This is a genomic window from Alcaligenes pakistanensis (assembly GCF_014652815.1).
GTDB classification, from domain to species: Bacteria; Pseudomonadota; Gammaproteobacteria; order Burkholderiales; family Burkholderiaceae_B; genus Alcaligenes; species Alcaligenes pakistanensis.
This window is the reverse complement of sequence record NZ_BMZN01000001.1, coordinates 728,888-784,898: the sequence shown is the minus strand read 5'-3', so window position 1 is coordinate 784,898 and position 56,011 is coordinate 728,888. Positions and strand designations below refer to the sequence as shown.

The window sequence follows — 56,011 nt, the reverse complement described above, 5'->3', positions numbered from 1 at the left end:
GTTGGTGCAGGGTGACTGGGTCAATGACCGTCAGCACATTCGCTTCCCCTTGTTGCGCTGGTTAACGGAAAGTGGCGAGCGGCGCGTTAAGGTTGACCCGGCTGGCAAGGCTGCGCATACCATTATTACGATGCAGCGCCGCTTTGGTCGCTTCAGTCTGGTACAGGCAGAATTGAAAACAGGCCGTACTCACCAGATTCGGGTTCATTTAGCCCATTCGGGTTTCCCGATTGTGGGTGATGATAAATACGGCGATGACGCTATACGCGACCAATTTGCCCGTCAGGGTTTCAAGCGCATGTTCCTGCATTCGGGACGCCTGGAGTTCGATCACCCCGTTACCGGACAGCCCCTGGTTCTGGAAGCCGCATTGCCTGCTGCCTGCCAGAGCCTTCTTAATCGTTTGGAGAAGTAGTTATGGCGCGTTACGCCGCTGTGTTGTTTGATTGGGACGGCACAGTTATGGATTCTACGTATTCCATTGCCAGTTCTATTCAGTTGGCCAGTGCGGATCTGCAGTTGCCTGTGCCCTCGATTCAACAAGCCAGCTGGGTGATTGGTTTATCTCTGGAAAGTGCTTTGTATCGCGCTGTGCCGGATTTAACCGCCGAGCAGATGCCGCTATTTCTGGAGCGGTACCGCCATCACTTCATGTTGCGCGATCCGCATATCAAGCTGTTTGACGGTATTTTGCCTTTCATGGGTGAACTTCGTGGCCACCAGATTGCCTTAGGAGTAGCAACCGGTAAAAGCCGTCAGGGTTTGGATAGGGTGCTGGAGCAGGTCAATCTCAGTACTTTTTTTGACGCCACCCGTTGCGCGGATGAAACCCGCAGCAAGCCGGACCCAGAAATGCTGCATCAGTTACTGGCTGAATTGATGCTGGATCCCGAGCAGGTCTTGATGGTGGGCGACACCACTCACGATATTCATATGGCAAGCAATGCAGGCATGGATAGTGTGGCGGTCACGTACGGTGCGCATGATCCGCAAACGCTGGCTAAGGCTGAGCCAACCGTGATGGTGGATAATGTGGCGCAGATGCGCGATTGGGTTTTGACCCGTATTTAATAGCGGCAGGTGGCTTGCATCGCCTTCTTGCTCGCTGGTTTCAGGACAGGAGATGGAGATGTTTAAATCACGCTCGCAAGCCCCGCGCCCCTCTGAAATTACCGATGAATCGGTCTGGCGTGCGCGCCGTCGTTTGCTGCTGCATGCTCCAGGTGCCTTGGCCCTGGCCGCCGGCTTGCCCGGCCGGGCCCAGGCTGTGGCTGTGGGGCAGCCCTTGCAGGCCACGCCTTCCCAGCGTTGGAAATTGGACGATGCGCCTACTAGCGAGGCCGACATCATCTCCTACAATAATTTCTACGAATTTGGCACGGGTAAAGAAGATCCTGCCCGGAATTCCGGCGCCTTCAGGACTGAACCCTGGACTTTGCAGATTGATGGGTTGGTGCAAAAACCTTTGACCCTGGATATGGACCAGATTTTAAAGCTGGCCCCTCTGGAAGAGCGTGTTTATCGTCTGCGCTGTGTCGAGGCCTGGTCTATGGTGGTGCCCTGGGTGGGCTATTCCCTGTCAGCCTTGCTGAAACAAGCCGAGCCTTTAGGGCTGGCCCGCTTTGTGCGCTTTGAAACTGCTGCCGACCCGGAAACCATGCCCGGTTTGCGATCTCGCATTCTGGATTGGCCCTATGTGGAAGCGCTACGGCTGGATGAGGCCATGCATCCGCTGACACTGTTGGCGACGGGCTTGTATGGCAAAGCTTTGCCGACTCAAAACGGTGCGCCTGTGCGTTTGATCGTGCCGTGGAAATATGGCTTTAAATCTGCTAAATCCCTGGTTCGCATTACCTTGACGGACAGCATGCCCCAATCCAGCTGGATGCGGGTGGCGCCTCATGAATATGGTTTTTACGGCAATGTGAACCCGGAGGTGCCTCACCCGCGTTGGAGTCAGGCAACTGAGCGGGTGATTGGCTCGGGCTTTTTTGCGACCAAGAAGCCGACCTTGCCCTTTAATGGTTATGCCGATGATGTCGCCAGCTTATATGCGGGTATGGATTTAAGGCGCTACTACTAATGAATACCTGGAAGGCTGCGCAGTTAGATCGTTTTAAGCCTTTGGTGTTTTTGTTGGGCTTGTATCCGCTCGGGCGCTGGGTTTGGCTGGGGGTCAATAACGGCTTAAGTGCCAACCCCGTCGAGTTTTTGACCCGCTCCAGCGGTATTTGGGCCTTGGTGCTTTTGTTGGTGACCTTGGCGTTAAGTCCTTTACGGCGTCTGCTGGCCCAACCCGCTTTGGTACGTTGGCGGCGCATGTTGGGCTTGTTCACTTTTTTCTATGCGGCTTTGCATACCCTGGCTTGGGCTTGGTGGGATCGCTCGGGCAGTTGGTCTTCCATGTGGCAGGACATTGTCCAGCGGCCTTTAATAGCCATTGGTGTTGTTGCGCTGCTGATCTTATTGCTGCTGACGCTCACTTCTACGCATGGATGGCAAAGGCGATTGGGACGGGGGTGGAGCCGCTTACACCGTACGGTATATCTGGCAGCCGGTTTGTCTGTTCTGCATTTCTATCTGATACGTACAGGTAAAAATGATGTGCTGGAGGTCTATGTCTACGGGGCAGTCTTGCTGGTTTTATCGTTGCTGCGTCGCTGGCCGGCTCAGAATACGGATCGTCATTAAAAGGGTAATACGCGCGACGCCTATTACCCTTTTACGTATCAATCCAGACTTTGCAAAATAGCAGCCGTTTCAGCATCGAGCACGCCGTTATAGCGTGCCGGGCGATAGTGCATTTGGAAGGCGGCCAGGACATTTTGTGTGGCTTTATCGAAGGTGCCGCTATCCGGAGTCTCATAGCCCGCCTTGCGCAATAAGGCCTGTACCTGAGAGGCGGAGGGCAGGGGGCGCGTTGCGTACTGCGCTTGCAATGCGCGGGCTTGTGGTTCCTTGTACCAGCGGCCTATGCCAGCCTGGGCCAGGTCTTTCCAGGGAAAGTGTGGGCCTGGGTCTAGCTTGCGCTGAGGGGCCACATCGCTATGGCCAATAATATTGCGCGGCGATACGCCATGGCGCTGGGCGAGATCTTTCAGCAATACCTTAAGTGCTTCGATCTGTGCAGCGCTATACGGGGCCCAGCGGCCATCAGCCAAGCGACCCATATTGACGATTTCAATCCCGATCGAACCGGTGTTCAGGTCCGTGAAGCCGTACCAGGAGCCTATGCCTGCATGCCAGGCGCGGCGCTCTTCAGGGACCAGGCGGTAGACCGTTGGGCGGCGTTCATCGCTGACCAGGTAATGGGCGCTGACATCGCGTTGTGTTAGCACTTTCAGGGAGGTGGCGTGGTCGCCGGCGGTGTAGTGCATGACCAGATAGCGCACCCGGCTGTTTTGGCCCTGCGCGCTGTAACTGTCATCGAATTTGAAGGGGCCGCTGCTGCCGCAGGCGGCCAGTAGCGCTGTCAGGCTGAGGACGCCGATCTGAACGCCGCGTTTCAGGGCAGGGGTGACAAAAGAGAGAGGTTTCATCTTAACGGCCGGCCAGGAACAGGAAAATGCAGGGGGTCTTGTCCAGGGCGGGAGGCTGCCGTTCGCGCCATTGTTCAATTGTCGCCGTTTGGATTAGTTCTCGTGAGCCGGTCAGGTCGCGAGCCAGACAGAGCCGGGTGGTGGGCTTTAAAGCCTGCAGCAGCGTGCTGTACATGGCCTGATTGCGATAGGGGGTCTCGATCAGAATCTGCGTTTGTTTTAGTGTCTGAGATTGGCTTTCCCATTGTTTGAGCTGCTTGGCGCGGGCGCTGCCATCCACGGGCGCGTAGCCGTGAAACACGAACTGCTGGCCATCCAGGCCGCTGGCCATCAGGCTGAGCAAAATGGAAGAAGGGCCTACGTGTGGGCGTACCGGGATCTTCATCTCGTGGGCCATGGCGACAACCAGTGCGCCGGGGTCGGCTACTGCGGGGCAGCCTGCTTCGGAGACCAGGCCGATGGCCTGACCTTGCAGGGCGGGTTTCAGCCACTCTCGCATTTCACCGGGTTTGTTGCCGCGCTTATCCAGTGTATGAATCGTGATTTCCTGTAGGGGCACGACGGGTTCAATCAGCTTTAAAAAGGCTCGGGCTGTTTTGGCATTTTCGGCAATGAAGGTAGTCAGCTCGCGTGTCAGGGCCCGAACATCGGCGGGTAGCCAGCCGCTGACCGGGCTCTCACTTAAACCAACGGGAATCAGGTGCAAAGGGGCGGCTTGAGGCATGGGGTAATCAGTCCTAAACGGAAGGGGTCAGAAGGTTGGGGCGCAAAGGGTTCAGGCCAAAGTGGCGCAGCATAGTGCATAACTCGATCAGGGGCAGGCCAATAATGGCTGTTGGATCATCTGATCGCATGGACTCCATCAAAGCAATTCCCAGGCTTTCAGCTTTGGCACTGCCGGCGGTGTCGTAGGGCTTTTCCTGGAGCAGGTAGTGTTCAATTTCATCATCGCTCAGTGCGCGAAAACGACAATTGGTAACAATATCGCTGCACAGAAATTCCTGCCCATTTGTCACACACAAAGCGCTATGGAAATCGATGTTCTGGCCGCTTAAGAGTCGCAGTTGTTTCCGCGCGCTGGCGTGGTTGCCTGGCTTACCAATAGCGTCCTGGCCGGATGTGGCCACTTGATCGGAGCCAATGACTAGCGCGCCTGGGTTGAGCAGACTGATACGGGCTGCTTTTTCACGCGCCAGGCGCAGGCTGAGCTCGGCCGGAGCCTCTCCAGAACGTGGGGTTTCATCAATGTCAGGAGACTGACAGGTGAAAGGCAAGCCCAAACGCGCTAACATAGCGCGGCGATAGACTGAGCTTGATGCAAGGATGAGACGCATAGTATGTTTTAGCTGTGCTTTGGTTTGACTGTCTTGTGCTTAGCACGGTATTATCTAATGTTTTCTTCGTTATTGAAATGGTTGTGGGCTTACTTGGCGCTTTTGCGCTGCCGGGAGTTCGGGCTGCAATAACGAGGGGCAGGAAAAAAACAAGCGGTAAAGCACAAAGCAGCACCCAAGCGATACCACAGCAGTAAAACAAACAAGCTACACACTTAAGCAAAACAAATAAGTATCAAGATCACCGTAAAATCGTGGCTTGATGCATTGAACATACCCATGACGACACAGTATATCGACACCTTGAACCTTGCTCGTGCCCCTCAGAATATGGTGGGTCAGGTGCTGGTGGAAGATCTATCTCGTCTGGTATCCGATTTGCCCGATCAAGGCGATTTACGCATTGAGTGGAGCGTGTCGGGTCGGGAGGATTCTGCCCGACGTCGCTTTGTTCATGTGCAGGCCAAAGGTTGTGTCATTTTGGAATGCCAGCGCTGCGTTAAGCCCTTCGAGTGGCCCATCGATATTTCTAACGAAGTACAGATTGTGGCAAGCGAGGCTGAACTGGAGCTGGATGATGACGATACGGAAGGTCCTGATCGCATCTTGTGTGAAGGCCAGTTGGATGTCCTGGGACTGGTCGAGGATGAACTGATTCTTAGCGTGCCGTATGTGCCGCGCCATGAGGTTTGCCCCGACGCGCAGTCGTTGTCCATGGAAGCCAAGTCTGACGACCTGGATGAATCCGCTTTTGAGCGGCCGTCCCCGTTTGCTGTATTGGGTTCGCTCAAAAAGTCTTGATTGTTTGTTACTAATTCGTTAATTTTTTCGGGCCGCACCCATTTATTCGGGGTTGTCCATCTACAGGAGTCATCATGGCTGTTCAGCAGAATAAAAAGAGCCCGTCCCGGCGTAACATGCGTCGTTCGCACGACGCGCTTACTGGTCCTTCGACGGCTATCGAGCCTACGACTGGCGAATTGCACCTGCGTCACCACATCAGCCCCAACGGCATCTATCGTGGCCGTAAAGTGCTGAAAACAAAGAACGACGAGTAATAGTTTCTTTGTCGTTGCAAGCAACATAGGTTGCATGCTTGATGTCTAACAAAAAAATACGTATTGCCATCGATTGCATGGGCGGCGATATCGGTTTATCCGTCACTGTCCCTGCAGCGCTGCTTTTTGCCAAGCGCTATCCGGATGTGCACTGCTTATTGGTTGGCGAGCCTCAGGCCATCGAGCAAACATTGCGTGCGCAAGGTAATGTCGATACCTCTTGGTACGACATTCTTCCCGCATCCGAAGTTGTCACCATGGCCGATTCGGTCGAGGTGGCCCTGCGCCGCAAAAAAGACTCATCCATGCGAGTGGCTGCCCAGTCCGTCAAGGACGGGATAGCGGACGCCTGCATTTCTGCGGGTAATACTGGCGCATGGATGGCAATTTCGCGCTACGTACTCAAAACTCTGGATGGGATTGATCGCCCAGCCATTGCCACGTCTATTCCGAACCAAAAGGGCGGGGCCACGATCATGCTGGACCTGGGTGCTAATGTGGATTGCTCCGCAGAACACCTGTTGCAGTTCGCCATTATGGGCTCTGCGCTGGCCAGTATCGTGGATCGCCATGAGCGCCCCACTGTGGGTTTGCTCAATATTGGGGAAGAGGTCATCAAAGGCAACGAGGTCGTCAAAAAGGCGGCTGAGTTGTTGCGCTCCAGCGGACTGAATTTTTACGGCAACGTAGAAGGCGACGATATCTGCAAAGGTACCGTTAATGTCGTTGTGTGTGACGGTTTTGTGGGCAATGTGGTCCTTAAATCCATTGAAGGTCTGGCCAAGATGGTCGGCAGCATGCTGCGTGACGAATTTACCCGTGATCCTTTAAGCAAAGTATCTGCTTTGCTGGCTCGTCCTGTCTTGAATCGTTTCCGCGACAGGGTGGATAATCGTCGTCATAACGGTGCAGCTCTGTTGGGTTTACGCGGTATTGTTATCAAGAGTCATGGTTCTGCCGATGCCTACGCTTTCGGGTATGCTTTGCAGCGGGCCCGCGATGCGGTGCTCAATGGGCTGCTTAACGGTACCAGCCAGGCAGTCGAGCGCATCATGCAAAGTGTGAACTTGCAAGATGAGCAAAACGGCGAACCAGATACACGCCATACTTCAGAGCCCTCGTCCTCATAAGAACGGGCTTGATCGGGAACATAAAATGACGATATTTGCCAAGATTATCGGTACAGGCGGCTACCTGCCTCCTCGGATTGTGTCTAACGATGATCTAGCGCTTGAGCTGGCTCAAAAGGGTATCGAAACCTCCGATCAGTGGATTGTTGAGCGTACCGGTATTCATCAGCGTCATCTTGCCGATCCCGGTGTTCGCACCAGCCATTTGGCAACGCATGCTGCGCGTCAGGCGCTAGAAGATGCGGGCATTGCTGCCCAGGATCTGGACCTGATTGTGGTGGCGACCTCCACTCCCGATTATGTTTTCCCCAGCACGGCTTGTCTGGTACAGGCAGAGCTGGGTAACAAAGGCGCTGCCGCGTACGACGTACAAGCGGTTTGCAGCGGCTTTGTCTATGCACTGACTACCGCCGACGCCATGATCAAGGCCGGTCGCGCGCGTAATGCGCTGGTTATCGGTGCGGAAGTGTTTTCTAGCATCCTGGATTGGAACGACCGCTCCACCTGCGTCCTGTTTGGCGACGGTGCGGGCGCAGTGGTTTTGCAAGCCAGTGATGAACCCGGTATTTTGGCCGCCCAGCTCAATGCGGATGGCAGCCAAATGGGTATTTTGTGTGCGGCAGGCAATGTCTCGCACGGCCAGGTTGTGGGCGATCCCTTCCTGCGCATGGACGGTCAGGCTGTATTCAAGCTGGCTGTTACCTCTCTGGCCGCTTCGGCCCATCAAGTTTGTGAACAGGCTGGTATTGCTTTGTCCGATATCACGTGGCTGGTTCCACATCAGGCCAACGTTCGCATCATCAATTTTCTAGGTCGTAAGCTGGGTATCCCCTCCGAGAAGGTGGTTATCACGGTTGATCAACACGCCAACACCTCGGCAGCCAGTGTGCCTCTAGCCCTGAATGCGGCTCGTCGGGATGGTCGCATCCGTGCTGGTGATCTGGCACTGTTGCAAGGCGTGGGTGGCGGCTTTACCTGGGGTTCGGTACTGGTCCGCTGCTAGGTAGCGCGATTCGGATTACCGCCTCATCTCTTTGGGTTTTTCTACCATGAAAATTGCGTTTGTCTTTCCAGGACAAGGCTCGCAGTCCGTGGGCATGCTTGATGCCTGGTCTGAGTCTGTTGTTGTGCAGCAAGCCATTGATCAGGCTAGCCAGGCGCTGGGTCAGGATCTGGCTCAGCTGATGGCTCAAGGGCCTGCCGATGCACTGAACCTGACTACCAATACTCAACCTGTCATGCTGGCGAGCGCAGTGGCCATGTACCAGGCCTGGATTCAGGCTGGTGGTCCCGTTCCTGCTGTCATGGCAGGTCATAGCCTGGGTGAATACTCCGCCCTGACGGCTGCCGGTGCCTTGAGCCTGGAGCAGGCTGTCCCCTTGGTGCGTGTGCGTGCGGATGCCATGCAGGCCGCTGTGCCGCTGGGTGTAGGTACGATGGCGGCCATTTTGGGTCTGGATGATGATCAGGTGCGCGATGTGTGTGCTCGTGCGGCCGAAGGTCAACAGGTGCAGGCTGTTAATTACAATGCGCCTGCGCAGGTGGTAATTGCAGGTCACGTAGAAGCCGTGGATCGTGCGTGTGCTTTGGCTAAAGAAGCCGGCGCCAAGCGTGCCTTGGTGTTGCCTGTGTCGGCTCCGTTCCACTCCAGCTTGCTAGAGCCCGCTGCCGCTGTATTGGCCCAGGCTTTAGCTTCGGTGCACGTGCAGACCCCCGTGATTTCCGTGATCAATAACGTGGACGTAGCTGCGCCTACCGACCCCGAACAAATCAAAGACGCATTGGTTCGTCAGGCCTGGCATCCCGTGCGCTGGGTAGAAACCATTCAAGCCATGAAGGCTCAAGGCGTTACGCACGTGGTCGAGTGCGGTCCAGGCAAAGTGCTGACAGGCCTGATCAAGCGTATTGATCGTGATCTGGTCGCCTTGTCGATCAGCGACCCTGCGTCCTTGCAGACCACCTTAGAAGCCCTGGAGGGAGCGTAAATGCAAGAATTGGATCTTAGCGGCAAGACCGCCCTGGTAACCGGCGCATCGCGCGGTATCGGTCAGGCAATTGCCAAAGAATTGATGGCACGCGGTGCCAAAGTAGTGGGTACGGCCACCTCTGAAGCGGGTGCGCAGGCGATTTCTGCCGTGCTCGCTCAGAACGGTAGCTACGGCCATGTTTTGAACGTGGACGACCCGGCTGCGTGCGAAGCCCTGATTTCGATGCTGAGCAAAGAAGATGGCGGTCCGCACATTCTGGTTAATAATGCTGGGATTACCCGCGATAACCTGGCCATGCGACTAAAAGACGAAGATTGGGATGCCGTCATTCAGACCAATCTGAGCGCCGTATTCCGTTTGTCGCGCGCGGTCATCCGCCCTATGATGAAAGCCCGCTGGGGCCGCATCATCAGCATCACCTCTGTGGTGGGCGAGAGCGGTAATCCGGGCCAAGCCAACTACGCTGCTGCCAAAGCGGGCGTTGCAGGCATGAGCCGTGCCTTGGCGCGCGAACTCGGTAGCCGTAACATCACCGTTAATTGTGTGGCTCCGGGCTTTATTGATACCGACATGACGCGCTCGTTGACTCCTGAACAGTCAGCCGCGATTTTGTCGCAAATCCCCTTGGGACGACTGGGTTCTGCAGAGGATATCGCTAACGCGGTAGCCTTTCTGGCCGGGTCGCAAGCGCAATATATTACGGGCAGCACCATCCATGTGAATGGTGGTATGCACATGTAAGGCTTGGCATCGCGCCCGGCTGAGGTAAAATTGCGAGATTATTTGTGGCCTATTGCTTGAACCGGCGTTGCAGGAATGACGTTGGGCCTCATACAAGAACGCCGTTTTTTGTCATGGCTTATCCCTCCTTACAGTAGGGATTGGCTATATAATTTGCGGGAATTTTTCCCAACTTGGAGAATCTGCATGGAAAGCATCGAACAGCGCGTCAAGAAGATCGTCGCTGAACAACTTGGCGTTAACGAAGCCGAGATCAAAAACGAATCTTCTTTTCTCGACGACCTCGGTGCCGACTCGCTCGACATGGTCGAGCTCGTGATGGCGCTCGAAGACGAATTCGAAACTGAAATTCCAGACGAAGAAGCTGAGAAAATCACGACGGTCCAGCAAGCTGTGGACTACATCACTTCTCACAGCAAGCAGTAAGTTCAATTAAGAGTGTGGGCGGCATTGTGCACGCCCTCGCTCCAGAGCGGTTTCCAGAGAGTAGCTTGTGCCCGGCGGCTTTAGCTTGCAAGACGCAGTTATTCCCTTTAAACCGCTTTTTTTGTGTTTAGGAGTCATCCGTGAAACGACGTGTCGTGATTACCGGGCTGGGTATTATTTCCCCGGTCGGCAACGATATTCCTACCGCGTGGGATAACATCGTCAATGGGCGTTCGGGCATCGGGCGTATTACCCGTTTCGATCCTTCGGCCCTAACCGCCCAAATAGCGGGTGAGGTCAAGGGTTTTGAGTTAGCACCCTACATTTCAGTCAAAGAAGCCAAGCAAATGGATACCTTTATCCATTATGGCGTCGTAGCTGGCATGCAGGCTTGGCAAGATTGTGGCCTGGATATCAATAGCATTGATGCAGAGCGCGTCGGCGTTATTGTGGGCTCGGGGATTGGTGGGTTGCCCCGTATTGAAGAAACCCAAAAAGAGTATTTAGATCGGGGTCCACGTCGGATTTCCCCGTTCTTTGTGCCTGGATCCCTGGTTAACCTGGTATCGGGCCAACTATCTATCGGCCTGGGTCTGAAAGGCCCTAGCTATGCCGTAGTGTCCGCGTGTACAACCGGCCTGCATTCCATCGGTGATGCAGCACGCCTGATTGAATACGGCGATGCGGATGTCATGCTGGCTGGTGGCGCAGAATCCACAGTGTCCCCCTTAGGGATCGGTGGTTTTGCTGCCATGCGTGCTTTGTCCACCCGTAACGACGACCCAACAACGGCATCGCGCCCTTGGGATGTGGATCGTGACGGTTTTGTGCTGGGTGAAGGCGCTGGTGTGCTGGTGCTGGAAGAATACGAACATGCCAAAAAGCGCGGTGCGCGTATTTATGGCGAGTTCTCCGGCTATGGCATGAGCTCTGATGCTCATCACATCACCTCGCCAGATCGTGACGGTCCTCGTCGCGGTGTGGTGAACGCGTTGCGTAACGGTGGTGTGAACGCAGACGAAGTTCAATACGTTAACGCCCATGGCACTTCCACGCCATTGGGTGACGTGAACGAGTCTGAAGCTCTGAAACTGGCTTTTGGCGATCACGCTTACAAGCTGGTGGTTAACTCCACCAAATCCATGACCGGCCACCTCTTGGGTGCCGCAGGTGGTATTGAGGCGGTGTTCACCACGTTGGCGGTGTACAAGCAGATCTCGCCGCCCACCATCAATATCTTCAATCAGGATCCTGCTTGCGATCTGGATTACTGCGCCAATCAGGCTCGTGACATGAAGATTGATGTTGCCTTGTCCAACTCCTTCGGGTTTGGTGGCACTAACGGTTCTATGGTGGTTCGTCGTCTTCGTTAAGATAGACTTCCCCACTCGCAACGCCCAGTCCTGGTCGATCGGAGCTCCGGCTCCGGTGCGCCGACTGGGCGCTTTTGTCTGTGCTTTAGGGGCGCTGGGCTTAGCCTGGACAATCTACAGCTGGCAATTGCCCGGAGCTCTGGCTCTGTTAGCAGGTGCTTTGTGGGCTTATTTTTTGTATGCTCGCAGTCGTCGGGCATGGAACGGGCACGCTACACTAGCGCATCAGGCAGGGATATACTCCTTGCAGCGGGCTGAATCAGCTGATGTGCCCGTGCAGATAGAGCAGGTCTGGCGTTCTCCCTGGTTTATGACCTTGCGTTTGCGGGGCGATCCAGCCAGTACCGGGCGCAATACCGTCACGCTATGGCGTGGGGCCCAGCCGCAGCAGGCTTGGTGGGCATTGTGCCTTTGTGTCAACCGGCTGTCCCATCAGGTCCGTGCTCAGAATAAGGATTCTTAATGAGTGAACGCGATACCGATGCCGAACTAGTTGCACGTGTTCAGCGTGGGGATAAGCGAGCCTTTGACCTGCTGGTACTGAAGTATCAGCGCAAGATCATGCGTCTGCTCAGCCGCATGGTGCGTGAACCGTCTGAGGTCGAGGACGTGGCACAAGAAACCTTTATCAAAGCGTACCGGGCTTTGCCTCAGTTCCGAGGCGAGAGTGCTTTCTACACCTGGCTGTACCGCATTGCGATCAATACGGCCCGTAATTGGCAGGCCTCGGCTGCACGACGTCCCAATACTGTGCAGAACGTCGAAACTGAAGACGGTGAAACTTTTGACCGAATCGACAACCTAAGCGATATAAGCACGCCAGAATCCATGATGGTCAGCCGCCAGATTGCCGAGACAGTGAATAGTGCAATCCAGGCTCTGCCGGAAGAGTTGCGGACAGCTATCGTGCTTCGTGAAATAGAGGGTATGAGCTATGAAGACATCGCTCAAACCATGGACTGCCCTATAGGAACTGTGCGCTCACGTATCTTTCGGGCTCGTGATGCCATTGCTGCGCAATTGCGTCCCATACTAGATGGTGAAGATAGTGAACGACGGTGGTAAGGATCGATGATGCAAGCCTTGAAATCCCATTCCGATGAAGAACAGCTCAATGCCTGGGAGATCGCCGTATCCTCCTGGGTGGATGGTGAGGCTGAAATACGTCCCGAGGAACTGGACTCCCCCTACGGGCGTCAAGTTTGGGATGCCTATCATTTGATCGGCGACGTGATGCGTACCGACGCATTGGCGATTCGTACATCGGATCGTTTTTACGCGCGCCTGTCCAAAGCGATTGACGAAGAGCCTACGGTGCTCGCGCCCAACGCGATGAAGCGCCCCTTGGTGCAACGCTATGGCGTCAGTGGTTTGGCCGTAGTGGCCGCGGTAGCGGCAGCGCTATGGGTAGGCTTGCCTTATATGGGTGTCAGCTCGGTGCCGGGCACCTTGATGGCGAGCGCCCAGGACGAGCAGCTCTGGAATGACTACGCGGATTTGCACCGTGATTTTGTGGGTACCGGTCCGGTACGCCATGTTTCATTTGAGAGTGGAGCCTTGGGTCAATGAGGTCTGTACGTATGCCGTCGCAGGTGACCTTGGCACGTCTGTCTAAGGGTTTGTTTGCCTTTTCGCTGGCGATACTGTGTACAACACCGGTCCTGGCTCAGGACGCGAGCGGGATTGAACCCCTGGATCTGCCCTGGCTGCAAAAAGTTCATAAAGCGGCGCGCGATCTGGACTACTCCGGGGTCATTATTTATACCCAGGATCAATCCAGCCAATCCATGAAGCTGGTTCATATTATTGACGGCACTGGAGAGCGCGAGCGTCTGGAAATTCTTGACGGTGAGCCGCGTGAGTTCCTGCGTCAAAATGAAGTGACGCAATGCCTGATTCCCGAAAAGAAAATGGTGGTGATCGAGCGTCGTGAAAACGAGCGCTTTCCCAGCTTTCTGGTCGGTGACGTCAGCCAGTTACCCAACTTCTATGATATGCGGCGTCTGCCTTCCCGGGAGCGGGTAGCCGGGCGGCCTTGCGACCTGATCGAATTAGTCCCCAAGGATGACCAACGCTATGGTTATCGGGTGTGCGCCGATACGGATCACCATTTGCTGTTGAAAATGCAGACTTTGGACCCACAACAAGTCGTGGTAGACCAGATTGCCTTTGCCTCGGTTGCCTTTGGCGAACAGGTGGATCTACAAGAGCTGCGGACTAGTTGGAATCCAAGTAAATGGGAAGTGGTTGAGCCCGAGGTCCAGAAAATTGATTTAAGTGAGCTGGGTTGGCATCTGGCTTTGCCTGCCGGTTTCAGCTTGCGTTCCGAAATGCTCAGACCCATGCGGGCGGGGCGTCAGGTAACGCACTTGATGATGTCTGATGGTTTGGCCGCAATTTCTGTTTTCCTGGAGCGTGTTGGCACGCCCGAAGCAGAAGAAAACAGCCTAGGTGCGTTCCATCGTGGTTCCATGAATATGTACCGCAGCCGTATTAACGATTATGTTCTGACCAGCACCGGCGCTGTACCTGTACAGACTTTGCGCGCTTTGCTTGAAGGAACGCAGTTCACCCCTCTATCCCGGACACATTGACGATCGTCCCCCAGGAGTATTTGAATGAAAAAATCGAGTCATAAAATGCGTATTCCTGTTCTCTCGGCTTTGACGGCTGCCGTGCTGTTTGCGGCCAGTGTGCCAATGGCCCAGGCCCAGCCTGCCAGCACCGATGAGCAAGTCCAGAGCGCCTCGCTGGGACTGCCGGACTTTACCGGTGTTGTGGCCAAGACCGAGGATGGTGTCGTGAATATTCGTACGACAGAAGCGGTTCAGGTGCGCTCACCCGCAATGGGGCCCGGTGGGGACCCCTATGATATGTTCCGCTGGTTCTTTGGACCCGACTTTATGCCTCCAGGCATGGCTCCCCAGCAACGTCCTCGCGGTGGCGGCAACGAGGGGCAACAGCCCCAGGAGCGTACTGTGCCGCGTGGCGTGGGCTCGGGTTTCATTATTTCTGCCGATGGCTACATCCTGACCAATAATCATGTGGTGGCGGACTCCAACGGTATTTTCGTCACCCTGAGCAATGGCAAGGAATACCCTGCCAAGATCATCGGCACTGATGAACGCACCGATGTGGCCTTGATCAAGATTGAAGCCAAAGACCTGAAGCCCATGGTCATTGGGGATTCCAAACAGCTCAAAAAAGGGCAGTGGGTCTTGGCGATCGGTTCACCGTTTGGCCTGGAGTCCACCGTGACCTCGGGGATTGTTAGCGCCATTAACCGCGAGACGGGTGATTACCTGCCCTTTATTCAGACCGATGTGGCCGTGAATCCAGGCAACTCCGGAGGTCCGCTGATCAATCTGAATGGCGAAGTGGTGGGTGTGAACTCCCAGATTATTTCGCGCAGTGGTGGCTTTATGGGTATTTCCCTGGCCATTCCTATCGACGAAGCCATGAATGTGGTCGAGCAGCTTAAATCCGACGGCAAGGTGACGCGTGGTCGTATTGGCGTCCAGATCACGCCGGTGGCCGATGATGTGGCTACGGCCCTGGGCTTGAAAGACAGCAAGGGTGCCTTGGTCAGTAGCGTGGAAGAGGGTGGTCCTGCCGCCAAGGCCGGTATCCAGTCCGGTGACGTGATTCTGAAGTTCAATGGCCGCAACATCGAGCAAATGACGGATCTGCCCCGTATTGTGGGTGGCACCAAGCCCGGCCAAAGCTCCACGCTGGAAGTCTGGCGCAAGGGCAAGTTGCAAACCATCAAGATCGACGTAGAAGAAATGCCCTCCAGCAGCCCGAATGCTGCCAGCAAGGACGAGAAAGACAGTCCCGCCGCTAGCAGTGCAGATGCCTTTGGACTGAAAGTAACAGCCGTTCCGGCCGCTGATCTGAAGCGTTTGGGCGTGGAAAGTGCAGTTCAGGTAACCGAGGCGACCGCCCCTGCCAGCGAAGCGGGTTTGCAGCCTGGCGATCTTATTTTGCGTGTCAACGATAAAGACGTAGGGACACCGGATCAATACGCTAAAATGGTGGCTTCCTTGGATAAATCCAAAGCAGCGGCCTTGCTGGTTTTACGTGCCGGCCAGTCGCAATGGGTTTTGATTACGCCATCGAAATAAAAATTCTGTAAAACGGCTAAAATGGTAGCCATTGATGAACTCCGGCCCCGGGCCGGAGTTTCTCCGCCACCAATCGGAGGCACTATATGCCCCGAATGGATAATGGCTCCACGTGCGCCCGTCTGACAGGACGGGTCTTGCGTTTCAGGCGCGTGGACTGAAAAGGGGCGTCATGGGCGCCCCTTTCTTGTGCCGTCTCTCTGGCATTGCGCCTCAACATTTTCTTTGTTTATTAACGGGTTTATGGACCACATCCGCAATTTCTCTATTATTGCCCACATCGATCATGGCAAATCGACCTTGGCTGACCGCCTGATCCAACGCTGTGGTGGCCTGGCCGACCGCGAGATGTCGACTCAGGTTCTGGATTCGATGGACATCGAGAAAGAGCGTGGCATTACGATTAAGGCCCAGACAGCTGCTTTGCACTACACGGCCAAGGATGGCAAGGTTTACAACCTCAACCTGATCGATACCCCCGGCCACGTGGACTTCTCTTATGAAGTCAGTCGTTCCCTGTCGGCTTGTGAAGGGGCTTTGCTGGTGGTCGATGCCTCCCAAGGTGTGGAAGCGCAGACCGTTGCCAACTGCTATACCGCGTTGGAACAGGGCGTGGAAGTGATTCCTGTGCTCAACAAGATGGACTTGCCTTCGGCCGACCCCGATGCCGCCCGTCAGGAAGTGGAAGACGTTATTGGGATTGATGCCAGCGAGGCCATCGAGGCCAGTGCCAAAACCGGTCTGGGCATTGACGATATTCTGGAAACCATCGTGGCGCGTGTGCCTGCGCCCGTGGGTGACCCCACCGCGCCCTTGCAGGCCTTGATCATTGACTCCTGGTTTGACAACTACGTGGGCGTGGTCATGCTGGTGCGTATCGTCAATGGAGTGCTCAAGCCTAAAGAGAAGATCCTGCTGATGGCAACCCGTGCCACGCATTTGGTTGAGCATCTGGGCGTGTTTACACCCAAATCGGAAAACCGTCCTCATTTGTCGGCAGGTGAGGTGGGCTTCATCATTGCGGGTATTAAAGAGCTGGAACACGCCAAAGTTGGTGACACCATCACCTTGGCGGGCAAGCCTGCTGAAAAAGCCTTGCCTGGTTTCAAGGAAGTGAAGCCTCAGGTGTTCGCCGGCTTATACCCAGTGGAAAGCAGCGAATATGATCAGCTGCGCGATTCGCTGGAAAAGCTGAAACTGAACGACTCCTCTCTGATGTTTGAACCCGAGGTGTCTCAGGCACTGGGTTTTGGTTTCCGTTGCGGCTTTTTGGGTCTGCTGCACATGGAAATCGTCCAGGAACGTCTGGAGCGCGAATTCGACATGGACATCATCACGACTGCGCCGTCAGTGGTGTATGAAGTCGAGCGTCGTGACGGCGAAGTCATCATGATTGAAAGCCCCTCCCGCATGCCGGAGGTGTCCCATATTGAAGACGTACGCGAACCGATTGTTGTGGTTTCGCTGCTAATGCCGCAGGAATACGTGGGTCCGGTCATGACGCTGTGTACAGTCAAGCGCGGTTTGCAGTTAAATATGACCTATCATGGCCGTCAGGTGAATCTGGTCTATGAAATGCCACTGGCCGAGATCGTGCTGGACTTCTTTGACCGCCTCAAGTCTGTGTCGCGCGGCTATGCCTCCATGGACTACGAGTTCAAGGAATACCGTTCTGCTGATGTGGTCAAGGTGGACATCCTGATCAATAGTGACCGGGTCGATGCTCTGTCCATGATCGTGCACCGTAGCAATGCACGTTACCGCGGACGCGAAGTGGTCTCCAAGATGCGCGCCTTGATCCCGCGTCAGATGTTTGATATTGCTATTCAGGCCGCCATTGGCGCTGAAGTTATTTCGCGCGAGAACGTCAAGGCACTGCGCAAGAACGTGCTGGCCAAGTGTTATGGCGGCGATATCTCACGTAAGAAAAAGCTGCTTGAGAAGCAAAAAGCCGGTAAGAAGCGGATGAAGCAAGTTGGGAACGTAGAAATTCCGCAGGAAGCCTTTTTGGCAATTTTGCAGGTCGAGGATAAGTAATGCTGTGGTCGGCGCCCCAAGCCGACCGTAGCCAGGACTGCGTTAATTTCTTTAAAGGAAACCGATGAGCTGGGATTTCGCTCTGATTTTGTTTGTGCTGCTGATACTGACCGGCGTGATCTGGTCTTTGGATCGTTTTTCCTTGCGTGGCCGCCGTCTGGCGCGTGCGCAGGCTGCGATGCAGGCAGTACCGGAAACGGCGGCTCAGGACCCCGAACATTTGCAGCAACTGCGCCAGGAAGCGTATGACCAGGCCAATCGCATGCCCTGGTGGATCGAGTATGGCGTCAGTTTTTTCCCAGTCATTTTGTTCGTGTTTGTATTGCGCTCTTTTATCATCGAGCCCTTTCGCATTCCGTCGGGCTCCATGTTGCCTACGCTGAAAAATGGCGATCTGATTTTGGTGAATAAGTACGAATACGGCATTCGCCTGCCGGTCAGTGGTACCAAGGTGATCCCCTTGGGCCACCCTGAACGCGGCGATGTGATTGTGTTCCGTTACCCTGTGGATACGACTGTCGACTACATCAAGCGAGTGGTCGGCGTGCCCGGTGACCGTGTGGAATACCGTGACAAGGTCTTGTCTGTTAATGGGCAGGTGGTTACCCAAGTGCGCAGTGGTGATTATTACGAACCTGATCGTTCGGCCTACATTGGGCGTTATCTGGAAGAGCTGGGCAAAGTACAGCACAACATTTTGCTGAACAAGACTCAGCCCCAAGGTTTGATGCCTATCGTGGCGTTCCCCAACCGTGATTCCTGTGAGTACTTCTCCAACGGCATCTCTTGTGTGGTGCCCAAGGGGAATTATTTTGTCATGGGAGACAATCGCGACAATAGTCTGGACAGTCGTTATTGGGGCTTTGTGCCCGATGAGAATATTGTGGGACGCGCCTTCTTTATCTGGATGAATTTCCGCGAACTTAGCCGTATAGGTCGCTTCCATTAATGAAACGTCTTGCTTTGCTTGAAGCCGCTATCGGCTACTCCTTTAAAGACACAGGCCTGCTGGAGCAGGCCTTGACCCATCGTAGCCACAGCGCTCGTCACAACGAGCGGCTGGAGTTTCTGGGCGACTCGGTACTGAACTTCACGGTTGCGGCCTTGTTGTTTGACCGTTTCCAACGCATCGATGAAGGCGACTTGTCGCGCTTGCGGGCCAATCTGGTCAAGCAGGCTGCCCTGGCCGAGATCGCTACCCGCCTGGGTTTGTCGGACTATTTGCGTCTGGGAGAAGGGGAGCTGAAAAGCGGTGGTTTCCGCCGTCCGTCCATTTTGGCGGATGCGTTGGAAGCGATTTTTGGCGCCGTTTTTTTGGATGCCGGTTTCATCCAGGCGCAAACCGTCATCACCCAGCTGTATGAACCCATGCTGGTGGATGTGGACCCCAAAACCTTAGGAAAAGATCCCAAAACCTTGCTGCAAGAACTGCTGCAGGGTCGCAAGCTGGATTTGCCGGTGTATACCGTGGTGGCCACACATGGCGCAGCCCACGATCAGTTGTTCGATATCGAATGCACGATCGCCAAGCTCAATATCCATGTACGTGCCAGTGGCAGTAGCCGCCGTGCGGCTGAACAAGCCGCCGCGACGCAGGCCATTGCTATTTTAGAAGCTGAATTTCCAGCCAAGACGACGCGCGCCAGTCGCCATCGTCGCCCCTCACAATTGACTCTGCCCGTGGCAGTGTCGCAGGAAACAGAATGACAGAGACCCCCTTTCGCTGCGGCTTCGTGGCTATTGTTGGACGCCCGAACGTAGGGAAGTCCACGCTGGCCAATGCCTTGATTGGCAGCAAGATTTCGATTGTGTCGCGCAAAGCGCAGACCACTCGTCATCGCATCAATAGCGTGCTGACTCGCGATCACGATCAAATGGTGTTTGTGGACACCCCCGGCTTTCAAACCAAGCATGGCGGTGCCATGAACCGCATGATGAACCGCGTTGTCACCCAGGCCCTGGCCGATGTGGACGTGGTGGTGCATGTGGTCGAGGCCGGTAAATGGTCGGCCTCCGATGCTGAACTGCTGCCTTTGTTGCCTAAAGGCGGCAAAACCATTCTGGTCATCAATAAAGTTGATGCCCTCAAGAGCAAAAATGATCTCTTGCCTTACATCGCTCGCCTGTCCCAGGAGTTCGATTACGGCGCTGTGATCCCAGTTAGCGCGGCCAAGCGCCTGCAGCTGGACAGTTTGCTGAACGAGATCGCTGGCCGCTTGCCGGAAGGCGAGGCCATGTTTGATGCAGAGACAATTACCGACCGTTCGGTGCGCTTCATTACGTCTGAACTGCTGCGTGAAAAGATCTTCCGCCTGGTGGGTGACGAGCTGCCTTACGGTTGTACTGTTGTCATCGAGCAGTGGGAAGAGAACGAGCAGGGCGCTCGTATTTCCGCCTGCGTGGTAGTGGAGCGTGAAAGTCACCGCCCGATTCTGTTGGGAGCCGGTGGCATGCACATGAAGCGTATTGCAACCGAGGCGCGCCAGGATATTACCAAGCTGCTCGACAAGCCCGTGTTCCTGGATGTGTACATCAAGGTGCGTAAGGGTTGGTCCGATCGTGAAGCGGTCCTGCGCGACCTGGGGTATGAGTAACCTTCGTCATCGCTTTCAGGACGAAGCCGGCTACATCCTGCACACCAGTGCATGGCGTGAAACGTCGCTGATCTGTCATGCCTTTACGCGCAATCACGGGCTGGTGCCCCTGGTTGCCAAAGGCGCTAAGAGGCCGCATTCTATTTTGCGGCCTGCTTTGTCTGTGTTTCAGCCTTTGTTGTTGTCGTGGTCGGGCAAAAACGAGGTCAAAACGCTGATACGCGCCGACTGTGCCGGGATTCGTCCTTTAAAGGGGCGTGCCTTGATGTCGGCCTGGTATATGAACGAATTATTGATTCGCTTGTTGCCACGAGAAGACCCACACCCTGTTTTATTTGATGCCTACGAAGAAGCGCTGGTGCATCTGACACAGGTGCCTCGTCCGCCCGTGGCAGGCGCTCTGCGACGCTTTGAGTGGGTGCTGCTGACGGAAACGGGCTATGGCATGGATGAAGCCACACCTGATTTCAATGATCCAGTCGGTGAGCCCGAGCTGCGCATACGTTTGCGCGAGCGCTTGAACAGCCTGCTGGGTCGCCCCTTACACACCCGTTCCGTTCTTATGCAGCTGCAACGCTATTAATATGGCCGTCTCCCTTCCTTCCGTGCTGGTTCTGGATACTTGCGTACTGATCTCCAATGTCTTGCGCCGCTTGCTTCTGGCAGTGGCTGACGAGCAGTTGTTCAAACCCGTCTGGAGCCCGATTATTGGAGATGAGTGGCGCAGAAATGCAGGCCGGCTCTGGAAGGTGATGCCCACTTCTATTGAAGAGCAATGGGAAGCCTTGCAGCAACGCTATCCCGACGCAGACTTAGGTGATAGCAGTGAGTTCAAAAAGAATTTGCGCTATTCCGATCCCAAGGACTGGCATGTGATTGCCAGTGCACGCCTGGCGCAGCAGCATTATCCTGAGCACAGCGTGGGTATCCTGACCCGCAATCTGAAAGACTTTAATCGTTCCGAGTTGCGTCGCCTGGGTATCAGTTTGTGGGACCCAGACCAGTTGCTCAATTCGTACATGGCTGCTCAGCCCGAACTGATGCAGCGCTTGCTGGATGACTTGCCTGCCTTGATGCTGACGCCAGAGGCGCAAGCCCTGGATACGCACACCTTATTAAAGCGTGATCGTTTGTTCGCTCTGGGGCAGTCTTATCTACGACGACAGAAAATGGCTGAGGCGAGCGTATGAAACAAGGGGTAGTGCTGTCGGTTCTGGCCTCGGCTTTATTTGCTTGTCTGTACTACTACGCTACTGTTCTGCATCCCTTAAGCGGGGAGCAGATTTTCGCGTGGCGAATTGTGCTGGGGCTACCCGCTTTGGCTTTGGTCATTACGCGTGCGCGACGCTGGCGTGAAGTACGTTGGGTTTTGCGTCACTGGCCGGGTAACTGGCGCTATTTTGCTTTACTGCTTTTGGCGGCCATTCTGGTGGGTGTGCAGCTCTGGATTTTTGTCTGGGCTCCCTTGCATCAAATGGCCTTGGACGTTTCGCTGGGCTATTTCCTCTTGCCGCTGATGATGGTGCTGGTGGGACGTGTCATCTACAAAGACAGCTTGAGCCGTATTCAGTGGATTGCGGTCGCGCTGGCGGGGCTGGGCGTGCTGCATGAGCTGTTTAGGGTGGGGACTGTGTCCTGGGCGACTGCGGTTGTTGTCCTGGGTTACCCACCGTATTTCATGTTGCGCCGCTATTTGCGACTGGGATCTCTGGCGTCCCTCTGGTTTGACCTGAGCTTTCTTTTCTTGCCCGCTTGCTGGCTGCTTTTTGTCCAGGATACGCAGATGTGGGGCATGTTCACGGGTGAACCGCGCCTGTTCTGGCAGGTCCCGGTCTTGGGCTTGATCAGCTCCGTCGCACTGGTGAGCTACTTGTCGGCCAGTCGTCAGCTGCCTTTGGCGCTGTTCGGGATTCTAGGGTATGTGGAGCCGGTGCTCTTATTCTGGGTGGCGTATCTGCTGCTGGACGAGCCCATGAGTGCAAGCCAATGGTGGACTTATATTCCGATCTGGATTGCTATTTTTCTGATGGCCTTGGAAGGATTCATCAAGATGCTGCGCCCAGGCCCTCCTGCGCCGCCTCCCAAGGCTTAAGAGTCGGTGCAGCAGGCTAGGGCACCCATAGAGAGCCTGTCGCTGTATGGCCCCGGATGGAGGGCTTAAATGATCCAGGCTTGCTACACCACCCCAATACAAAAACGACTCCTGGTGAAGGAGTCGTTTTTGTTGGTGTCGGGATGCTCTATTCAGAGACTGCTTGGATCGTTGCGCCGGTTTTTAAACTAAAGGGTTAGGGGCGCTTAGCGCAAGTTTTCTGGACAGTCAGGCTGATTACGCAGCAAGTTGGCCTGAGTCACCGAACAACCGGCAGCTACGTCTTCGGTAATCCAGACATTGCCGCCAATGGTGGAACCGGCCCCCAAGGTCACACGACCCAAAATCGTGGCACCCGCATAAATGACGACGTCGTCCTCGACAATCGGGTGACGTGGCTGACCTTTAAGCAGCAAGCCTTTTTCGTCTTTGCTAAAGCGCTTGGCGCCCAAGGTTACCGCCTGGTAAATACGCACTCGCTTGCCAATGATGGCTGTCTCGCCAATCACCACTCCCGTGCCGTGGTCGATGAAACAGGAGTGGTCAATTTGCGCACCGGGGTGAATATCAATACCGGTCTGGCTGTGGGCCAGTTCAGCAATAATGCGGGCTGTCAGGGGCAAGCCCAGATTGGTCAAGGCATGGGCGATGCGGTGATGAATCATGGCCAGCAGGCCGGGATAGCACAAAAGCACTTCATCTACGTTGCGCGCGGCGGGGTCACCTTGATAGGCCGCGACCACGTCCAGATCCAGCGTGCGGCGTAAATCAGGCAGCATATTGGCAAAGGATTGAATGGCGGTGTGGGCTCGGTTCTCAATGGTGCAACGGTCGTGCTGGCCACCATTTAACAAGGCAGCGCGTTGCAGTTCGATGCGGGCTTGCTGCAGCAGAGTGTTCAGAGCCTGTCCCAGGTGGTGACCAACAAAGTGATCTTCGTACTCGCGGCGCAGCTCCGGGCTGCCCAGACGCATGGGAAACAAGATGCCTTTGAGCTGCTCGGTGACTTGAATCAAAGCTTGTACTGACGGGAATTCCTGGCCTTCAAGCTCGTTCAAGCGTTGATGCGCCTGTCGCCATTCTTCGCGGGCTCCGCGCAGATTATCGACTATATGTTGAGTTTCAAAGACGGCCACCAGTGTTCTCCAAAGGGGAAATTTTTCTATAGGGTTTACTATACCCGCGCGCCTGTCCAAGGACACGAAAAACAGGGTGCCTTGTCAGGGTGATTTATCCTGGCGGATTTACAAGGCGGGTCGGTGTTTTTTTGCTGTCCGTAGGCTTTGGGGAGCTTGGCTTAACAGGAGGCCTGAAATGGTTTCCTGTCTGGCTATCCACGGCCTTGCAGCGCATAAAAAAAGCCCCCTTCGGAAAGGGGGCTTGGGGAGCGCAGGCTCGCGATCTTATTCGCGGTTGCCGCCCAAAATACCCAACAGCATCAGCAGGTTGCTGAAGATGTTGTAGACGTCCAGGTAGATCGCCAGCGTGGCCGACACGTAGTTGGTTTCACCACCATTGATGACGCGCTGCAGATCAACCAGCAAGAAGGCCGAGAAAATACCGATGGCCATGACCGAGATGGTCAGCATCAGGGCAGGCAGTTGCAGGAAGATGTTGGCCAAAGCAGCAACCAACAAAATGACCGCGCCAACAAACAGGAACTTCTGCATGCCGGAGAAATCACGCTTGGTAGTGCTGGCAATCGTTGCCATCGTGCCAAAGACCGCAGCGGTACCGCCAAAGGCCAGCATGATCAGCTGTGCGCCATTACCCATACCCAGGACAAAGCCCAGCAGGCGCGACAACATGATGCCCATGAAAAAGGTGAAAGCCATCAGCAGGGCAACGCCCAGCGAGCTGTTCTTGTTCTTTTCGACCAGGTACATCAGGCCAAAGGCACCGACCAGGAAAACAATGGCGCTCATGCCGGGGCTGGCGCCCATGACCCGATTAATGCCCGACGACAAGCCCAGCAAGGCTCCCAACACGGTGGGAATCATGGACAGGGCCAGCAGCCAGTAGGTGTTGCGCAGGACGCGATTGCGAGCAATCAGCGACTGGGCGCCCAGGGTGCCGTTATGCTCAGGCAAGCTTGATTGACGAAATTCGCTCATGATGAGTCCTTAGAATACAGAGAGATCAGTGGTCAAGAATAACTGACAAGTACCTGAATAATCAAGAATCTTCTTTATTATTCAAGTACCCAGTTTATGGGCATGCAGTTGACAGCCCTGTGTCTGGTACACACGCCAGCGTTCGCGAGCCTGGGTACGGTCGGCCTCCTGCTCAGACACAATTTCCAGAATACGGGGGAATTGTTCGAAACCGGGTGGGCATTGGGCATCCAGATTTAACAGCCAACTTTGTTCACCGGCCGGTACGGGCGCGGCACTGGTCAACAAAATCGGGGTACTGGCTGCCAGGGGGTCTTCTGCTCCCACATGCGGCACAAAGGCCGTGGATTCAAAGCCCCATAGCAGACGGTCGAAACGGGCCAGCAGGCGTGCATCAGACAAATACACCACCACCTGACGGCCCGCCTCGTAGTGCTTGCGCACGACCTCGCAGGCCATGCGCAAGCGATCTGGTGCGCCGAAAGCAAAATCGACGCGGGTCATGCTTAGCGACACTGATTAAGCAGGTACTGAACCAGCATAGGTACGGGACGGCCCGTGGCACCCTTGTCCTTGCCACCACGCCAGGCAGTGCCGGCGATGTCCAGGTGAGCCCAGCGGTAGGCTTTGGCAAAGCGTGCCAGGAAGCAAGCGGCAGTGACCGAACCGGCGGGGGGGCCACCAATATTGGCCATGTCCGCGAAGTTCGAGCGCAGTTGCTCCTGGTAAGCGTCGTCCATAGGCATGCGCCATGCGGTGTCTCCAGTTTGCTTGCCAGCCTGCAGCAGCTCGTCGGCCAGTGCATCGTCAGTGGAGAACAAGCCAGAGTTGACGTGGCCCAGAGCCACTACGCAAGCACCGGTCAGGGTCGCCATATCGATCACGGCAGCGGGTTTGAAGCGCTCCACATAGGTCAGGGCATCGCACAGCACCAGACGGCCTTCGGCGTCTGTATTCAGGATTTCGATGGTCTGACCCGACATGCTGGTTACGACGTCACCGGGTTTGTTGGCGCGGCCGCTAGGCATGTTTTCGCAAGAAGCCACTACAGCAATGACTTCACGGTCAATATTCAGTTCAGCAATGGCGCGCATGGTGCCCAGGACACTGGCAGCACCGCCCATGTCGTACTTCATCTCGTCCATATTGCCGGCAGGCTTAATGGAAATACCGCCCGAGTCGAAGGTCAGGCCTTTACCCACCAGAACGATAGGGCCGTCCTCGTGTTTGGTCTTGGTGCTGGGGGTGTGGCGCAGTACGATGAACGCAGGCGGTTCATCCGAGCCTTTGGCAACGGACAGGAAAGAACCCATTTTCAGGGCTTCAATCTGCTTGCGCTCCAGTACTTCGGCTTTTAGCGTCTTGAATTCCTTGGCCAGCTGTTTAGCGGTCTTGCCCAGGTAGGTGGGGGTGCAGATATTGCCGGGCAAGTCAGCCAGCAAGCGCGTCAGGTTCACACCGTTACCAATAGCCTGACCTTGTTCCAGACCAGCCTTGGCTTCGCTGGCTTGAGTGCGGGCCGTCCACAGCAGGAACTGGCTCAGTTGGGGAGCAGGTTCTGGCTTGCTGAATGTTGCCGTGTAGCGGTAGCTGGCGCGGCAAACGGCCACAGCAGCGTCTTGAGCGCGGCTGCGCAGGGTCGTGCCTTTGCAGTCAATGCTGGCCAGGGCAGAAACGGCTTCTTTCAGGTCTACTTTGAGGCAGTAGGAAGCCAGGCAAGCCTGTGCTTGGGTATGAGTTGCTGCTTTGTATTCCTCTTGAGCGCCTAAGCCGACTAAAATGATGCGTTCGGCCTTAACACCGGGCAGATTGCGCAGCACCAGATGGGTATTGGGCTTGCCTTTAAACTCGGCTTTGACGGCGGCGCTGACGGCTCCATTGCTGGCGCGGTCAATAAGTTCCGCGGCGGGGCTTAGAATGCCCTCGGCAAAGACGCCTACGCCTAGCGCGGCTGTCTTAATTTGGTGCAAAGAAGCGGATGTCTGTGTGCTAAATTCCATTCAACTATCCTCAGTGTGTCGCAAATCGTACCTGCGATTATCTCGCAAATTCTCATATGTCTCTATTTAAACGCTCTGCGGTATCCGAAATCTTAAGTCACAGTGGCGTTGTACTGTCCACTTTGCTGATTGTGTGGCTTAGTGTACTTCTGGTGCGTTTGTTAGGCGAAGCCGCCAATGGCACGATTGGGCCTGATGTGGTGCTCGGTCTGGCTGCGTTTTCCAGTATTACCGCTTTGCCAATCATTTTGGCTGTTTCCCTGTTCATTGCCGTGCTCACGACCGTGACTCGCAGTTTCCGGGAATCCGAAATGGTGGTCTGGTTTGCCAGTGGCCTGTCTCTGAAAAACTGGGTGACTCCGGTTTTACAGTGCGCCGTGCCGGTTGCCATCCTGATTGCCGTGCTGACTTTACAAGCCTCACCCTGGGCTTACCGCCAGATTGCCGAATATCGCCAGCGTTTTGAGCAGCGTTCGGACTTAAGCAAGGTGACTGCTGGCCAGTTTATCGAGTCTGATGACGGCGCACGCGTGTTTTACGCGGATTCGCCTGAAAAAGATGGCGATGAGCTGGGCAATGTCATCGCCCGCGTGATCGATCCGCAGTGGTTGAGCATTGTGACCGCCCAAAGTGCTCGTATGGAAGAGCAGCCTAATGGCGACCGCTTTTTGGTCCTGACCGAAGGCCATCGCTATGACTTGAAGCCGGGGCAAGCGGAATTTCGCATGGTGGACTTTCAAAGCTATGGCATGCGTCTGGAAAGCCGTGACACTGGCAATACCGCAGAAACTATCCGTTCGCGGGCCGAGCAGCAGATCAAGGCACGCCAAACCAGCTTGCTATTTAGCGACGGCGATAGCGAGTCCCGCTCTCAAATCATGTGGCGACTGGCTTTACCCTTGGCCGCCTTGAACCTGGCCTTGCTGGCAATTCCCCTGGGGGCGGTCAATCCGCGTATGGGCCGCTCGGGCAATATCCTGGTGGCTGGCCTGGTGGGGCTGCTGTATATGAACTTGATCAACTTGTCGCGCGGCTGGATACGACGCGACCAGCTGGATTTTGAAATTGGTCTGTGGCTGGTTCACGTGGTGTTCTTGCTGGTGATGGTCTTTATGATGTGGCGCAAGCTGCGCATTAAGGCTCCTAAGCCCCCGGCGACAATCTGAGTATAGAAAGTCGCGTATCGCCCCTTTTTTATTGTCTTCTTGTGCCTGGACGTCGCTTGCTAAACCCCGTCCAGCAGATCCTGCCGTTCCTCCACAGACTGTTTAAGAAAGTGCCATAGCCGGGTCAAGCTGGGATTTTGACGCTGCTCCTCGTGGCAAAACATCCAGAAGCGACGTCGCAGTTCTACCTGATCTGGCAGCACACAGCGCAAACGCGGGTCCGTCTTGGCCAGAAAGCAGGGCAGCACAGCAATGCCTTGTCCCTGCAAAGTGGCCTGATATTGAGCAATCACACTGGTGCTGCGAAACCGCACCGCTGCCGATCTGACAATCTCCTCCAGATAGCGCAGGCTGTCGCTGAAAACCAGATCATCCACATAGGCAATAAAGCGGTGCTGAGAAAGATCCTGCACGCTTTCTATAGGCGGATGGGCATTCAGGTAGTCCTGATGGGCGTAAAGCCGCAAGCTGTAATCTGCCAGACGTGTGCACCAGTAAGGGCCGCGTTGGGGGCGCTCCAGGGCAATAGCCAAATCCGCATCCCGACGTGACAGGCTGATTGGGCGGGGGACGGGCAGTAACTCCAGGGTCAGTTCTGGGTATTGGGTCTGAAAAATACTCAATAAAGGGGTCAGCACATAACTGCCAAACGCTTCGGTGCAGCCCAAGCGTAGCTTGCCGGTCAAGGGCCGTGCCTTGCCTGTAATGGCATCACGAGCTGCCAACAGACGGCTTTCGACGGGTTCCATGCGCTGTTGCAGGTTCAGACCTTCGCTGGTCAGGCTGTAGCCGCTAACAGTGGACTTATGAAACAGGCGCAAACCTAGTTCTTGCTCCAGGGCCTGGATGCGACGGGCGACGGTGCTGTGCTGCACGCCCAGCCGTTGAGCGGCCAAGCTGATCCGTTGGCAGCGGGCCACTTCCAGAAAATAACGCAGATTATCCCAATCCATCTTGATGGGCCCGCCTTGAAAAAGACTTGTGCATAAATGCCCAGCTCCTGTGCATTTTTCAACATGGTAAACGGGTCTTGAGGCTTCTACACTCGATGAGAACCCTCATACAAGTGGGATAACAAATAAGGCTTAGCCGCCTGAGCAATTCATTGGAGACATGCTATGACGGAAGTGGTTCGTGTACCTTTGCTGATCGATGGACAACATGTTCAATCCAAGAGCACCCGTTGGGACGATGTGCTCAATCCAGCGACCCAGGAGGTGGTGGCGCAAGTGCCTTATGCCACCATGGACGAATTGGAAACCATTATTGCCAGTTCAGCTAAAGCCTATGAAAGCTGGCGTCATTCCAGCCAGGGCGCTCGCATGCGTGTCATGCTGAATTTGCAGCGTCTGGTTCGTGAAAACAGCACTAAGTTGGCCGAGGCCATTTCGCGTGAGCATGGCAAAACCATGCCCGACGCTGAAGGTGAAGTGGGGCGTGGCCTGGAAGTGATCGAGTACGCGTGTTCCATTGCCTCCATGCAGTTAGGCGAATACGCAGAAAATGCCGCTGGTGGTATCGATGTTTACACCTTGATCCAGCCTTTGGGCGTGTGTGCTGGCGTGACCGCGTTCAACTTCCCTGTCATGCTGCCGTGCTTCATGTTCCCGCTGGCCGTGGCTTGTGGTAATACCTTTGTACTCAAGCCTTCCGAGCAAGACCCCAGCGCCAGCTTGATGCTGGCCGAGCTGGCTCTGGAAGCTGGTTTGCCTCCAGGCGTTTTGAACGTGGTTCACGGCGGTGCTGATATCGCCAATGCCTTGGTCACGCACCCTGAGGTCAAAGCCGTTTCTTTCATTGGCTCGACCGCAGTAGGTACCGAAATTCACCGTCGTGCGACAGAAGCGGGCAAGCGCTCACAAGCCATGATGGGCGCCAAGAACCATTGCATCGTGATGCCGGATGCAGATCGTGACGTGGCGATCAATCAATTGTTGGGTGCGGCTTTTGGTGCAGCAGGCCAACGTTGCATGGCCATTTCGGTGGCGGTGATGGTCGGTGAAAGCGGCGAGTGGATTGACGAGCTGGTCAAGCGCGCCGCCACCATGAAAGTCAATGTCGGTACCGATCGTGAAGCCGATTTGGGGCCTCTGGTCTCGCCACGTGCGCGCCAGCGTGTGGAGTCCTTGATTGAGGCTGGTGTACAAGAAGGCGCCAAGCTGCTGCTGGATGGCCGTGGTCTGAAGGTGTCCGGTTATGAGAGCGGAAACTTTGTCGGTCCAACCGTTTTTAGCGACGTGAAAGCCGAGATGCGCATTTACGAAGAAGAAATCTTTGGCCCTGTGCTGTGTATCGTGCGTGTCAACACCCTGGAGGAAGCGGTGCAGTTCATTAATCGCAACCCCAACGGTAATGGTGTGTCCATCTTTACCCAGGACGGCGGCCATGCGCGCTACTTCCAGAACCGTATCGATGTGGGCCAGATCGGCATCAACATTCCTATCCCTGTGCCTGTGGCCTGGTTCAGCTTCACCGGTTCGCGTGCGTCCAAGCTGGGCGATCTGGGCCCCAATGGTAAGCAAGCCGTTCAGTTCTGGACGCAGACCAAAACAGTGACGGCTCGCTGGCAAGCTCACGCCAATACGATCAACACCACAATCAGCATGACGTAATGGTTCAATCTATATATATAACTTAATGCAATAAACGAGCGGTTTCTTATTACATATAATAGCCCTGTACCTGGGGCTATTAACATATGAATATTCAACAATTCCGCTTTGTCCGAGAGACCATCCGACGTAACTTCAATCTGACTGAAGCCGCTCGTTCGCTCTATACCTCCCAACCGGGAGTGTCCAAGGCGATCATCGAGTTTGAAGATGAACTGGGCATCAAGATTTTTGAACGTCATGGAAAACGCATTAAGGGCCTGACCCGACCGGGAGAAGCCGTCGCCGAGGTGATTGACCGCATCATGCGCGAGATCGATAACCTCAAGCGCGTCAGCGACGACTTCGCCCGCCGCGATGAAGGCACCTTGGTGATTGCTTGTACGCACGCCCAGGCACGATATTTGCTGCCTAAGGTGATCCCCGAATTCCGCCGCCGCTTTCCCAAGGTCCATATGTCCTTGGCGGAAGGCAGTCCGCCGGTGCTGGCCCAAATGGTGCTCCATGAACAGGCTGACGTAGCTATCGCTACCGAAACCCTGGCTTTGACACCTGGCTTGGTGGCCTTGCCCGTCTACACCTGGGAGCATACGGTGGTGGTCAAACCCGATCACCCCCTGGCAGATCTGCCGGCCAACAAGTTGCTATCCATTGAGACACTGGCCCAATATCCCATCGTGACCTACGACCATGCTTTCTCCGGTCGTGGTTCGATTGATGAGGCCTTCGCCAAGCACGGCATCACACCGGACATTGTGCTGGAGGCCATTGATGCTGACGTGATCAAGACCTACGTCGATGTGGGCCTGGGGATTGGCATTATCGCGGGGATTGCTTTTGATCCACGCCGCGACAAGGGCCTGGTGGGGCTGCCAGTCGGACATTTGTTCGGCGCACACCATACCAAGGTGGCTGTGAAAGCAGGGGCGTTCCTGCGTGACTATATTTTTGAGTTACTGGAAATGCTGGCGCCGGAGTTGACCCGCGATGTGGTGCTTAGCGCTCTGGACGAAAAACTGGTCAATGGCGCGAAGTAAAGTTATACGGATAGCGCCTGTTTAGACGCTGCAAAGATAGATCAATAAAGGCCACCACAGATCGAGGTGGCCTTTATTGCTTTGGGTGCGAGAGGGGCTGGCTGAAGGCCTTAGTCACTTATTGAGAACGGCTATAAGTAAAAATTGAAACAAGCTATCGACTCAATTGACTATGATAATAAGAATGATTATCATTATCCAACTTTCTTAGCCAATGGAGTTTCCTGTGTCTCAATATGTCAGCGCCGTCGTGGTCGGAGCAGATCGTTTGGGTAATATTCCCGACTTGCTCAAGATCCACAATATCTCGATCAAACACCATATTAGCGGGCGTGATCCTGCCCATCAGAAGAAGACGCTTCAGTTGCCTTCTGGTACCGATTTACTGATTCTCCTGACCGATTTCCTGGGCCACAACGTGATGAAGACGTTCCGTGCCGCTGCCACGAAGTCGGGCATTCGAGTGGTTGCCTGCCGCCGCTCCGTTTGTAGCATGAAGCAAGCCTTAACTCAGTGTGGGTATTGTGAATCTTGTCCGCTCGGTAAGTCCAAGGGCCAATAGATTGGCGGCATGACTTACTGGGGCAAAGAAGGAATCTTTACAGAGTAGAAAAAAAGCCACTGTTCTATGAACAGTGGCTTTTTCTTGTGCTGAAGGGTCTTGCAGGGCGATCGTTACTTGACGCTGCGCAGACGGGTTTCAGACTGCTGTATATCAGCGGCGGCCAGACGGCGAGCACCGTTATAGCGCTTCTTCCAGTAGCCCACTTGCATGTTCTCTACGCGCACGACAGCGCCGGTGCGAGGAGCATGGACAAATTTGTCGTCACCCAGGTAAATGCCTACGTGAGAGAAACGGGCACCACGGGTATTGAAAAAGACCAGATCGCCTTTGCGCAGCTCGTTGCGGTTAACCGAGGTGCCTTCTTTGGCAATGTCTTTGGATTGGCGGGGCAGTTTCAGGCCCAGGGATTTCTCAGCCGCGTAGGAAACCAGACCGCTGCAATCAAAGCCCGTGCTGGGGGCGTCGCCACCAAAACTGTATTTAACACCTAGAAAGGACAGGGCAGTTGATGCCAGGCCATGAGTCGAGGCGGAAGTTTGGCTGCTGCGGCTTTCAGTACGCCCTTGGCGACGATCGCTGCTGTACGCAATATTGATGTCATTACGCGCACGATTGGCCAGATAAGAACCCAAAGGATCGGACTCGGTCTGGAACTCGTAATCGGCGTAGTAACTGTGGTCCAGTTCTGCACGACTCTGGTCTTTACTGGACTGCTGAGTACCGGTAGTGGCACACCCTGTCAGGGCCAGTGCACCGGCCAGCAAAAGATATTTGGCGCTGCGATAAGTAATATGCAAAAGTGCAGGTGGATTCAGGTAATGTGGCGGCATAACCAGGGCTTTTTTAAGGACTTGGTGGGCAGCAGCACAACCTTGATGCCTATTTTTGCTGAAATTAGCAGCAATTGATGGGTATCAGGGCTGTAAGTATGGCTAAAAGCGCATACCTTGCCGAACGTTGCTGTGCGTTGAATTGTTAGGCAGTGTACCGGATGACAATTGCACCGTAAAGCGTTGTAAGAGTGTATTTTGCGATTGAATCATACTGTTGCAAAGTGCAGCGGCGCGCGGTTTTGGGGCTCTGTATATGGGTCCAGTGCTCTTCTTGCTTGTTTGCCAGTAAATGCGCGAAATAGAGCGAAGTTTGACTGTTTATAGGGATTGAATGATGCGATTTATGGGACAGGCCCTAGGGAAAGCCCTAAATGAAGGTGTGCGACTGCGTGAGTTGTGGGCATGGGCTATGTATGATTTCGCAAACTCTGGCTACACCACAGTCATCCTGACCAGCGTCTATAGCGCGTATTTTGTGGGCGTTGTCGCCGCAGGGCGCAGCTGGGCAACCTTGGCCTGGACATTGGCACTGTCGGCCTCCTATTTAAGCATCATGTTGACGATGCCTGCTCTGGGTGCGCGGGCTGATGCCCGGCAGGGTAAGCGACGTCTATTATTCAGTAGCACCGTAGGGTGTGTGGTTGCAACGGCACTTTTATTTTGGGCCGGTCCAGATGACATCGTTTGGGCCCTGGTGTTCATCGCCCTGTCTAACTATTGCTATTGCATCGGTGAGTCAATTATTGGTGCTTTTCTACCGGAAATTGCCAAGCCTGAAGCCCTGGGGCGTGTCTCGGGGTGGGGCTGGGGGTTCGGCTATTTTGGCGGCATGTTGGCCTTAGGGCTTTCGTTGGCCTTTTTAGCCTGGGCAACAGCCCAAGGCTGGACGGCTCAGCAGTATGTACCCGGCATTGTGTTAATTACCGCCACCTTGTTTGCTCTCTCGGCCCTGCCTTCCTTCTTACTGCTGCGTGAGCGCAGTGCGCCTAGCGGGGCAGAGCAGCAGGGTATGTTGTCGCGCTTGATTGCCTCGGCGCGCGATGTACATCAGCATTTCCCCGATTTCCGAACCTTACTGATGTGCGGAGCGGCCTATCAGGCGGGGATTGCCGTCATTATTACCCTCTCAGCGGTATATGCGACTGAGGCCATGGGCTTCACGATGGCACAAACCATGATTTTGATCTTCACGGTCAATATTGCCGCGGCGGTAGGGGCTTTGCTGTTCGGCCATATCCAGGACCGGATCGGCCATCGACGCGCTCTGGCGCTGACACTGTGCGCCTGGTTGGTCATGGTGACGATTGCGGTCAGCACACGCTCTCTGGCCGGGTTCTGGGCGGCTGCGGCGGTAGCGGGGCTGTGCATAGGCAGCAGCCAAAGTGCAGGCCGGGCAATGGTGGGCCTGCTGGCCCCAAAAAATCGTCTGGCTGAATTCTTTGCCTTGTGGACTTTTGCGATTCAATTGGCTGCGGTATGTGGCCCGCTGTCTTACGGGCTGGTGACCTGGCTTAGCGGCGGCAACCATCGTTTGGCCTTGGCCTGCACCGGTCTGTTTTTCCTGGCCGGTCTTCTTATCCTGTCGCGTTTGAATTTTGAGCGTGGCATTTTGGCCAGGAATCAAGCCAATCTGAGTTGTCAGGATTGAGTAAGTAAGGCGCGTTACGTTTATATAAAATTAAGCTGGGTCGCCTGCTGCGCGGCCCATAAAAAACACCAAATCTGGAAAATAAAGGAGCCAAAACCATGAGCGGTCCAACGTCTATTGAATCCGTCCTGTCGGAAAGCCGAGTCTTTCCCGTGTTCCCGGAGCTGGAACGCGATGCGAGCATTGCTGGCATGGCGGCCTACCAGGAGCTTTGCCAGAAAGCCGAGCAGGATAACCCCGGCTACTGGGCGGAGTTGGCCCGTGATCGTTTGGTCTGGACCAAGCCCTTTACCCAGGCTCTGGATGACAGTAATCCCCCGTTTTACAAGTGGTTCCATGATGGCGAGCTGAATGTCTCGGCCAACTGCCTGGACAAGCACTTGGGCACCCCCACAGAACACAAAACTGCGCTCATTTTTGAAGCCGATGGCGGCGAAGTTACCAAGGTGACTTTCCGCGAACTGTATGAGCAGGTGTGCCAGTTTGCCAATGGTTTGAAAGCCCTGGGCCACAAGACCGGCGAGCGCGCCCTGATTTACATGCCCATGTCGGTACAAGCCATTGTGGCCATGCAGGCATGTGCCCGTCTGGGTATTACTCACTCGGTGGTTTTTGGTGGCTTCTCGGCCAAGAGTCTGCATGAACGTGCGGTGGACGTAGGTGCCACTTTGGTGATTACGGCGGACGAGCAGCGTCGAGGTGGTCGTGCTATTGCGCTGAAAAACGCGGTGGATGAAGCGCTGAACAATGACGATTGCGACGCGGTGCGTCACGTTATTGTGTATAAGCGCACGGGTGGCCCGGTTGCCTGGCATGAAAGCCGTGACCTGTGGTGGGACGATGTGGTTAAAGGCCAAAGCGCCGAGTGCCCGGCAGTTTCTGTGAACGCCGAGCATCCCCTGTTTGTTCTGTATACCTCCGGTTCGACCGGTAAGCCCAAGGGCGTGCAGCACTCCTCGGCTGGCTATCTGCTGGGTGCCATGCTCAGCGTTCAGTGGACCTTTGACGCTAAAGATAGCGATGTGTTCTGGTGTACCGCCGACATCGGTTGGGTTACTGGCCACACCTTCATCACTTACGGCCCACTGGCCGCAGGCGTGACACAAGTCGTGTTTGAGGGCGTACCGACCTACCCGGATGCTGGCCGTTTCTGGAACATGATCGAACGCCATGGCGTGACCGTGTTCTACACCGCGCCTACCGCCATTCGCTCCCTGACCAAGGCAGCCGAAGCGGACCAGGCCATTCACCCCAAACAATACAATCTGGACTCCCTGCGTATCATCGGTTCGGTGGGCGAGCCCATCAATCCCGAAGCCTGGATGTGGTACTACAAGAATGTGGGTCGCGAGCGCTGCCCCATTGTGGATACCTGGTGGCAAACAGAAACCGGTGGCCACGTGATCACACCGCTGCCTGGTGCTACGCCTTTGAAGCCTGGCTCTTGCGGCTTGCCGTTCCCCGGTATGGATGTTGCCATTGTGGACGAGGCGGGTGAAGAAGCTGAGCGCGGCAATGGTGGTTTCCTGGTTATTCGCAAACCTTGGCCCAATATGATTCGCACCATCTGGGGCGATCCAGACCGTTTCGTGAAAAGCTATTTCCCGCCCGAACTGAAAGGCTATTATCTGGCCGGTGATGGTGCGCAGCGTGATGCCGACGGCTACTTCTGGGTGATGGGCCGTATCGATGACGTATTGAACGTCTCGGGCCACCGCCTGGGCACAATGGAAGTGGAGTCGGCTCTGGTGGCGCACCCTCTGGTGGCGGAAGCTGCTGTCGTGGGCAAACCCGATCCGACGACCGGCGAAGCCATTGTGGCCTTTGTGGTGCTCAATAGCGATCTGCCATCGGGTGAAGAAGCCGACAAGATTGCAGCGGAGCTGCGTAACTGGGTAGGCAAGGAAATTGGTCCTATCGCCAAACCGCGTGAAATCCGCTTTGGCGAGAATCTGCCCAAGACTCGCTCGGGCAAGATCATGCGTCGTTTGCTGCGTTTTGTCGCTAACAACGAGCCGATCACCCAAGACGTTTCCACGCTGGAAAACCCAGCCATTCTGGATCAGCTGTCCGAAGCACACTAAGTTTTTTGGTAGTTCCTGTTTGACCCTGGCTTCTTATTGGAGCCAGGGTTTTTTTATGACTTTTGATTATTTTGTTACGAGAAACCTGCTCGGTCTGGAATTAGCCTAGCATTGAGCCGGAGCCCAGAAAACGGCTTTTGAATTTAATAAGAAGGGGAAAGGTTTGAGCGGGGAGCAGCAGGCAGACAGGGGCGCTTTGGCGCTGATGGGCTTGGTGGTACTGACCTGGGGCATGAGCTGGGTCGTGATGAAGGCAATGACTGTCTACATCGGGCCGGTTGATCTGATTGCAGCACGCTATGCGGTGGCATTCATTTTTTTGTGGCTGGTATTGCGCCTTAAAGGTGGCCATTTACGGCCGACGCCTTGGAAGCTGAGCTTGGGGGTGGCCCTCTTTCAGACCACCGGCTTTCAATTGCTGAGTCAGTTTTCTCTGCAAGCGGGTGGGGCGGGCAAGATGGTGGCCTTGGCCTACACCATGCCTATCTGGATTTTGTTGCTGTCCTGGCCCATGTTGAGCCAACGGCCTCAGAAGCGTCATATGCTGGGTATGGTGCCTGCGATCCTCGGTTTGATGCTCCTGATTGCGCCTTGGGAAGGGATGGGCGGCCTGCTGGGTTCTGCCCTGGCAACGTTGAGCGGCGTGAGCTGGGCCTTGGGCGCGGTCTTTTCCAAACAATTATTTGAGCGTCATCGCGTGGAGCTGCTAAACGCCACAGTTTGGCAGTGCTTGTTGGGCATTGTGATTGTGCTGCCCTTGAGCTTCGTGATTCCCCAACGACCTATTGTGATGGAATGGCAAATGTTCAGCGGTGTGCTGTACCTGGGGATTATCGCGACCGGAGTGGGCTGGCTACTGTGGATGGCTGTAGTCAGTCGGGTCAGTGCATCTTTGGCTGGGATGTCCAGCTTGGGTGTCCCGGCCTTGACGGTGCTGCTGGCCTGGCTGATTTTGGATGAATGGCCCACACAATTGGAGCTGATGGGCACGGGCTTAATTCTATTGGGCTTGTTAGTTGTGAATTGGCCGACACGATCCCGTCGTCAGGCATAAAAAACCACCCGTTTCGGGTGGCTGTTTGCCGACACTAACACCTCTGGCCTTGGTAGTTACACCAAGGCCAGACTTGTTTTTACATGCCGCTGTACACCGGGCCTTCCCCACCTTGCGGTGGTACCCAGACAATATTCTGGGTGGGGTCTTTGATGTCACAGGTTTTACAGTGCACACAGTTCTGTGCATTGATTTGCAGCTTGTCGTCACCGGTTTCGGTCTTGATGAACTCGTACACACCAGCCGGGCAGAAGCGCGCTTCAGGGCCTCCATAACGGGCCAAATTCACGGCCACGGGTACGGACGGATCTTTCAGCGTCAGGTGAATAGGCTCGTCTTCTTCATGGTTAGTGTTTGAAATAAACACAGAGCTCAAACGATCAAAGGTGATTTTGCCATCTGGCTTGGGGTAGTCGATACGGGCACATTCGGCCGCAGGCTGCAGACAGGCGTGATCCGGCTTGTCGTTACGCAGGGTCCAGGGCATTTTCCCTTTGAACAGACCTTGTTCAACAAAAGTCATGACGGACGCAATCGAGCGGCCTTTCTTGAACCACTGCTTGAAGTTACGGGCTTTGTTCAGCTCTTCATGCAGCCAGGACTGTTTAAATGTCTCGGTATATTGAGTCAGTTCATCCTGCTTGCGGCCCGCCTGCAAGGCTTCAAAGGCGGCCTCAGCGGCCATGGAGCCGGATTTGATAGCGGCATGGCTACCCTTGATGCGCGATGCATTCAGGAAACCGGCTTCACAACCCACCAAAGCACCACCGGGGAAGCTCAGTTTGGGCAGAGCCAGCAAGCCACCTGCCGTCAGGGAACGGGCACCGTAAGCAATGCGTTTGCCGCCTTCAAAGGTGGCGCGCAGGGCAGGGTGGGTTTTATAGCGCTGGAACTCTTCAAAAGGAGAGAGCCAGGGGTTGGCGTAATCCAGGCCCACCACCATACCGACCATGACCAGATTGTTATCCAGGTGGTATAGGAAGGAGCCACCGTAGGTGTCTGAATCTAGGGGCCAGCCTGCGGTGTGAATCACCAGGCCGGGCTGAGACTGAGAAGGATCTACTTCCCAGAGCTCTTTAATGCCAATGCCGTAGCTTTGTGCATTGCGGGACTCGTCCAGCTTGAAGCGTTCGGTCAGCTCACGGCCCAGATGGCCGCGCGAACCTTCCGCAAAAATCGTGTAGGACGCCAGCAGTTCCATACCGGGCTGGTAGTTGGCGGTGTGAGTGCCATCACGGGCGACTCCCATATCACCGGTCAAGACACCGCGCACTGCGCCGTTTTCGGCATACAGAATGTGGGCAGCCGCAAAGCCGGGGAAAATATCTACACCTAGCGCTTCAGCTTGCTCTCCCATCCATTGCACGACATTGCCCAGGCGGACAATATAGTTGCCATGGTTCTTAAAGCAATCAGGCAGCAACCACATGGGTGTGGAGCGGGCGCTTTTTTCGGTCAGGAAAAGGAATTTGTCTTCGGTTACTTCTACCGAGATGGGGGCGCCTTGCGCTTTCCAATCCGGCAGCAACTCGTCCAGGGCGCGTGTATCCATAACGGCGCCAGACAAAATGTGGGCACCCAGTTCGGCGCCTTTTTCCAGAATACAGACGCTGATTTCTTGTTCTTTTTCTTGGGCGAGCTGTTTCAGACGTATCGCGGTGGCCAAGCCTGCAGGGCCGGCGCCAACGATAATAACGTCATATTCCATCGATTCACGTTCAGACATTGCTGCTGATCTCCTATTACGGCTTAGCGCTTTGTTCTTGATTGTTGGCGGGTGAAATTCGTGTACTGTGCGTACGGTCGATTGTATTGTAGTCTGAGCAATCCAGTTTTGATTTCAGAGGCAAAGGGCGTGGCCTGGCTGCCTCTGGGTTTATCAGTAAATATCAGTAAGGAGAGCATGTAATGACGCAAGTAGAAGGTTCTGGAGCAGGGGCCACTTTTGATATTGCCGTGCGCTGGGGTGATCTGGACGCCATGAATCATGTTAACAATACGGTCTACTTTCGCTACATCGAGGAAGCCCGTGTCCAGTTAATGATGCAGCTGGGCATGGTGCCACCGTCGCCACGTACCGGGGTGCTGGCGCATGCCAGCCTGGATTTCCTGCGTTCGATCCTGTATCCGGCCACTGTGCGGATTGTGCATAAATTGTTGAAGGTTGGTGGCAGCAGCATTGATCTGGAAGTCTTTGTGTGTGATGCAAATCAAGCCGATGTCATTTATGCACGTGGTCGCTGTGTGCTAGTGTCTATCAACCCCCAAGGCGGCTCACAACCTTGGACCGATGATGAGCGTAAACAGATACACTCGGTTTTTCAGGGTTAAGCTTTACGTATACGGAAAGCGTAGTCAAGTCGTAGAATGCCTGATAGCGCCAAATGGTGCACAGCGGCATTATTAGACAAAGTTTGCTGTTTAGGCCAATTAAAGAGTCATTGGAGAGTCAATTGAATAAAGTCTATCCAAGCGCCAAGGAGGCGTTGCAGGGAGTCGTTGCTGACGGACAGACAGTCGCAGTAGGTGGGTTCGGCCTGTGCGGAATCCCCGAGGCGCTGATTGCTGCGCTGCGCGATAGCGGAGTCAAAAACCTGACCTGCATTAGCAATAATGCCGGGGTGGATGGCTTTGGTCTGGGCCAGTTGTTGGAAACGCGCCAGATCCGCAAAATGATTTCCTCCTATGTCGGTGAAAACAAAGAGTTTGAGCGTCAGTATCTGGCGGGCGAACTGGAACTGGACTTCACCCCGCAAGGGACGCTGGCTGAAAAGCTGCGTGCAGGCGGTGCGGGCATTCCTGCCTTTTTCACGGCCACAGGTGTTGGCACTATCGTGGCAGATGGCAAGGAAATCCGTGAGTTCGACGGCAAGCAATATGTAATGGAAGAGGCGCTGGTGCCGGATGTGTCGCTGGTCAAAGCCCATAAGGCTGATCGCAGCGGCAATCTGGTGTTTCGCAAGACAGCGCGCAACTTCAACCCGAACGTGGCGATGGCGGGAAAACTGACTATTGTCGAGGTCGAGGAAATTGTCGAGACCGGTAGCCTGGACCCCGATGATGTGCATTTGCCCGGCATTTACGTGCACCGTATCGTGCTCAATGCCCAGCCCGAAAAGCGCATTGAACAGCGTACCGTTCGTTCTTCCTGATTAGCGAGGCAAGATAATAATGGCTTGGAATAGAGATCAAATGGCGGCACGCGCCGCTCTGGAGCTTCAGGACGGCTTTTACGTCAACCTGGGTATCGGTTTGCCTACGCTGGTTGCTAACCATGTGCCTGAAGGGATTGAGGTCTGGTTGCAGTCCGAAAACGGTTTGCTGGGCATTGGCCCATTTCCTACCGAGGACAAGATCGATGCCGACCTGATCAACGCCGGTAAGCAAACCATCACGACCTTGCCCGGTTCGTCTATTTTTTCCTCGGCAGATTCGTTCGCCATGATCCGTGGCGGCAAGATCAATATTGCCATTCTGGGCGCCATGCAGGTGTCGGAAAAAGGTGATCTGGCCAACTGGATGATTCCAGGGAAAATGATCAAGGGTATGGGCGGCGCAATGGATCTGGTGGCCGGTGTGGGTCGCGTTGTGGTCCTGATGGAGCATGTCGCCACCAAGAAAGACGGCACCGAAGACCTGAAAATTCTGCCTGCTTGCACCTTGCCCCTGACGGGCGTGGGTGTGGTTGACCTCATCATTACCGATTTGGGAGTGATGGAAGTGACGGAAAATGGTTTAAAGTTGCTTGAGTTGGCACCGGAAGTCAGCCTTGAGTACATTCAGTCCAAGACAGGCGTCCCACTGGACGTCAGCGCTTTGGCCTGATCGGTACCTCTGGCTAGAAAAAGCTTCGGCGCGAGTCGAAGCTTTTTTTATGCTTGGTCGGTGCGTGAACGCTGTTTATGTAAAGGAAGTTGGCATGGCCCATACCCCCGTTGCCGCACGCCTGCAGGCGCTGCGTGAACAAATGCAATTTCAGTCCGTACAGGCAAGCATTTGGCCTACGTCTGATCCCCATCTGTCTGAATACTTGCCTGACCGCTGGAAAAGCCGCCAGTGGCTCAGTGGTTTTGTAGGCTCAGCGGGCCTCTTGGTGGTGACTGCAGATTGGGCCGGTTTGTGGACTGATAGTCGCTATTGGGAGCAGGCGGCCAAGGAGCTGGAAGGTAGCGGCATTCAATTGCAGCGCGCTGGCGATGCAGGAGTGCCCGAACCGGCAGACTGGCTGGCCGAGAACTTGTCGGCCAAGTCGCGCGTGTCTTTGGATAGCCAGTCAGTCTCGGCGCAAAGTTTGCTGGCTTGGAAAAAAGCGACGCAAGAGCAAGAACTGGAGTGGGTGCTGGAAGCCGACTTGCTCAGCCCAATCTGGGCAGACCGGCCAGCCCCCCCTGTGGGGCAGGTTGTCCAGCACGTGCCTCCCTTTGCGTGTCGTACTCGTCAGGAAAATCTGAACAGTACCCGCGCCGCCATGCAAGAGCAGGGTGCCCACTGGCATTTGCTTAGCGCCCTGGATGATATTGCCTGGACTTTGAATCTGCGCGGCAGTGATGTGTCGTACAACCCGGTGTTTCTGTCTTATCTGCTGATTGGCCCGGATCAGGCTTTCTTGTTTGTCGATAGCGAAAAATTGTCGGCTGGTATTCAGGAAGCCTTGGCCCTGGATGGTGTGCAAGTTCAAGGCTACACAGAACTGCTTTCCTTTATGCGCGCTTTGCCAGCGTCCATGCCTATCCTGCTGGATATGGCACGCACGACCGCCTGGGCGGCCCAGCTGGCGGCTCATTTGAAGGTAGTCGAGTACATCAACCCAGCTCAATTGCTCAAGTCCTGCAAAACCGATGCCGAGCTGGCTCATGTGCGTGAAACCATGGAAAAAGATGGCGCTGCTTTGTGCGAATTTTTTGCCTGGTTTGAACAGCAAAGCGACGTGAACGAGCTGGATGTAGACGAACATATCTGCGCGGCACGTGCTCGCCAACAAGGCTTTGTCAGCCCCAGCTTTGGCACGATTGCGGCCTATAACGCAAATGGGGCCATGCCGCACTATCAGGCTACCCAACAGTCTCACGCCCGTATCGAAGGTGATGGTTTGTTGCTGATCGATTCGGGCGGGCAATATCAGGGTGGGACGACCGACATTACCCGTGTCGTGCCGGTAGGCAAGGTGTCTGCCGAGCAGATTCGTGATTTCACGCTGGTCCTCAAGGGCATGGTCTCCTTATCCATGCTGGTGTTCCCGGAAGGCATTGCCGGTCAGCAAATTGATGTGCTGGCTCGTCAACCCTTGTGGGAGCAGGGCCTGGACTTTGGTCACGGGACAGGTCACGGCGTCGGTTACTTCATGAATGTGCATGAAGGCCCGCAATCCATTTCCTGGCGCGGTCGCATTGGCCCGCATTCTGCTTTGCGTGCGGGCATGATTACGTCCAATGAGCCTGGGCTGTACCGGCCTGGGCAGTGGGGCATCCGTATCGAGAATCTGGTGGCAGCCGTACCAGCCATGCGCAGTGAGTACGGGCAGTTTTTGCGTTTTGAAACCTTGACGCTATGCCCCATCGATACGCGTTGTATAGATGCCTCACTCCTTAGCACCGCAGAGCGTAACTGGCTCAATGAATATCATCAGCAGGTGCGCGAACGCCTCTTGCCCCGTGTTCAGGGCGACGCTCGTAACTGGCTTGAGCAAAGGACAGTGGCGATCTGATCCCTAGTCCCTCAGCTGCTAATAGTTGCAAGGTCAAGTGGTATTTCCGCAGTGAAATGCCACTTGTCAGGTCGCCAAGCATGGGCGCTTGCCTTATAATCCAAATTTCCCGCTATCGCCTGATTTGACCTCAGGCGCCTTTTATAATGACCACCAAATATGTATTCGTAACGGGAGGCGTTGTGTCCTCCCTGGGCAAAGGTATTGCGGCTGCATCCCTGGCTGCCATCCTGGAGTCCCGCGGTTTGCGCGTGACTATGCTCAAGCTGGACCCCTACATCAACGTAGATCCGGGCACCATGAGCCCCTTCCAGCACGGTGAAGTGTTTGTTACAGAGGATGGTGCGGAAACCGACCTGGATCTTGGCCACTACGAGCGCTTTATTTCCGCTCGCATGCGCAAGGTCAACAACTTCACCACGGGCCAGATTTATGAATCCGTGCTGCGCAAAGAGCGGCGCGGCGATTATCTGGGCAAGACCGTGCAGGTTATCCCGCACATCACTAACGAAATCCAGGACTTCATCATTCGTGGCGCCAAGGCTGCCTACAATGGCGAGGCCGATGTTGCCATCGTCGAGATCGGCGGCACGGTAGGCGATATTGAATCCCAACCGTTCCTGGAAGCCGCCCGCCAGATGAATCTGCGTCTGGGCCGTAACAACACAGCTTTTGTTCACCTGACCTTGGTGCCGTTCATCGCATCGGCTGGCGAACTCAAGACCAAGCCTACTCAGCACTCCGTGCAAAAATTGCGTGAAATCGGTATTCACCCTCACGCTTTGCTGTGCCGTGCGGATCGCATCATTCCTGATGACGAACTGGCCAAAATCTCGCTGTTCTCCAACGTGCCTATGGACGCCGTGATCTCGGTTTGGGATTCGGATTCCATCTACAAGATTCCAGCCATGCTGCATAAGCAAGGTCTGGACAATCTGGTGTGCGATGCGCTGTCTCTGTCGCCTCCACCCGCTGATCTGTCCATGTGGGATCGTCTGGTACAGGCCCTGGAAAACCCAGAGCACGAAGTGCGCATTGGGATGGTCGGCAAATATGTTGATCTGACTGAATCGTACAAGTCGCTTAGCGAAGCCTTGGTTCACGCCGGCATTCATACACGTACCCGTATCAAGATCGAATACCTGGACTCGGAAGTGATCGAGAACGAGGGTACCGATTGCCTGAATGGTCTGGATGCCATTTTGGTTCCAGGCGGCTTTGGCAAGCGTGGTACAGAAGGTAAGATTCGCGCTATTCAGTACGCTCGTGAAAACGGTGTGCCATTCCTGGGTATCTGCCTGGGTATGCAACTGGCCGTGGTCGAGTTTGCCCGCAATGTGGGGAATCTGGTGGGTGCGAACTCTACCGAGTTTGATCCCTCTGCCGTCCATCCGGTTGTGGCCTTGATTACCGAATGGGCTGACCGTGAAGGCAAGGTTGAGCATCGTGATGGTGCTTCGGATCTGGGGGGCACCATGCGTAAGGGTGCTCAGCGTTGCCCGGTTAAACCTGGTTCGCGTGCAGCAGCCATTTATGGCCCTGAGGTGAACGAGCGTCACCGTCACCGTTTCGAGGTCAACACCTTGTACGTGCCACGTCTGGAAGAAGTGGGCATGGTGATTTCGGCTCGTACTCCTACCGAGAACCTGCCAGAAATCATGGAACTGCCTGATCATCCTTGGTTTATGGGCGTGCAATTCCACCCGGAATTCACCTCTACGCCACGTGATGGCCATCCGCTGTTTACCAGCTATATCAAAGCGGCTCTGGAACGCCAGAAAAAGTCGGCTTGATAATTTGGTATGACTGAAAAGGCCCGCGCTACGCGGGCTTTTTCATTCTCTGTATGTGCGTGACCCGGACTTGAACCTGATCGAAATCTCCGAACGATTGGGTTGAAAGCCACACTGCACCGCGATGCAGCATGGCCTTCAGGAATGTGGGAGAATGCAGCAATACTGAAACGAGGTCTATTATGGATTTATGCGGTTACGACGTTGGCCTGGATCGGCCCTTTTTTCTGATCGCTGGCCCTTGTGTGATTGAATCGCGTCAAATGGCGTTTGATACAGCGGGTCAGCTCGCCGAGATTACCTCGGCCCTGGGCATCCCCTTTATCTACAAAAGCTCGTTTGACAAGGCCAACCGGAGTTCGGACAAGTCTTACCGTGGCCCTGGTATGGCGGAAGGTCTGCAGATTTTGGCTGATGTGCGCTCGCACTACAAAGTGCCGGTCCTGACTGATGTGCATGACAAAGATCAGGTCGATGATGTGGCTGCCGTGGTGGATGTGCTGCAAACACCGGCTTTTCTGTGTCGTCAGACCGACTTTATTCAGGCGTGTGCCGCTACCCTGAAACCCGTGAATATCAAAAAGGGCCAGTTCCTGGCGCCTCAGGATATGGTACAGGTGGTGGCAAAAGCACGTGCCGCTGCGATGGAAATGGGCGGCGATGGCTCCACTATTATGGTCTGTGAGCGTGGTGCTTCGTTTGGCTATAACAACCTGGTGTCGGACATGCGCTCATTGGCGATTATGCGTGCCACAGACTGCCCGGTTGTGTTTGATGCCACTCACTCGGTCCAGCTTCCTGGTGGACAAGGCACGACCTCGGGCGGACAGCGTGAATTTGTGCCTGTGCTGGCACGTGCCGCGATTGCTGCCGGTGTGGCGGGCGTCTTCATGGAGACACACCCTAATCCTGAAAAAGCCCTGTCTGACGGCCCTAATGCCGTGCCCTTAAGCGAAATGGCAGATTTGCTGCGCACTTTGCAACAGCTCGACTCGATTGTTAAGAACAGCGGTGCCTTGAAGCACGGCTATTAAGTGTTATTGGAGACGGTATGCCCGCATTTTTGATTGCCAACGTTGAAGTGACCAACCCTGAACAGTACAAGCAGTATCAGGAATTTTCGTCCATTGCGATGAAAACCCATAATGTGAAGGTGCTGGTACGCGGTGGCGAGACAGTGACCCTGGAAGGCAATGCGCCTTTGCGCACGGTGGTCATGGAGTTTGATACCTTGGAACAAGCCCAGGCTTTCCATGACTCTGAAGAGTACCGCCGTGCCCGCCAGGCGCGTGAGGGGGCTGCCAAGATGACCATGTACGTGGTGCAAGGTCTGTAAAAACGGGTTACGCCACGTTTTACGGCTAGTAGAAGGGAGTGTGCAAACACTCCCTTTTTTTATGACGGGACGAAACAGGAAGATAGCGGCTGTCAGGCGTGTGCATGATACGGAGCTGGCAAGCCGAACAAGTTTGTCGCTGGATACTTGCAAGGGGTTGGAGTACTACCCGTCAGCCCCTCTTGCTTCCTACAAGCGAATCTCAATAGATGAGCAGAATCTACAGGTTAAAAACGTGGATCGCGTAGGGCAGGCAGGATCAGTTCGCGTATGAAGCTTGCCGGCGATAACTGAAGCAGGCTACGTACTATCGTCAGTACATCGTGGACAGGGATCGTTTCGCCCTGGTCGCGTGCAGCGGCCGTTTGCAGGGGAATATTCAGGCCATCCGCTGTATTTAAATAGCCTAGTTGTAAGCAGCTGACAGCCAGCCCTTGATCTCTATAACCTTCGCGCAGACTGTCTGCCAAGCCATTCAAGGCAAATTTGGTGGCTCCAAATGCGACTTCCGGACGACCGCTTTGGCGTAGACCCGAGGTTGAGCCAGTCAGAATCAAGCGTGGTTGTTTGCTGCGTAGCAAATGGGGCAAGAGATGGCGTATAGCCAGTAGTGCCCCTGTCAGATTCACATCGACCAAACTACGAATGGCTTGATCGCTTTGAGACAAAAAATCGTATTCCGGGCTGAAAGCGGTGTCTTCCCAAATTCCCAGGTTATAGATCAGTACGTCCAGCGAGTCAGGGCAGGCGCTTGCCAGCTGGCCAGCCGCATCTGGCAGGGACAAGTCAGCGCTGATCCAGTGTTGATTGGCGCTAGGGTCTGGCTTTAAGGGGCCGTCTGACGAGTTGGGCGGGCGTCTGGCCACGCCATACAGTGTGTTGCCATCCTGGGCCAAACCGTCCATCAAAGCGCGTCCCAGACCCATGCTGGCGCCAATAATCATGATATTCATGCCGTTTTCCTGTGGGGCAGATTCTGTTGGAAAGCCATGCTTTCTTTCTGATCGCTATTGTGTACCGAGATCGCTAGTCAAACTTTGATTCAAGCTGTGCTTGTCAGGTTTTTATCTCTCTCGTAAAATCATTGACTAGGCAATAATTGCATGGTCAATGAAAATGGCAAATGTATCGGAAGCACCGCAAAAGACGCCAGGGCGTGTCTTATCAGTCACAGAATCCATTCTGGCGATGATGGGGCTGTGTTTTGTGGTCATGTTGGTGGCGATTGATCAAACGGTGGTGGGGACAGCATTGCCCACCATTGTGTCGGAGCTGCACGGTTTTGAGCTGTACGCCTGGGTAGCAACGGCGTATTTGCTGACCTCGGTGATTACTGTGCCTATTTTTGGTCGCTTGGGCGATTTCTACGGACGCCGCCGTTTTGTGCTGGTGTCCATTGTTTTGTTTACCTTGGCATCCGTGCTCTGTGGCATGGCGCAAACCATGATGCAGTTGGTGCTGGCCCGCGCCCTGCAAGGGATAGCAGGGGGAATGTTAGTGGGTACGGCCTTTGCCTGTGTGCCCGACCTGTTTCCTGATCCGCGAGTGCGTTTGCGCTGGCAGGTGATGCTCAGTGCGTCTTTCGGTATTGCCAATGGCATAGGCCCTTTTTTGGGTGGCATTTTGACTGAGCACTATGGCTGGCGCTCGGTGTTCTATGTGAATTTGCCCGTGGGCTTGTTGAGCCTGTATTTTGCTTACCGCTATCTACCGCAGATCCGGCATTTTCGGCAGACTAAAGTTAGTCTGGATTGGCTGGGAGCCTTGCTCTTGATGGTAGGTCTGGCCTGTATTCAGCTCTTGGTCGAGCTGCTGCCCCAATATGGCGGCAGCTATTTGATGGTCTTGCTGGGATTGTGCAGCTTGGGGGCGTTTGCTCTCTTGGTGGTGTGGGAGCGCCGAGTGGCTGAGCCGCTTTTGCCGCTGGTCTTGTTCAGTAGTCCTGCCCAGTTGTCCTTGCTGATCCTGTCTGCTGGGCTGGGTTTTATTCTTTTTGGGCTGCTGTTCTATGCTCCCTTGCTGTTGCAAGGGGGCTATGGCCTGCGGCCACAAACCGCTGGTCTGCTGATTACTCCGTTGGTGGTGTTCATTACGGTGGGCAGCATTATCAATGGCCGTACCATTACGCGCCTGCGTCACCCCAACAGGATGCTGTATCTGGGTTTGGTGCTTTTGAGTATTGCTTGTCTGGGCATGGTGTTCATCAAGAAAAGTGATCCATATTGGCACTTTGTGTTGTATGCCACCTTGGCCGGGACAGGCGTAGGGTGCATCATGCCGAATCTGACGGTTTTTGCGCAGGAAATTGTGGAGCGCTCCATGCTGGGCATTGCCACCGCCATGCTACAGTCCATGCGCATGGTGGGGGGGATGTTGGGAACCGCCGTCGTCGGCACCCTGATCAATTACCAATATGGCGAAGCTATCCGTACGCAATTGACTGCATTACCCAGCAATGTGGTCGACATACTGCAAGATCCGCAAGTCTTGATGAGTGTGAGCCAGCAAGCGCAATTTCTGGAACAGGCCGGGCAAGATGGGCCGCTTTATCTGGGTATGGCCCGTGATGCCCTGGCGCATGCCGTCAATATGGGCATGGCCATTACCTTAGTACTGATAGTCTGGTGTTTTTACTGGGTACGCAAAGTGCCGCCCATACGATTTAATCGTCAAGAGCAGCCTTGAACATGATGAATGAATTTCCGCAACTTCAAGCGGCTCAGCAGTTGGGGCGCACATATCGCAGTCTGATGGCCGCGTTTGACCAGCAATTGGGCATGCCATTGCCGCGCTGGCGCATCCTGATCTGCTTGCATCAAGAAGACGGTTGCCTGTCTCAAAAGCAATTGGTGCGTTTGTTACGCATTGATCCGGCTGCCGTGACGCGCCAACTTAAAAACATAGAGTCCCTGGGCCTGATCGAACGTTTCACTGACGAGCAAGACAATAGGCTGACCAATGTGCGCTTAAGTCCTGCTGGCTATGAATTGGTCGAGGCCACCTTGCCGCGACGTCGACGTTTGGTGGAAGCCATGTTGCAGGACTTCTCCGACCAGGACTTGTCGCAGTTGATCACTTTGCTGGGTAATTGGGAAAGCGCCTTGTTGAAAGCGGCCGACAAAGATTTACTTTGAGACGTATCGGTACTTTTTGTATTTACAGAGACGCTGCCTAGTCTTGGAATTTCTGGTGATAATAAACACGTGCCGGTTCAATTTTCGGAACCAGACATGGCACGGCTGTGTCATGGGCAGGTACAATCCTGTTTTAGCAGGAGGGCAGGGGGCGCTGATTGCACTATAGCTGTCGCGCTTGCTGATCTTTTCGACTTCCAGGCAAGGCGCCTTTTCAAACTGATCTTCAGATTGGTTTACGGCGATACGCTTGGCAGCAGGATTGTTTAACTTATCTAGCTTAATGCTACTTCAGGCAGGACTGTCAAAATCATGAGTGCAATCGTAGATATTATTGGCCGCGAGATTCTGGACTCCCGTGGTAATCCAACGGTGGAGTGTGATGTATTGCTCGAATCGGGCGCTATGGGGCGTGCATCCGTTCCTTCAGGTGCATCCACTGGCGCTCGCGAGGCATTGGAGCTGCGCGATGGTGACAAGAGCCGTTACCTAGGCAAAGGTGTTTTGCGTGCAGTCGAAAACCTGAACACTGAAATCTCCGAAGCCTTGATGGGCTTGGATGCGCAAGAACAAACCTTTATCGATCGCACCCTGATCGAGCTGGACGGTACTGAAGACAAGAGCCGTCTGGGCGCTAACGCTATGTTGGCCGCCAGTATGGCCGTGGCTCGTGCCGCTGCCGATGACTCAGGCCTGTCCCTGTACCGCTACTTCGGTGGCAGCGGTGCCATGGCCATGCCTGTGCCGATGATGAACGTCATCAACGGCGGCGCACACGCCAACAACACTCTGGACTTGCAAGAGTTCATGATCATGCCCGTGGGCGCGAAGAGCTTTCGCGAATCCCTGCGTATGGGTGCAGAAGTGTTCCACGCACTGAAAGGTCTGATTCACGACCAAGGCATGTCCACTGCCGTGGGTGACGAAGGTGGTTTTGCGCCTAACGTGGCTAACCACGAAGCCGCTATTGAACTGATTTTGCGTGCTATTGAGCAAGCAGGTTACGAAGCCGGTACCCAGATCGCTCTGGCACTGGACTGCGCCGCTTCCGAGTTCTACCGCGACGGTAAATACCACCTGGCTGGTGAAGGCGGCGTGTCCCTGAGCTCCGAGGACTTTGCCAATCTGTTGGCGAACTGGTGCGACAAGTACCCCATCATCTCTATTGAGGATGGCATGGCCGAAGACGACTGGGATGGCTGGCGCATTCTGAGCCAGAAACTGGGCGACAAGATTCAGTTGGTGGGTGACGATTTGTTTGTTACCAATACCAAGATCCTGAAAAAAGGCATTGATCTGGGCATTGGTAACTCGATCCTGATCAAGATCAACCAGATCGGTACCTTGACCGAAACCTTCGCTGCCATTGAAATGGCCAAACGCGCTGGTTACACCGCTGTGATCTCGCACCGCTCGGGCGAAACAGAAGACTCCACCATTGCGGATATCGCCGTGGCAACTAACGCTATGCAGATCAAAACAGGCTCTTTGTCCCGTTCGGATCGTATGGCCAAGTACAACCAGTTGTTGCGTATTGAAGAAGAATTGGCTGAAGTTGCTACCTTCCCAGGTCGCGAAGCGTTCTATAATCTGCGCTAATTCTGTTTGATGAACCGGGTCGAGAGGCCCGGTTCTTACATCACCATGCGCCTTATTGTCCTGCTCCTGCTCTGTTTAACCTTGGTAACCCATTACGCTCTCTGGTGGGGTAAAGGCGGCTGGCTGGATGTTCGGCAAATGCAGACCAGGCTGGTTGCACAAAAAGAAACCAATGAAGCGCTGACGGCTCGTAATAACGCTTTGCTGGCCGAAGTTCAGGATTTGCGCTCTGGGACTCACGCCGTTGAAGAGCGTGCCCGTAGCGAGTTTGGCATGATGCGTGAAGGCGAGATCTTTGTGCAGATTGTGCCTCCGGGTGGTTCGGTGAGCTCCACCACAGCACGCCCTCGATAATTGGTAGCGCGCAAGGCGCTGCAGGAACGGCTAACTGGGCCGGTCAATATCTGATTTTTCTCCCGCTTTATTTTTGGATGATTCATCCAGGCTTATTCGTGTCTGTCGGTCTGTGGGGCTTTGCCTGGCAGCGGGTGAAATGCAGATCATCAGCTGCTAGTAGCAGGCAGGATTCGGAGCCTCCGGGTCTGTTGCGCTTTCCCCGTTGTTGGCTGGATTGCCAGACTGCCCTGGCGGAAGGGCGCCGTCGTGTACGCCGGAGCTATTGTTATCCCAATGCGGAAGGGAGCTATCTCCATTCAAGACAGGCGTGTCCGTGGAGCCCACGGTGGCGGGCCAACTTGTATGGGATACGGGCAAGATGGCCTGGTTTTCTGCGTACTGGGCGTAGACCACTCGACCATCAGCAAGATCATCCCATTGCACTGCATCAGATTGCATGGGATGTTTGATTTCCAGACGTAGCCAAACCGCGGCAGAGCCCAAGGGATTGGGTACGCTGGCAGGTAGCTTGGGCAATAAACGCATCAGGGAAAGCGGGCCGGGCTTATGGGCGTACAAGAGGTACAAATGCAGGATGTTGGCCTGATAGATGCTGGGGCCGTAGAGGTCTGCCTGCTCGTGTTGCAGGGCTTGCCAACCCTGCGTTATGGCTTGGCGTCCTGCATGCTGTCTAGAGGGCCTGCCGTGCTGTCTGAAGGCCTGGGGAGAGGGCGACAGAATCTGTAGTTGCCATTGATCGTGGGGTGAGACTTTGGCGGCGGACAGTGTCTGGCTAAACGAGTGGGCAATGGTTTCTGGCCGGGCCTGATGCACGCTGGCCTGACGTGCCGCATGGAGCAGGCCGTGCTGTAGTCGGACACGCAGCGAGTACAGCGTGAGTGCGTCTAGCACTAGCCAGCTGAGCAGAAGAATAGCCAGCAGGGCTCCTAGAAGATGAGAGCCTGCCAGACCGGCCTGCCGATGGGATGAAGAAGAAAAATCAGCCATGATGTTGCCATCATGGCTGAGTGCTGTTCAAGCCGATAGAAGGGCTAGTACTTGCGTACTCTCCTGGATCTTCGGTCTTAGTGCAGCGTGTCGTCACCGGGCTGTGTATCGCCCTTGTCGACAAATAGAGAGGCACAATCAATGGCATCGTACTGGTACGGCTTGCCACAAAAGTTGCAGGACACATTGACCGTGTTTTGTTCAGTCAGGATTTGTTCTATTTCTTCCCGGCCCAGCATGCGCAACATATTGCTGACACGTTGACGGGAACAGGGGCAATGCCAGCGTACGGCTTGCGGTTCAAAGACTTGCAGGTCTTCTTCCCAGAACAGGCGATGAATCAAGGTATCGCTATCTAGTTGCAGCAGTTCCTGGCTTTGAACAGTGGAGCCCAAGGCCAGCGCGCGCTCCCACGTGTCCAGGTTCTGCGCCAAGCTATGGCCGCCCTGTGGAGGGATGCGTTGTAGTAGCAGGCCCGCACAGCGGTTTTCGTCGGCAGCCAGCCACAGATGAGTGTCCAGTTGCTCGGACGTACGCATATAGGTTTGCAGAACCTCGGCGACTGTCTCGCCTTCCAGAGGCACTACGCCTTGGTAGGGGCGAAAATCCTTGCTGCTTTGACGGGGCGCCAGCACGACCGTAAAGCGGCCTTGGCCTTGCGGGTTCAACAAGGTTTGCAGGGTGCCGGTCTGGGGTACGGGCTGGTTTTCGCGTAGGGATACGGTCGCACGGATATCCATGTCCGACGTGCATTCCACAACGAGCAGCGCAATCGGGCCATCGCCTTGAATTTGTAAAATCAAGGAGCCCTCAAATTTGAGGTTGCCTGCCAGGAGTACGGAAGCCGCGACCAGCTCGCCCAATAAATCGCGAATGCAGGCTGGGTAGTGCTGGTGTTCCAAACCTGTTTGCCAGGCTTGTTCCAGATGAACCATCTGGGCTCGTGTGCTTTGGTCGGCGAACAGGTATTTTTTTAAGATGTCAGTCATGACTTTGCTGTACTACTAAAAAATGAAGAGGCAGCCTGCCTGTTCAGGTGGCTGCCGAAGTAACACGGGTAGGGCGCGCATCGATCAGACGGGTCTTGCTAAGACGGTCATGCAGGAACTGCTGGTCTTTGTCGAACCAGGTCCAGATAAAGTTCAGAAAAGGCGTAAACACGATAAGTAGGTCCGTGGACGCATAGCCTGTATACACAGACAATAGCTGAACCAGCAAAGCACCCAGCAAGGGCAGGGGCCATAGCAGAATATAACGCAGCAGCAGGGTGCGCAGGGCAGGAATATGGCCTTGCTCATCAATCAGACGGATGTTCCAGGTCTTCATGGGCAAGGTCTGACCTACTTTACGCCAGCACAGCAAAAAATAAATACCCAGCGCAATAAACAGCATGACCTGACGCACATGACGCAGATCCAGGCCGCTACGGCTTTGGGTCAAGGTGTCAAACAGATAGCCACTGGTAAAGATAACGCCAAACAGCAAGATGGATTCATACATCATGCAGGCAAAGCGCCGCCAGCGGCCAGGGGTAGTGAAAGAGGGTGTCATGGTGCGTCTTGAAGCAGGGAAGACCTGCATTATCGCGTATATCGCTGGCTAACGGAATGCTGCCTGCCTGAACATAATAAACAAGGGCCAAGCCATCAGGATGGACTTGACCCTTGCGGGACTACGCGAGGACTGCTTGACGCTTATTCGGCGTCGGCGGCGTCTTCGCTGGCGTCCGGGGCCGCTTCGTTATTGCGATAACTGGCAGGCACCATGTCAAAGCAGAACAGGCGGCAATCCAGTGCACCGTTGTACAGCGGGAAACGACGCTTGGGCTTGAGGCGCATCTGGCGAGGCAGCTCCAAGTCGCTGCTGATCATATTCACGCTCCAGTTGGCGAAGTTTTGCTTGAGATTGCTGGCCCAGCTTGGCCAGAAATCCTCATCCTGACTTTCCATGCGTTCGCCGTAGGGGGGATTGGTGACAATCCAGCCGGCTTCCGTTTCTGGACGAATCTTCAAGGCATTGCCTTGTTCGAAACGAATCGTCTCCAGCGTCAGGTGCGAGCGTTCCAGGTTGGAACGGGCCGCATCTAGCACGGTGGGGTTGATGTCGTAGCCGATCAAGGGTGTCTCAAGGCGAGGAGCGATCAGGGAACGCGCTTCGTCTTTGATATCGCGCCACAAACGCTGATCGTGGCAGCGCAGACGCTCAAAGTTGAACGGACGCCAGATACCGGGAGGGGCTCCCAATGCCATCCAGGCCGCTTCGATCAGAATGGTACCGCTACCGCAGAAGGGATCGATCAAGGGTTTGGTCGGGTCCCAACCGGACAGGGCCAGCAAACCGGCAGCCAGGTTTTCGCGCAAGGGGGCATCCCCCTTGTCGTGACGCCAGCCGCGCTTGAACAAGGATTCGCCACTGGTGTCCAGATAGAAGGTGGCGCTGGTCTCGTCCAGGAACAAGTGAACCTTGGCGTCCGGGCGTACCGTATCGATGGACGGGCGTGCGCCTTCCAGATCTCGCAGGCGGTCACAAATCCCGTCTTTGGCACGCAGATTGCAGTACTGCAAGCTTTGCATCGGGCTACGGACGGCCGAGGTATCCACGCGCAAAGTCTGCTCGGGGCCAAACCAGCGCTCCCAAGGCGTTACACGGGCCAGGGCCAGCACATCTTCTTCGTTGGTCACAGGAGCGTGCGAGACTTCCAGCAGGATACGCGTAGCCAGTCTCGAGGACAGGTTGGCACGCATAACGCCGATCCAGTCCGCATCAAAGTGGCAGCCAGCGCGGCCCGCTTGCACGTTTTCGTAACCCAGTGCCTGCAGTTCCAGCGACAGTGCTTCTTCCAGCCCTTGAGGGCAAGGAGCAAACAAACGGTAGCGCTCACCTTGCAAGGCTTTGACTTGAACGCGGTCGTTTTCCTCGATGTTGCTATCTGGCAGACGTTGACCAAGCTTGGGGGCCTGGGGGCTGTCTACACGCTGGATAGGAGACACATACTGAGGAAAGGCGTCCGAGTTGCCTGCGGGGCTAAAAAGCCCACTGGGCATCTTACCGGCAGGGGTACGGTCCGACGATTCGTTGTCGCTTTTGGGTGCCGGACGTTCGCGGCGGTCAGCCGAGAAGTTTCGGCGTTCACCGGTTTGCGGACGGCTGTCACGATTGCGGTCGAAAGCAGGGCGTTCGCGGCGTTCACCGGAGAACTCGCGACGCTCGCCTGTTTGAGGACGGCCTTCGCGGTTACGGTCGAATGCAGGACGGTCACCCGATTGCGGGCGGCTGTCACGATTGCGGTCGAAAGCGGGACGTTCGCGGCGCTCGCCGGAGAACTCGCGCCGCTCGCCTGTTTGAGGACGGCCTTCGCGGTTGCGGTCGAATGCAGGACGGTCACCCGATTGCGGGCGGCTGTCACGATTGCGGTCGAAAGGAGGGCGTTCGCGGCGTTCACCGGAGAACTCGCGACGCTCGCCTGTTTGAGGACGGCCTTCGCGGTTACGGTCGAATGCAGGACGGTCACCCGATTGCGGGCGGCTGTCACGATTGCGGTCGAAAGCGGGA

The 56,011-nt window shown here is 55.1% G+C and carries 57 protein-coding genes (1 of these 57 only partly in view); 42 read left to right on the top strand and 15 right to left on the bottom strand.

Annotation, left to right across the window (positions count from 1 at the left end):
• The 4 genes in view from IE156_RS03645 to msrQ are tightly spaced (at most 58 nt apart) and all read left to right on the top strand, a layout consistent with a single transcriptional unit that may run on beyond the window.
• A protein-coding gene (locus tag IE156_RS03645; protein WP_373296481.1) for an RluA family pseudouridine synthase crosses the window boundary here: on the top strand, nt 1-415 show its final stretch. The gene continues 548 nt to the left of window position 1, outside the view; the window shows 415 of its 963 coding nt (coding positions 549-963); its start codon lies off the left edge, out of view; its stop codon occupies nt 413-415.
• Nucleotides 416-417: 2 nt separating this feature from the next.
• The gene (locus tag IE156_RS03640; RefSeq protein WP_189391098.1) at nt 418-1,071 is read left to right on the top strand and encodes an HAD-IA family hydrolase; all 654 of its coding nucleotides are present in this window, start codon (nt 418-420) and stop codon (nt 1,069-1,071) included.
• Between the two features lie 58 nt (nt 1,072-1,129).
• Complete coding sequence (gene msrP / locus IE156_RS03635; protein ID WP_189391097.1) at nt 1,130-2,083, top strand: protein-methionine-sulfoxide reductase catalytic subunit MsrP; 954 nt, start codon at nt 1,130-1,132, stop codon at nt 2,081-2,083.
• The gene (gene msrQ / locus IE156_RS03630; protein WP_189391096.1) at nt 2,083-2,691 is read left to right on the top strand and encodes a protein-methionine-sulfoxide reductase heme-binding subunit MsrQ; all 609 of its coding nucleotides are present in this window, start codon (nt 2,083-2,085) and stop codon (nt 2,689-2,691) included. The genes msrP and msrQ overlap by 1 nt, the downstream gene beginning before the upstream one ends.
• Nucleotides 2,692-2,729: 38 nt before the next feature.
• On the opposite strand, the gene IE156_RS03625 is transcribed toward msrQ, so the two are convergent.
• From IE156_RS03625 to IE156_RS03615, 3 genes are read right to left on the bottom strand one after another with little or no spacing between them, the layout of a single operon-like run.
• Nucleotides 2,730-3,539: an N-acetylmuramoyl-L-alanine amidase gene (locus IE156_RS03625; RefSeq protein WP_189391095.1), complete on the bottom strand. Its 810-nt coding sequence runs from the start codon at nt 3,537-3,539 to the stop codon at nt 2,730-2,732.
• Between the two features lies 1 nt (nt 3,540).
• A complete protein-coding gene (locus IE156_RS03620; RefSeq protein ID WP_189391094.1) occupies nt 3,541-4,263 on the bottom strand; it encodes an SAM-dependent methyltransferase in 723 nt (240 codons plus the stop codon).
• A 13-nt stretch (nt 4,264-4,276) separates the two neighbouring features.
• Nucleotides 4,277-4,873 carry a Maf family nucleotide pyrophosphatase gene (locus IE156_RS03615; RefSeq protein ID WP_189391093.1) on the bottom strand — a complete coding sequence of 199 codons (597 nt, stop codon included), beginning with the start codon at nt 4,871-4,873 and terminating at the stop codon, nt 4,277-4,279.
• A gap of 279 nt (nt 4,874-5,152) precedes the next feature.
• Between IE156_RS03615 and IE156_RS03610 the strand changes: the two genes are divergently transcribed.
• From IE156_RS03610 to rarD, 20 genes are all read left to right on the top strand, one after another.
• Complete coding sequence (locus tag IE156_RS03610) at nt 5,153-5,674, top strand: YceD family protein (protein WP_189391092.1); 522 nt, start codon at nt 5,153-5,155, stop codon at nt 5,672-5,674.
• A gap of 74 nt (nt 5,675-5,748) precedes the next feature.
• Complete coding sequence (gene rpmF, locus IE156_RS03605) at nt 5,749-5,931, top strand: 50S ribosomal protein L32 (RefSeq protein ID WP_003800968.1); 183 nt, start codon at nt 5,749-5,751, stop codon at nt 5,929-5,931.
• 41 nt (nt 5,932-5,972) lie between these two features.
• Complete coding sequence (plsX, locus tag IE156_RS03600) at nt 5,973-7,061, top strand: phosphate acyltransferase PlsX (RefSeq protein ID WP_189391091.1); 1,089 nt, start codon at nt 5,973-5,975, stop codon at nt 7,059-7,061.
• Nucleotides 7,062-7,086: 25 nt separating this feature from the next.
• Nucleotides 7,087-8,064: a beta-ketoacyl-ACP synthase III gene (locus tag IE156_RS03595; RefSeq protein ID WP_189391090.1), complete on the top strand. Its 978-nt coding sequence runs from the start codon at nt 7,087-7,089 to the stop codon at nt 8,062-8,064.
• 46 nt (nt 8,065-8,110) lie between these two features.
• The gene (gene fabD, locus IE156_RS03590; protein ID WP_189391089.1) at nt 8,111-9,046 is read left to right on the top strand and encodes an ACP S-malonyltransferase; all 936 of its coding nucleotides are present in this window, start codon (nt 8,111-8,113) and stop codon (nt 9,044-9,046) included.
• Nucleotides 9,047-9,790, top strand: coding sequence for a 3-oxoacyl-ACP reductase FabG (gene fabG, locus IE156_RS03585; protein WP_189391088.1), 744 nt, complete (start codon nt 9,047-9,049; stop codon nt 9,788-9,790). It abuts the gene before it with no gap.
• A gap of 186 nt (nt 9,791-9,976) precedes the next feature.
• Entirely contained in the window at nt 9,977-10,216 is a 240-nt protein-coding gene (gene acpP / locus IE156_RS03580) for an acyl carrier protein (RefSeq protein WP_043680887.1), read from the top strand.
• Nucleotides 10,217-10,356: 140 nt separating this feature from the next.
• Nucleotides 10,357-11,589 carry a beta-ketoacyl-ACP synthase II gene (gene fabF, locus IE156_RS03575; protein WP_189391087.1) on the top strand — a complete coding sequence of 411 codons (1,233 nt, stop codon included), beginning with the start codon at nt 10,357-10,359 and terminating at the stop codon, nt 11,587-11,589.
• Nucleotides 11,519-12,052 carry a hypothetical protein gene (locus tag IE156_RS03570; RefSeq protein WP_229841026.1) on the top strand — a complete coding sequence of 178 codons (534 nt, stop codon included), beginning with the start codon at nt 11,519-11,521 and terminating at the stop codon, nt 12,050-12,052. Before fabF ends, IE156_RS03570 begins: the two co-directional genes overlap by 71 nt.
• Nucleotides 12,052-12,654 carry an RNA polymerase sigma factor RpoE gene (gene rpoE / locus IE156_RS03565; protein ID WP_189391086.1) on the top strand — a complete coding sequence of 201 codons (603 nt, stop codon included), beginning with the start codon at nt 12,052-12,054 and terminating at the stop codon, nt 12,652-12,654. Before IE156_RS03570 ends, rpoE begins: the two co-directional genes overlap by 1 nt.
• A 9-nt stretch (nt 12,655-12,663) precedes the next feature.
• On the top strand, nt 12,664-13,158 hold the full coding sequence (locus tag IE156_RS03560) for a sigma-E factor negative regulatory protein (protein ID WP_229840956.1): 495 nt from the start codon (nt 12,664-12,666) through the stop codon (nt 13,156-13,158).
• Nucleotides 13,155-14,183 (top strand): MucB/RseB C-terminal domain-containing protein, encoded by a 1,029-nt coding sequence (locus tag IE156_RS03555; protein WP_229840954.1) that lies wholly within the window; start codon nt 13,155-13,157, stop codon nt 14,181-14,183. The genes IE156_RS03560 and IE156_RS03555 overlap by 4 nt, the downstream gene beginning before the upstream one ends.
• Before the next feature lie 24 nt (nt 14,184-14,207).
• Nucleotides 14,208-15,713, top strand: a complete 1,506-nt coding sequence (locus IE156_RS03550) for a DegQ family serine endoprotease (protein WP_189391084.1) — start codon at nt 14,208-14,210, stop codon at nt 15,711-15,713.
• A gap of 243 nt (nt 15,714-15,956) precedes the next feature.
• Complete coding sequence (lepA, locus tag IE156_RS03545; RefSeq protein ID WP_189391083.1) at nt 15,957-17,750, top strand: translation elongation factor 4; 1,794 nt, start codon at nt 15,957-15,959, stop codon at nt 17,748-17,750.
• Nucleotides 17,751-17,814: 64 nt separating this feature from the next.
• Nucleotides 17,815-18,699, top strand: coding sequence for a signal peptidase I (gene lepB, locus IE156_RS03540; protein WP_189391082.1), 885 nt, complete (start codon nt 17,815-17,817; stop codon nt 18,697-18,699).
• Complete coding sequence (rnc, locus tag IE156_RS03535) at nt 18,699-19,457, top strand: ribonuclease III (RefSeq protein WP_189391081.1); 759 nt, start codon at nt 18,699-18,701, stop codon at nt 19,455-19,457. The genes lepB and rnc overlap by 1 nt, the downstream gene beginning before the upstream one ends.
• Entirely contained in the window at nt 19,454-20,344 is an 891-nt protein-coding gene (gene era, locus IE156_RS03530) for a GTPase Era (RefSeq protein WP_189391080.1), read from the top strand. The genes rnc and era overlap by 4 nt, the downstream gene beginning before the upstream one ends.
• Nucleotides 20,337-20,927, top strand: a complete 591-nt coding sequence (gene recO / locus IE156_RS03525; protein WP_189391079.1) for a DNA repair protein RecO — start codon at nt 20,337-20,339, stop codon at nt 20,925-20,927. The genes era and recO overlap by 8 nt, the downstream gene beginning before the upstream one ends.
• Nucleotide 20,928: 1 nt before the next feature.
• Nucleotides 20,929-21,534 carry a PIN domain-containing protein gene (locus IE156_RS03520; protein ID WP_189391078.1) on the top strand — a complete coding sequence of 202 codons (606 nt, stop codon included), beginning with the start codon at nt 20,929-20,931 and terminating at the stop codon, nt 21,532-21,534.
• Nucleotides 21,531-22,436, top strand: a complete 906-nt coding sequence (gene rarD, locus IE156_RS03515) for an EamA family transporter RarD (protein ID WP_189391077.1) — start codon at nt 21,531-21,533, stop codon at nt 22,434-22,436. Before IE156_RS03520 ends, rarD begins: the two co-directional genes overlap by 4 nt.
• A 206-nt stretch (nt 22,437-22,642) precedes the next feature.
• On the opposite strand, the gene epsC is transcribed toward rarD, so the two are convergent.
• The 4 genes from epsC to IE156_RS03495 all read right to left on the bottom strand — a co-directional run bounded on the left by epsC (nt 22,643) and on the right by IE156_RS03495 (nt 26,550).
• Nucleotides 22,643-23,572: a serine O-acetyltransferase EpsC gene (gene epsC / locus IE156_RS03510; RefSeq protein ID WP_189391076.1), complete on the bottom strand. Its 930-nt coding sequence runs from the start codon at nt 23,570-23,572 to the stop codon at nt 22,643-22,645.
• A 267-nt stretch (nt 23,573-23,839) separates the two neighbouring features.
• Entirely contained in the window at nt 23,840-24,550 is a 711-nt protein-coding gene (locus IE156_RS03505; RefSeq protein ID WP_189391075.1) for a Bax inhibitor-1/YccA family protein, read from the bottom strand.
• 81 nt (nt 24,551-24,631) lie between these two features.
• A complete protein-coding gene (locus tag IE156_RS03500) occupies nt 24,632-25,054 on the bottom strand; it encodes a DNA polymerase III subunit chi (RefSeq protein ID WP_189391074.1) in 423 nt (140 codons plus the stop codon).
• A 2-nt stretch (nt 25,055-25,056) separates the two neighbouring features.
• A complete protein-coding gene (locus IE156_RS03495; protein WP_189391073.1) occupies nt 25,057-26,550 on the bottom strand; it encodes a leucyl aminopeptidase in 1,494 nt (497 codons plus the stop codon).
• A 56-nt stretch (nt 26,551-26,606) separates the two neighbouring features.
• Here IE156_RS03495 and lptF point away from each other — a divergent pair, with 56 nt between their 5' ends.
• Nucleotides 26,607-27,716, top strand: coding sequence for an LPS export ABC transporter permease LptF (lptF, locus tag IE156_RS03490; protein ID WP_189391072.1), 1,110 nt, complete (start codon nt 26,607-26,609; stop codon nt 27,714-27,716).
• Between the two features lie 59 nt (nt 27,717-27,775).
• On the opposite strand, the gene IE156_RS03485 is transcribed toward lptF, so the two are convergent.
• Nucleotides 27,776-28,669 (bottom strand): LysR family transcriptional regulator, encoded by an 894-nt coding sequence (locus tag IE156_RS03485; protein ID WP_189391071.1) that lies wholly within the window; start codon nt 28,667-28,669, stop codon nt 27,776-27,778.
• A gap of 165 nt (nt 28,670-28,834) precedes the next feature.
• Here IE156_RS03485 and IE156_RS03480 point away from each other — a divergent pair, with 165 nt between their 5' ends.
• The 3 genes from IE156_RS03480 (at nt 28,835) to IE156_RS03470 (ending at nt 31,927) form a co-directional block, all read left to right on the top strand.
• Nucleotides 28,835-30,328, top strand: a complete 1,494-nt coding sequence (locus IE156_RS03480) for a CoA-acylating methylmalonate-semialdehyde dehydrogenase (protein ID WP_189391070.1) — start codon at nt 28,835-28,837, stop codon at nt 30,326-30,328.
• A gap of 86 nt (nt 30,329-30,414) precedes the next feature.
• Nucleotides 30,415-31,365, top strand: a complete 951-nt coding sequence (locus IE156_RS03475; RefSeq protein WP_189391069.1) for a CysB family HTH-type transcriptional regulator — start codon at nt 30,415-30,417, stop codon at nt 31,363-31,365.
• A 226-nt stretch (nt 31,366-31,591) separates the two neighbouring features.
• Nucleotides 31,592-31,927 (top strand): DUF2325 domain-containing protein, encoded by a 336-nt coding sequence (locus tag IE156_RS03470; protein ID WP_189391068.1) that lies wholly within the window; start codon nt 31,592-31,594, stop codon nt 31,925-31,927.
• A gap of 113 nt (nt 31,928-32,040) precedes the next feature.
• Here IE156_RS03470 and IE156_RS03465 read toward each other — a convergent pair whose 3' ends face one another.
• Nucleotides 32,041-32,760: a C40 family peptidase gene (locus IE156_RS03465; RefSeq protein ID WP_189391067.1), complete on the bottom strand. Its 720-nt coding sequence runs from the start codon at nt 32,758-32,760 to the stop codon at nt 32,041-32,043.
• Nucleotides 32,761-33,106: 346 nt separating this feature from the next.
• Between IE156_RS03465 and IE156_RS03460 the strand changes: the two genes are divergently transcribed.
• From IE156_RS03460 to IE156_RS03450, 3 genes are all read left to right on the top strand, one after another.
• Complete coding sequence (locus IE156_RS03460; RefSeq protein WP_189391409.1) at nt 33,107-34,411, top strand: MFS transporter; 1,305 nt, start codon at nt 33,107-33,109, stop codon at nt 34,409-34,411.
• A gap of 98 nt (nt 34,412-34,509) precedes the next feature.
• A complete protein-coding gene (gene acs, locus IE156_RS03455) occupies nt 34,510-36,495 on the top strand; it encodes an acetate--CoA ligase (protein WP_189391066.1) in 1,986 nt (661 codons plus the stop codon).
• A 163-nt stretch (nt 36,496-36,658) separates the two neighbouring features.
• Nucleotides 36,659-37,549, top strand: a complete 891-nt coding sequence (locus tag IE156_RS03450; protein WP_229840951.1) for a DMT family transporter — start codon at nt 36,659-36,661, stop codon at nt 37,547-37,549.
• Between the two features lie 79 nt (nt 37,550-37,628).
• Here the strand turns inward: IE156_RS03450 and IE156_RS03445 are convergent, their stop codons facing one another.
• A complete protein-coding gene (locus IE156_RS03445; protein ID WP_189391065.1) occupies nt 37,629-39,275 on the bottom strand; it encodes an electron transfer flavoprotein-ubiquinone oxidoreductase in 1,647 nt (548 codons plus the stop codon).
• Between the two features lie 182 nt (nt 39,276-39,457).
• On the opposite strand from IE156_RS03445, the gene IE156_RS03440 reads away from it, so the two are divergent.
• The 7 genes from IE156_RS03440 to IE156_RS03410 all read left to right on the top strand — a co-directional run bounded on the left by IE156_RS03440 (nt 39,458) and on the right by IE156_RS03410 (nt 46,382).
• Nucleotides 39,458-39,880: an acyl-CoA thioesterase gene (locus tag IE156_RS03440; RefSeq protein WP_189391064.1), complete on the top strand. Its 423-nt coding sequence runs from the start codon at nt 39,458-39,460 to the stop codon at nt 39,878-39,880.
• Between the two features lie 122 nt (nt 39,881-40,002).
• Nucleotides 40,003-40,701 carry a CoA transferase subunit A gene (locus IE156_RS03435; RefSeq protein WP_189391063.1) on the top strand — a complete coding sequence of 233 codons (699 nt, stop codon included), beginning with the start codon at nt 40,003-40,005 and terminating at the stop codon, nt 40,699-40,701.
• A gap of 19 nt (nt 40,702-40,720) precedes the next feature.
• Complete coding sequence (locus tag IE156_RS03430) at nt 40,721-41,374, top strand: CoA transferase subunit B (RefSeq protein ID WP_059317990.1); 654 nt, start codon at nt 40,721-40,723, stop codon at nt 41,372-41,374.
• A gap of 94 nt (nt 41,375-41,468) precedes the next feature.
• Nucleotides 41,469-43,253, top strand: coding sequence for an aminopeptidase P family protein (locus IE156_RS03425; protein WP_189391062.1), 1,785 nt, complete (start codon nt 41,469-41,471; stop codon nt 43,251-43,253).
• A gap of 146 nt (nt 43,254-43,399) precedes the next feature.
• Nucleotides 43,400-45,046: a CTP synthase gene (gene pyrG, locus IE156_RS03420; protein ID WP_189391061.1), complete on the top strand. Its 1,647-nt coding sequence runs from the start codon at nt 43,400-43,402 to the stop codon at nt 45,044-45,046.
• A 182-nt stretch (nt 45,047-45,228) separates the two neighbouring features.
• Entirely contained in the window at nt 45,229-46,080 is an 852-nt protein-coding gene (gene kdsA / locus IE156_RS03415) for a 3-deoxy-8-phosphooctulonate synthase (protein ID WP_189391060.1), read from the top strand.
• A 17-nt stretch (nt 46,081-46,097) separates the two neighbouring features.
• Nucleotides 46,098-46,382, top strand: a complete 285-nt coding sequence (locus IE156_RS03410) for a DUF1330 domain-containing protein (protein WP_189391059.1) — start codon at nt 46,098-46,100, stop codon at nt 46,380-46,382.
• Nucleotides 46,383-46,609: 227 nt separating this feature from the next.
• Here the strand turns inward: IE156_RS03410 and IE156_RS03405 are convergent, their stop codons facing one another.
• Entirely contained in the window at nt 46,610-47,335 is a 726-nt protein-coding gene (locus IE156_RS03405; RefSeq protein ID WP_189391058.1) for an SDR family NAD(P)-dependent oxidoreductase, read from the bottom strand.
• A gap of 163 nt (nt 47,336-47,498) precedes the next feature.
• Between IE156_RS03405 and IE156_RS03400 the strand changes: the two genes are divergently transcribed.
• From IE156_RS03400 to ftsB, 4 genes are all read left to right on the top strand, one after another.
• The gene (locus tag IE156_RS03400) at nt 47,499-49,067 is read left to right on the top strand and encodes an MDR family MFS transporter (protein WP_229840937.1); all 1,569 of its coding nucleotides are present in this window, start codon (nt 47,499-47,501) and stop codon (nt 49,065-49,067) included.
• A gap of 2 nt (nt 49,068-49,069) precedes the next feature.
• Nucleotides 49,070-49,516, top strand: a complete 447-nt coding sequence (locus tag IE156_RS03395; protein WP_189391056.1) for a MarR family winged helix-turn-helix transcriptional regulator — start codon at nt 49,070-49,072, stop codon at nt 49,514-49,516.
• Between the two features lie 312 nt (nt 49,517-49,828).
• Nucleotides 49,829-51,115, top strand: a complete 1,287-nt coding sequence (gene eno / locus IE156_RS03390; protein WP_189391055.1) for a phosphopyruvate hydratase — start codon at nt 49,829-49,831, stop codon at nt 51,113-51,115.
• Between the two features lie 45 nt (nt 51,116-51,160).
• Nucleotides 51,161-51,469 carry a cell division protein FtsB gene (gene ftsB / locus IE156_RS03385; protein ID WP_189391054.1) on the top strand — a complete coding sequence of 103 codons (309 nt, stop codon included), beginning with the start codon at nt 51,161-51,163 and terminating at the stop codon, nt 51,467-51,469.
• A 156-nt stretch (nt 51,470-51,625) separates the two neighbouring features.
• Here ftsB and IE156_RS03380 read toward each other — a convergent pair whose 3' ends face one another.
• The 4 genes from IE156_RS03380 to IE156_RS18345 form a co-directional block, all read right to left on the bottom strand.
• Nucleotides 51,626-52,459 carry a hypothetical protein gene (locus tag IE156_RS03380; RefSeq protein WP_189391053.1) on the bottom strand — a complete coding sequence of 278 codons (834 nt, stop codon included), beginning with the start codon at nt 52,457-52,459 and terminating at the stop codon, nt 51,626-51,628.
• 77 nt (nt 52,460-52,536) lie between these two features.
• Nucleotides 52,537-53,448, bottom strand: coding sequence for an Hsp33 family molecular chaperone HslO (hslO, locus tag IE156_RS03375; RefSeq protein WP_189391052.1), 912 nt, complete (start codon nt 53,446-53,448; stop codon nt 52,537-52,539).
• 43 nt (nt 53,449-53,491) lie between these two features.
• The gene (locus tag IE156_RS03370; RefSeq protein WP_189391051.1) at nt 53,492-54,010 is read right to left on the bottom strand and encodes an RDD family protein; all 519 of its coding nucleotides are present in this window, start codon (nt 54,008-54,010) and stop codon (nt 53,492-53,494) included.
• Nucleotides 54,011-54,153: 143 nt separating this feature from the next.
• Nucleotides 54,154-55,503 (bottom strand): THUMP domain-containing class I SAM-dependent RNA methyltransferase, encoded by a 1,350-nt coding sequence (locus tag IE156_RS18345; protein ID WP_373296492.1) that lies wholly within the window; start codon nt 55,501-55,503, stop codon nt 54,154-54,156.
• Between the last annotated feature and the right edge of the window lie 508 nt (nt 55,504-56,011).

Excerpts from the sequence above, each read along its gene's own strand:
- IE156_RS03430 (WP_059317990.1), top strand. The coding sequence starts at position 40,721 with ATGGCTTGGAATAGAGATCAAATGGCGGCACGCGCCGCTCTGGAGCTT.
- IE156_RS03505 (WP_189391075.1), bottom strand. The coding sequence starts at position 24,550 with ATGAGCGAATTTCGTCAATCAAGCTTGCCTGAGCATAACGGCACCCTG.
- IE156_RS03500 (WP_189391074.1), bottom strand. The coding sequence starts at position 25,054 with ATGACCCGCGTCGATTTTGCTTTCGGCGCACCAGATCGCTTGCGCATG.
- IE156_RS03620 (WP_189391094.1), bottom strand. The coding sequence starts at position 4,263 with ATGCCTCAAGCCGCCCCTTTGCACCTGATTCCCGTTGGTTTAAGTGAG.
- IE156_RS03395 (WP_189391056.1), top strand. The coding sequence starts at position 49,070 with ATGATGAATGAATTTCCGCAACTTCAAGCGGCTCAGCAGTTGGGGCGC.
- lepA (WP_189391083.1), top strand. The coding sequence starts at position 15,957 with ATGGACCACATCCGCAATTTCTCTATTATTGCCCACATCGATCATGGC.
- IE156_RS03410 (WP_189391059.1), top strand. The coding sequence starts at position 46,098 with ATGCCCGCATTTTTGATTGCCAACGTTGAAGTGACCAACCCTGAACAG.
- hslO (WP_189391052.1), bottom strand. The coding sequence starts at position 53,448 with ATGACTGACATCTTAAAAAAATACCTGTTCGCCGACCAAAGCACACGA.
- IE156_RS03370 (WP_189391051.1), bottom strand. The coding sequence starts at position 54,010 with ATGACACCCTCTTTCACTACCCCTGGCCGCTGGCGGCGCTTTGCCTGC.
- IE156_RS03640 (WP_189391098.1), top strand. The coding sequence starts at position 418 with ATGGCGCGTTACGCCGCTGTGTTGTTTGATTGGGACGGCACAGTTATG.
- rpmF (WP_003800968.1), top strand. The coding sequence starts at position 5,749 with ATGGCTGTTCAGCAGAATAAAAAGAGCCCGTCCCGGCGTAACATGCGT.
- IE156_RS03595 (WP_189391090.1), top strand. The coding sequence starts at position 7,087 with ATGACGATATTTGCCAAGATTATCGGTACAGGCGGCTACCTGCCTCCT.
- IE156_RS03480 (WP_189391070.1), top strand. The coding sequence starts at position 28,835 with ATGACGGAAGTGGTTCGTGTACCTTTGCTGATCGATGGACAACATGTT.
- kdsA (WP_189391060.1), top strand. The coding sequence starts at position 45,229 with ATGGATTTATGCGGTTACGACGTTGGCCTGGATCGGCCCTTTTTTCTG.
- pyrG (WP_189391061.1), top strand. The coding sequence starts at position 43,400 with ATGACCACCAAATATGTATTCGTAACGGGAGGCGTTGTGTCCTCCCTG.
- acpP (WP_043680887.1), top strand. The coding sequence starts at position 9,977 with ATGGAAAGCATCGAACAGCGCGTCAAGAAGATCGTCGCTGAACAACTT.
- IE156_RS03425 (WP_189391062.1), top strand. The coding sequence starts at position 41,469 with ATGGCCCATACCCCCGTTGCCGCACGCCTGCAGGCGCTGCGTGAACAA.
- lepB (WP_189391082.1), top strand. The coding sequence starts at position 17,815 with ATGAGCTGGGATTTCGCTCTGATTTTGTTTGTGCTGCTGATACTGACC.
- recO (WP_189391079.1), top strand. The coding sequence starts at position 20,337 with ATGAGTAACCTTCGTCATCGCTTTCAGGACGAAGCCGGCTACATCCTG.
- IE156_RS03570 (WP_229841026.1), top strand. The coding sequence starts at position 11,519 with ATGTTGCCTTGTCCAACTCCTTCGGGTTTGGTGGCACTAACGGTTCTA.
- rarD (WP_189391077.1), top strand. The coding sequence starts at position 21,531 with ATGAAACAAGGGGTAGTGCTGTCGGTTCTGGCCTCGGCTTTATTTGCT.
- eno (WP_189391055.1), top strand. The coding sequence starts at position 49,829 with ATGAGTGCAATCGTAGATATTATTGGCCGCGAGATTCTGGACTCCCGT.
- IE156_RS03555 (WP_229840954.1), top strand. The coding sequence starts at position 13,155 with ATGAGGTCTGTACGTATGCCGTCGCAGGTGACCTTGGCACGTCTGTCT.
- rnc (WP_189391081.1), top strand. The coding sequence starts at position 18,699 with ATGAAACGTCTTGCTTTGCTTGAAGCCGCTATCGGCTACTCCTTTAAA.
- msrP (WP_189391097.1), top strand. The coding sequence starts at position 1,130 with ATGTTTAAATCACGCTCGCAAGCCCCGCGCCCCTCTGAAATTACCGAT.
- lptF (WP_189391072.1), top strand. The coding sequence starts at position 26,607 with ATGTCTCTATTTAAACGCTCTGCGGTATCCGAAATCTTAAGTCACAGT.
- IE156_RS18345 (WP_373296492.1), bottom strand. The coding sequence starts at position 55,503 with ATGCCCAGTGGGCTTTTTAGCCCCGCAGGCAACTCGGACGCCTTTCCT.
- IE156_RS03440 (WP_189391064.1), top strand. The coding sequence starts at position 39,458 with ATGACGCAAGTAGAAGGTTCTGGAGCAGGGGCCACTTTTGATATTGCC.
- IE156_RS03485 (WP_189391071.1), bottom strand. The coding sequence starts at position 28,669 with ATGGATTGGGATAATCTGCGTTATTTTCTGGAAGTGGCCCGCTGCCAA.
- IE156_RS03520 (WP_189391078.1), top strand. The coding sequence starts at position 20,929 with ATGGCCGTCTCCCTTCCTTCCGTGCTGGTTCTGGATACTTGCGTACTG.
- IE156_RS03475 (WP_189391069.1), top strand. The coding sequence starts at position 30,415 with ATGAATATTCAACAATTCCGCTTTGTCCGAGAGACCATCCGACGTAAC.
- IE156_RS03380 (WP_189391053.1), bottom strand. The coding sequence starts at position 52,459 with ATGGCTGATTTTTCTTCTTCATCCCATCGGCAGGCCGGTCTGGCAGGC.
- era (WP_189391080.1), top strand. The coding sequence starts at position 19,454 with ATGACAGAGACCCCCTTTCGCTGCGGCTTCGTGGCTATTGTTGGACGC.
- rpoE (WP_189391086.1), top strand. The coding sequence starts at position 12,052 with ATGAGTGAACGCGATACCGATGCCGAACTAGTTGCACGTGTTCAGCGT.
- IE156_RS03445 (WP_189391065.1), bottom strand. The coding sequence starts at position 39,275 with ATGTCTGAACGTGAATCGATGGAATATGACGTTATTATCGTTGGCGCC.
- IE156_RS03550 (WP_189391084.1), top strand. The coding sequence starts at position 14,208 with ATGAAAAAATCGAGTCATAAAATGCGTATTCCTGTTCTCTCGGCTTTG.
- IE156_RS03400 (WP_229840937.1), top strand. The coding sequence starts at position 47,499 with ATGGCAAATGTATCGGAAGCACCGCAAAAGACGCCAGGGCGTGTCTTA.
- IE156_RS03465 (WP_189391067.1), bottom strand. The coding sequence starts at position 32,760 with ATGCCGCCACATTACCTGAATCCACCTGCACTTTTGCATATTACTTAT.
- fabG (WP_189391088.1), top strand. The coding sequence starts at position 9,047 with ATGCAAGAATTGGATCTTAGCGGCAAGACCGCCCTGGTAACCGGCGCA.
- ftsB (WP_189391054.1), top strand. The coding sequence starts at position 51,161 with ATGCGCCTTATTGTCCTGCTCCTGCTCTGTTTAACCTTGGTAACCCAT.
- IE156_RS03625 (WP_189391095.1), bottom strand. The coding sequence starts at position 3,539 with ATGAAACCTCTCTCTTTTGTCACCCCTGCCCTGAAACGCGGCGTTCAG.
- IE156_RS03610 (WP_189391092.1), top strand. The coding sequence starts at position 5,153 with ATGACGACACAGTATATCGACACCTTGAACCTTGCTCGTGCCCCTCAG.
- IE156_RS03460 (WP_189391409.1), top strand. The coding sequence starts at position 33,107 with ATGGGACAGGCCCTAGGGAAAGCCCTAAATGAAGGTGTGCGACTGCGT.
- acs (WP_189391066.1), top strand. The coding sequence starts at position 34,510 with ATGAGCGGTCCAACGTCTATTGAATCCGTCCTGTCGGAAAGCCGAGTC.
- plsX (WP_189391091.1), top strand. The coding sequence starts at position 5,973 with ATGTCTAACAAAAAAATACGTATTGCCATCGATTGCATGGGCGGCGAT.
- IE156_RS03405 (WP_189391058.1), bottom strand. The coding sequence starts at position 47,335 with ATGAATATCATGATTATTGGCGCCAGCATGGGTCTGGGACGCGCTTTG.
- IE156_RS03615 (WP_189391093.1), bottom strand. The coding sequence starts at position 4,873 with ATGCGTCTCATCCTTGCATCAAGCTCAGTCTATCGCCGCGCTATGTTA.
- fabD (WP_189391089.1), top strand. The coding sequence starts at position 8,111 with ATGAAAATTGCGTTTGTCTTTCCAGGACAAGGCTCGCAGTCCGTGGGC.
- IE156_RS03495 (WP_189391073.1), bottom strand. The coding sequence starts at position 26,550 with ATGGAATTTAGCACACAGACATCCGCTTCTTTGCACCAAATTAAGACA.
- IE156_RS03560 (WP_229840956.1), top strand. The coding sequence starts at position 12,664 with ATGCAAGCCTTGAAATCCCATTCCGATGAAGAACAGCTCAATGCCTGG.
- msrQ (WP_189391096.1), top strand. The coding sequence starts at position 2,083 with ATGAATACCTGGAAGGCTGCGCAGTTAGATCGTTTTAAGCCTTTGGTG.